At 73.0% G+C, this 57,671-nt stretch carries 49 protein-coding genes and 1 other RNA gene (2 of these 50 cut by a window edge); 37 read left to right on the top strand and 13 right to left on the bottom strand.

From position 1 onward, the window contains the following. Positions 1-1,984 carry the 5' portion of an FtsK/SpoIIIE domain-containing protein gene (locus tag ABD899_RS12915; protein ID WP_345206621.1) on the bottom strand. Its footprint begins 2,777 nt before the window's first position, so 1,984 of the gene's 4,761 nt are visible here — the first part of the coding sequence; the start codon lies at positions 1,982-1,984; its stop codon lies beyond the left edge, outside the window. A gap of 324 nt (positions 1,985-2,308) precedes the next feature. Here ABD899_RS12915 and ABD899_RS12910 point away from each other — a divergent pair, with 324 nt between their 5' ends. The 10 genes from ABD899_RS12910 to ABD899_RS12865 all read left to right on the top strand — a co-directional run bounded on the left by ABD899_RS12910 (position 2,309) and on the right by ABD899_RS12865 (position 12,524). Beyond that, positions 2,309-5,695, top strand: a complete 3,387-nt coding sequence (locus tag ABD899_RS12910) for an adenylate/guanylate cyclase domain-containing protein (RefSeq protein ID WP_345206619.1) — start codon at positions 2,309-2,311, stop codon at positions 5,693-5,695. Further along, positions 5,688-6,458, top strand: coding sequence for a maleylpyruvate isomerase family mycothiol-dependent enzyme (locus tag ABD899_RS12905; protein WP_345206617.1), 771 nt, complete (start codon positions 5,688-5,690; stop codon positions 6,456-6,458). The genes ABD899_RS12910 and ABD899_RS12905 overlap by 8 nt, the downstream gene beginning before the upstream one ends. Before the next feature lie 68 nt (positions 6,459-6,526). Further along, the gene (locus tag ABD899_RS12900; RefSeq protein WP_345206615.1) at positions 6,527-7,552 is read left to right on the top strand and encodes a cyclic nucleotide-binding domain-containing protein; all 1,026 of its coding nucleotides are present in this window, start codon (positions 6,527-6,529) and stop codon (positions 7,550-7,552) included. Positions 7,553-7,753: 201 nt separating this feature from the next. Next, positions 7,754-8,980, top strand: coding sequence for a TadA family conjugal transfer-associated ATPase (locus ABD899_RS12895; protein ID WP_345206613.1), 1,227 nt, complete (start codon positions 7,754-7,756; stop codon positions 8,978-8,980). After that, on the top strand, positions 8,980-9,849 hold the full coding sequence (locus ABD899_RS12890; RefSeq protein WP_345206611.1) for a type II secretion system F family protein: 870 nt from the start codon (positions 8,980-8,982) through the stop codon (positions 9,847-9,849). Before ABD899_RS12895 ends, ABD899_RS12890 begins: the two co-directional genes overlap by 1 nt. Beyond that, positions 9,846-10,778 (top strand): type II secretion system F family protein, encoded by a 933-nt coding sequence (locus ABD899_RS12885; protein WP_345206609.1) that lies wholly within the window; start codon positions 9,846-9,848, stop codon positions 10,776-10,778. The genes ABD899_RS12890 and ABD899_RS12885 overlap by 4 nt, the downstream gene beginning before the upstream one ends. 20 nt (positions 10,779-10,798) lie before the next feature. Next, complete coding sequence (locus tag ABD899_RS12880; RefSeq protein ID WP_345206606.1) at positions 10,799-11,008, top strand: hypothetical protein; 210 nt, start codon at positions 10,799-10,801, stop codon at positions 11,006-11,008. Positions 11,009-11,017: 9 nt separating this feature from the next. Then, positions 11,018-11,401 carry a TadE/TadG family type IV pilus assembly protein gene (locus ABD899_RS12875; RefSeq protein WP_345206603.1) on the top strand — a complete coding sequence of 128 codons (384 nt, stop codon included), beginning with the start codon at positions 11,018-11,020 and terminating at the stop codon, positions 11,399-11,401. Further along, the gene (locus tag ABD899_RS12870) at positions 11,398-11,847 is read left to right on the top strand and encodes a TadE/TadG family type IV pilus assembly protein (protein WP_345206601.1); all 450 of its coding nucleotides are present in this window, start codon (positions 11,398-11,400) and stop codon (positions 11,845-11,847) included. The genes ABD899_RS12875 and ABD899_RS12870 overlap by 4 nt, the downstream gene beginning before the upstream one ends. Then, positions 11,844-12,524, top strand: coding sequence for a Tad domain-containing protein (locus ABD899_RS12865; protein WP_345206599.1), 681 nt, complete (start codon positions 11,844-11,846; stop codon positions 12,522-12,524). Before ABD899_RS12870 ends, ABD899_RS12865 begins: the two co-directional genes overlap by 4 nt. Before the next feature lie 68 nt (positions 12,525-12,592). On the opposite strand, the gene ABD899_RS12860 is transcribed toward ABD899_RS12865, so the two are convergent. Both ABD899_RS12860 and ABD899_RS12855 read right to left on the bottom strand, forming a co-directional pair. Beyond that, the gene (locus ABD899_RS12860) at positions 12,593-13,363 is read right to left on the bottom strand and encodes a helix-turn-helix transcriptional regulator (protein WP_345206597.1); all 771 of its coding nucleotides are present in this window, start codon (positions 13,361-13,363) and stop codon (positions 12,593-12,595) included. A 149-nt stretch (positions 13,364-13,512) separates the two neighbouring features. Then, entirely contained in the window at positions 13,513-13,932 is a 420-nt protein-coding gene (locus tag ABD899_RS12855; RefSeq protein WP_345206595.1) for a hypothetical protein, read from the bottom strand. 471 nt (positions 13,933-14,403) lie between these two features. Here ABD899_RS12855 and prfB point away from each other — a divergent pair, with 471 nt between their 5' ends. The 7 genes from prfB (at position 14,404) to ABD899_RS12820 (ending at position 22,169) form a co-directional block, all read left to right on the top strand. Further along, positions 14,404-15,522: a peptide chain release factor 2 gene (prfB, locus tag ABD899_RS12850; protein WP_345206593.1), complete on the top strand. Its 1,119-nt coding sequence runs from the start codon at positions 14,404-14,406 to the stop codon at positions 15,520-15,522. Positions 15,523-15,525: 3 nt separating this feature from the next. Further along, complete coding sequence (locus ABD899_RS12845) at positions 15,526-16,020, top strand: TY-Chap domain-containing protein (RefSeq protein ID WP_345206591.1); 495 nt, start codon at positions 15,526-15,528, stop codon at positions 16,018-16,020. A gap of 105 nt (positions 16,021-16,125) precedes the next feature. Then, entirely contained in the window at positions 16,126-16,821 is a 696-nt protein-coding gene (ftsE, locus tag ABD899_RS12840) for a cell division ATP-binding protein FtsE (protein WP_345206588.1), read from the top strand. 3 nt (positions 16,822-16,824) lie between these two features. Then, a complete protein-coding gene (gene ftsX / locus ABD899_RS12835) occupies positions 16,825-17,730 on the top strand; it encodes a permease-like cell division protein FtsX (protein WP_345206585.1) in 906 nt (301 codons plus the stop codon). A gap of 456 nt (positions 17,731-18,186) precedes the next feature. Further along, positions 18,187-19,560, top strand: a complete 1,374-nt coding sequence (locus ABD899_RS12830) for a peptidoglycan DD-metalloendopeptidase family protein (protein WP_345206583.1) — start codon at positions 18,187-18,189, stop codon at positions 19,558-19,560. A 68-nt stretch (positions 19,561-19,628) separates the two neighbouring features. Continuing rightward, positions 19,629-20,108: an SsrA-binding protein SmpB gene (smpB, locus tag ABD899_RS12825; RefSeq protein ID WP_345206580.1), complete on the top strand. Its 480-nt coding sequence runs from the start codon at positions 19,629-19,631 to the stop codon at positions 20,106-20,108. Between the two features lie 147 nt (positions 20,109-20,255). Then, a complete protein-coding gene (locus ABD899_RS12820) occupies positions 20,256-22,169 on the top strand; it encodes a DUF2207 domain-containing protein (RefSeq protein ID WP_345206577.1) in 1,914 nt (637 codons plus the stop codon). 177 nt (positions 22,170-22,346) lie between these two features. Here the strand turns inward: ABD899_RS12820 and ABD899_RS12815 are convergent, their stop codons facing one another. Together ABD899_RS12815 and ABD899_RS12810 are read right to left on the bottom strand one after the other, a co-directional pair. Beyond that, a complete protein-coding gene (locus ABD899_RS12815) occupies positions 22,347-22,520 on the bottom strand; it encodes a CsbD family protein (RefSeq protein ID WP_345206821.1) in 174 nt (57 codons plus the stop codon). Between the two features lie 193 nt (positions 22,521-22,713). Beyond that, a complete protein-coding gene (locus tag ABD899_RS12810; RefSeq protein WP_345206575.1) occupies positions 22,714-26,100 on the bottom strand; it encodes a pyruvate carboxylase in 3,387 nt (1,128 codons plus the stop codon). Positions 26,101-26,321: 221 nt separating this feature from the next. Here ABD899_RS12810 and ABD899_RS12805 point away from each other — a divergent pair, with 221 nt between their 5' ends. The 9 genes from ABD899_RS12805 (at position 26,322) to ABD899_RS12765 (ending at position 36,873) form a co-directional block, all read left to right on the top strand. Then, on the top strand, positions 26,322-28,457 hold the full coding sequence (locus tag ABD899_RS12805; protein ID WP_345206572.1) for a M1 family metallopeptidase: 2,136 nt from the start codon (positions 26,322-26,324) through the stop codon (positions 28,455-28,457). A gap of 23 nt (positions 28,458-28,480) precedes the next feature. Continuing rightward, the gene (locus ABD899_RS12800) at positions 28,481-28,714 is read left to right on the top strand and encodes a response regulator transcription factor (protein ID WP_345206569.1); all 234 of its coding nucleotides are present in this window, start codon (positions 28,481-28,483) and stop codon (positions 28,712-28,714) included. A gap of 128 nt (positions 28,715-28,842) precedes the next feature. Then, positions 28,843-29,268 (top strand): hypothetical protein, encoded by a 426-nt coding sequence (locus ABD899_RS12795; RefSeq protein WP_345206566.1) that lies wholly within the window; start codon positions 28,843-28,845, stop codon positions 29,266-29,268. A gap of 284 nt (positions 29,269-29,552) precedes the next feature. Beyond that, the gene (locus ABD899_RS12790) at positions 29,553-31,205 is read left to right on the top strand and encodes an amino acid permease (RefSeq protein ID WP_345206563.1); all 1,653 of its coding nucleotides are present in this window, start codon (positions 29,553-29,555) and stop codon (positions 31,203-31,205) included. 11 nt (positions 31,206-31,216) lie between these two features. Continuing rightward, a complete protein-coding gene (locus ABD899_RS12785) occupies positions 31,217-32,116 on the top strand; it encodes a phosphotransferase (protein WP_345206560.1) in 900 nt (299 codons plus the stop codon). After that, positions 32,113-34,641 (top strand): GcvT family protein, encoded by a 2,529-nt coding sequence (locus ABD899_RS12780; protein ID WP_345206558.1) that lies wholly within the window; start codon positions 32,113-32,115, stop codon positions 34,639-34,641. Before ABD899_RS12785 ends, ABD899_RS12780 begins: the two co-directional genes overlap by 4 nt. A 30-nt stretch (positions 34,642-34,671) precedes the next feature. Continuing rightward, positions 34,672-35,277, top strand: a complete 606-nt coding sequence (locus ABD899_RS12775; RefSeq protein WP_345206555.1) for a hypothetical protein — start codon at positions 34,672-34,674, stop codon at positions 35,275-35,277. Between the two features lie 141 nt (positions 35,278-35,418). Continuing rightward, positions 35,419-35,785, top strand: a transfer-messenger RNA (tmRNA) gene (gene ssrA / locus ABD899_RS12770). Between the two features lie 197 nt (positions 35,786-35,982). Next, positions 35,983-36,873 (top strand): phosphatase PAP2 family protein, encoded by an 891-nt coding sequence (locus tag ABD899_RS12765; protein ID WP_345206554.1) that lies wholly within the window; start codon positions 35,983-35,985, stop codon positions 36,871-36,873. Here ABD899_RS12765 and ppdK read toward each other — a convergent pair. From ppdK to ABD899_RS12750, 3 genes are all read right to left on the bottom strand, one after another. Next, positions 36,792-39,473: a pyruvate, phosphate dikinase gene (ppdK, locus tag ABD899_RS12760; RefSeq protein WP_345206552.1), complete on the bottom strand. Its 2,682-nt coding sequence runs from the start codon at positions 39,471-39,473 to the stop codon at positions 36,792-36,794. The two genes, ABD899_RS12765 and ppdK, sit on opposite strands and share 82 nt — an antisense overlap. Positions 39,474-39,608: 135 nt before the next feature. After that, the gene (locus tag ABD899_RS12755) at positions 39,609-40,223 is read right to left on the bottom strand and encodes a hypothetical protein (protein ID WP_345206549.1); all 615 of its coding nucleotides are present in this window, start codon (positions 40,221-40,223) and stop codon (positions 39,609-39,611) included. Between the two features lie 3 nt (positions 40,224-40,226). After that, the gene (locus ABD899_RS12750; RefSeq protein ID WP_345206547.1) at positions 40,227-40,847 is read right to left on the bottom strand and encodes an SIMPL domain-containing protein; all 621 of its coding nucleotides are present in this window, start codon (positions 40,845-40,847) and stop codon (positions 40,227-40,229) included. A gap of 79 nt (positions 40,848-40,926) precedes the next feature. Here ABD899_RS12750 and ABD899_RS12745 point away from each other — a divergent pair, with 79 nt between their 5' ends. The 5 genes from ABD899_RS12745 (at position 40,927) to ABD899_RS12725 (ending at position 46,608) form a co-directional block, all read left to right on the top strand. Continuing rightward, positions 40,927-42,357 carry an NAD-dependent malic enzyme gene (locus ABD899_RS12745; RefSeq protein WP_345206544.1) on the top strand — a complete coding sequence of 477 codons (1,431 nt, stop codon included), beginning with the start codon at positions 40,927-40,929 and terminating at the stop codon, positions 42,355-42,357. 40 nt (positions 42,358-42,397) lie between these two features. Further along, the gene (locus ABD899_RS12740) at positions 42,398-42,892 is read left to right on the top strand and encodes a VanZ family protein (protein ID WP_345206541.1); all 495 of its coding nucleotides are present in this window, start codon (positions 42,398-42,400) and stop codon (positions 42,890-42,892) included. Between the two features lie 369 nt (positions 42,893-43,261). After that, positions 43,262-45,643, top strand: coding sequence for a DEAD/DEAH box helicase (locus tag ABD899_RS12735; RefSeq protein WP_345206539.1), 2,382 nt, complete (start codon positions 43,262-43,264; stop codon positions 45,641-45,643). After that, the gene (locus ABD899_RS12730) at positions 45,640-46,200 is read left to right on the top strand and encodes a YqgE/AlgH family protein (protein ID WP_345206536.1); all 561 of its coding nucleotides are present in this window, start codon (positions 45,640-45,642) and stop codon (positions 46,198-46,200) included. The genes ABD899_RS12735 and ABD899_RS12730 overlap by 4 nt, the downstream gene beginning before the upstream one ends. Before the next feature lie 105 nt (positions 46,201-46,305). After that, positions 46,306-46,608: a DUF3039 domain-containing protein gene (locus ABD899_RS12725; protein WP_345206534.1), complete on the top strand. Its 303-nt coding sequence runs from the start codon at positions 46,306-46,308 to the stop codon at positions 46,606-46,608. An 80-nt stretch (positions 46,609-46,688) separates the two neighbouring features. Here ABD899_RS12725 and ABD899_RS12720 read toward each other — a convergent pair whose 3' ends face one another. Then, positions 46,689-46,949, bottom strand: a complete 261-nt coding sequence (locus ABD899_RS12720) for a hypothetical protein (protein WP_345206532.1) — start codon at positions 46,947-46,949, stop codon at positions 46,689-46,691. A gap of 254 nt (positions 46,950-47,203) precedes the next feature. On the opposite strand from ABD899_RS12720, the gene ABD899_RS12715 reads away from it, so the two are divergent. Next, entirely contained in the window at positions 47,204-48,973 is a 1,770-nt protein-coding gene (locus ABD899_RS12715) for a DEAD/DEAH box helicase (RefSeq protein ID WP_345206530.1), read from the top strand. A 99-nt stretch (positions 48,974-49,072) separates the two neighbouring features. On the opposite strand, the gene ABD899_RS12710 is transcribed toward ABD899_RS12715, so the two are convergent. Continuing rightward, the gene (locus tag ABD899_RS12710) at positions 49,073-49,561 is read right to left on the bottom strand and encodes an Lrp/AsnC family transcriptional regulator (protein ID WP_345206527.1); all 489 of its coding nucleotides are present in this window, start codon (positions 49,559-49,561) and stop codon (positions 49,073-49,075) included. A 107-nt stretch (positions 49,562-49,668) separates the two neighbouring features. On the opposite strand from ABD899_RS12710, the gene hppD reads away from it, so the two are divergent. After that, a complete protein-coding gene (hppD, locus tag ABD899_RS12705) occupies positions 49,669-50,907 on the top strand; it encodes a 4-hydroxyphenylpyruvate dioxygenase (RefSeq protein ID WP_345206525.1) in 1,239 nt (412 codons plus the stop codon). A gap of 194 nt (positions 50,908-51,101) precedes the next feature. Here the strand turns inward: hppD and ABD899_RS12700 are convergent, their stop codons facing one another. Continuing rightward, positions 51,102-51,944 carry a DUF427 domain-containing protein gene (locus ABD899_RS12700; protein ID WP_345206522.1) on the bottom strand — a complete coding sequence of 281 codons (843 nt, stop codon included), beginning with the start codon at positions 51,942-51,944 and terminating at the stop codon, positions 51,102-51,104. Between the two features lie 105 nt (positions 51,945-52,049). On the opposite strand from ABD899_RS12700, the gene ABD899_RS12695 reads away from it, so the two are divergent. Continuing rightward, positions 52,050-53,036: an RDD family protein gene (locus tag ABD899_RS12695; protein ID WP_345206519.1), complete on the top strand. Its 987-nt coding sequence runs from the start codon at positions 52,050-52,052 to the stop codon at positions 53,034-53,036. A 309-nt stretch (positions 53,037-53,345) separates the two neighbouring features. Here ABD899_RS12695 and fahA read toward each other — a convergent pair whose 3' ends face one another. Continuing rightward, on the bottom strand, positions 53,346-54,572 hold the full coding sequence (gene fahA / locus ABD899_RS12690) for a fumarylacetoacetase (protein ID WP_345206517.1): 1,227 nt from the start codon (positions 54,570-54,572) through the stop codon (positions 53,346-53,348). Positions 54,573-54,603: 31 nt separating this feature from the next. Next, complete coding sequence (locus ABD899_RS12685; RefSeq protein WP_345206515.1) at positions 54,604-55,509, bottom strand: hypothetical protein; 906 nt, start codon at positions 55,507-55,509, stop codon at positions 54,604-54,606. Between the two features lie 252 nt (positions 55,510-55,761). Here ABD899_RS12685 and ABD899_RS12680 point away from each other — a divergent pair, with 252 nt between their 5' ends. The 3 genes in view from ABD899_RS12680 to ABD899_RS12670 are tightly spaced (at most 30 nt apart) and all read left to right on the top strand, a layout consistent with a single transcriptional unit that may run on beyond the window. Continuing rightward, complete coding sequence (locus ABD899_RS12680; protein WP_345206514.1) at positions 55,762-57,012, top strand: homogentisate 1,2-dioxygenase; 1,251 nt, start codon at positions 55,762-55,764, stop codon at positions 57,010-57,012. 30 nt (positions 57,013-57,042) lie between these two features. Then, positions 57,043-57,333: an ATP-dependent Clp protease adapter ClpS gene (gene clpS, locus ABD899_RS12675; RefSeq protein WP_345206512.1), complete on the top strand. Its 291-nt coding sequence runs from the start codon at positions 57,043-57,045 to the stop codon at positions 57,331-57,333. After that, positions 57,333-57,671: the 5' portion of a DUF2017 domain-containing protein gene (locus tag ABD899_RS12670; protein WP_345206511.1), read on the top strand. It continues 273 nt past the right edge of the window; only the first 339 of its 612 coding nucleotides appear in the window; its start codon is at positions 57,333-57,335; its stop codon lies off the right edge, out of view. The genes clpS and ABD899_RS12670 overlap by 1 nt, the downstream gene beginning before the upstream one ends.

Here is a 57,671-nt window from a genome sequence, read left to right as displayed (position 1 = left end):
CCTTGAAGTCGACGAGCACGAAGGTGAGGTCATCGGGTGGGCAGGCGACCGCGAGCGAGGTGACGAGGGTTCGGAGGAACTCGGACTTCCCGGAGCCGGTCGTGCCGCCGACGAGCACGTGTGGCCCGTCCCGACGCAGGTCGACCGTGAAGGGGCCGTCGGCGCCCACCCCCACGACCGCGCGGGGACCCGCACCCGCTTCGCCGCCGGCGTCCCACCGGGCCAGCACCTCATCGGCGTCGATCCGCTCGGCACCCAGCGCCTCGGCCAGGGGAAGGACGAGCGGCCACCGGCCACCGACCCCGCCGTCACGGACCCGGAGCGGCGCCAGGGCTCGTGACACCCGGTCACCCCACCACGGGCCGACGAGGTCGAGGGTGACCCGGAGCGTGTCGCCGTCGCACTCGAGTAGGTACTCACCGTCGTCGGACCTCGAGATGACCGCCCCGCAACCGCTGGGCACGCTCGCCCGGTCACCGACCGTCACGAGCACGAACGCGCCGGCGTCCCGGGCCCGCGCCACGAGCGCCGCGACGTCGGCGTCACGGGACACGCCGCCGGCTGCCGGAACGACCAGCACGCGGGAGGCGGATGGGGCGGCGGTGGGCCCGCCCGGGTGCTGCGCCGCTTGTTCCCCCGCCGCGCCGACCGGGCCGGGCGAGCCCCGTGCCCGACCTCCGCGCGCGAGCAGCTCGCCCATGTCGGTGGCGTGCGGCATCCGGGACACCCACTGCCACGACGGGTCCACCCACGCCATGGCGACGTTCAGAGCGTGTGGGGGATGGGCGGTGCACAGCTGGCCGATGAGGGCCGTGAGCAGGCGCCGCGTCGTCTCGGCACCACCGACGACGGCCAGCGCGCCCGCCTGCCCCAGGTCGACGGTGACCGGCACCCCGTCGGCGAGCGGGCACGTCGTGCGGGTGCCCTCGGCCCAGCGCACTCTCGTCGGCACGGCCCCGAGGCCGATCCGCAGGCGCATCCCGGCCCCACCGGACCACAGACCCGGGAGCCTGTGCTCGGCAGTCGTCACCACCACGTGCGGGTCGGGATGGGTGTGGTGGAGCCGAGCCGCTTCGTGCGCGAGGGCCTGCTCCAACCGTGTCCGGGCCGCACGCACGGCCTGGGCGTGAACTTCGACCGCGCGGCGATGGGCGCGTCCAGCACCCCACCGATCGCCGAGCGCCGTGGCCACGAGGACGACGGGCCCGAAGGCCGCGAACAGCAGCAGCTGGGGGCCGAGCAGGAAGGCCAGCGCCACCGCGACCGGCACTGGCGCGATCGCCGCCACCCAGGGGATGCGCGTGCGGTGGCGCTCCGGGGGTGGTTGCGGGCACTCGACCTCGACCGGCGCGGTGAGGGGGGTGGCAGTGGCCGAGGGGCGGACGACGAGGGTGCCGTCGCCCGCCGGCGTTTCCGGCAGGCCGTGCCCGGCCGACCGGCGGATGCGCAGCGTCGTGGAGCCGAGCACGATCGTCGACCCGGCGTCGACCACCGTGACCCCGTCGACCCGCGAGCCGTCGACGAGCACCCCGTTCGTCGAGTCGACGTCGCGGACCGTCACCCCGGCCGGCCCCACCTCGAACACCGCATGGACCCGGCTCAGGCCCTCGTCGGCCAGGTCGAGCCCGGTGCCGGTGGCGCGCCCCACGACGAGGCCGGGCGGGACCAACGGACGGGACCGGCCGGCATCCGGCCCGCTCGCCGCGACGAGCTCGAGCACCCCGCCTGTCCCACGTCGACCCACGGGCAGGACCGGGCCACCCACGACGGTGACCGACGCGCCGTGCAGGAGCGGCGGCATCCCCACGAGCCCGTGCGGGTCGACGGTCACACCGCGCGAGCTCAGGCCCGGCACCGGTTCACCGAGGTGGTCGCCGAGCGCGGCGCACAGGTCGGCGGCGGAGTGCTCACCGACCCACTCGACGACGACGTCGACCGGGAACGGCCGCCGTCGCGGCACGTGCACGGTCAGGGTCATCTCCATGGCGGCCACCGTAGGGACGGCCTCCGACGCCCGCGCCTCGTTGTCCACAGGCCCACGCTCGTCGCCCGGTGCCGCGAGGCGTCGTCCACAGGCGAGGTGTCGCGACTCGCTCGTCCACAGCCTTCGCGCTCGGGATGCGCGGGCCTCGGGTCTCGGGTCTGCTGGCCCCACTCGTCGGGCGGAGGCGCTCGACCGCATCAGGAGGGACTGGATGCCGTCCGCGCGTCGATGTGAGGAGCGTTACGTCACCCATTCGCTCGGGCCCTGCCCGGACGTCCGATTCCTGCCGGAAACGGGGACAGCGCTCCGTACACTCGGTCACCGATGGCAGAGCGAGCGGAGCACGTGGAGGGCGGCGCCCGGCGCCTCGTCTCGGTGCTGTTCGCCGACCTCACGGGCTTCACCGCCTTGTCCGACCGGCTGGACGCCGAGGACGTCGCGACGATCCAACAGGCGTACTTCCGGCGCGCAAGGCACGCGATCGAGGAGCGGGGCGGCACGGTCGAGAAGTTCATCGGTGACGCCGTGGTGGGGACGTTCGGCCTGCCCCACGGTCGTGACGACGACTCATGGCGGGCGGTCGGCGCCGGCCTCGCTGTCATCGAGGGAGTGCAGAACGTGGCCGACGAGCTGGGGTTGGCGGCCGACGTCCTCGCCGTGCGGGTCGGGGTCGACACCGGTGAGGTGCACGTGACCTTCGCCGCCGACGGGACGTGGCAGCTCACCGGCAACGCCATGAACGTCGCGGCCCGGCTGCAGGCCGCCGCCGAGCCCGGAACCGTGCTCGTCGGCGCCGGAACCGCGCTGGCCGCCGAAGCGGCCTACGTCCTGCAGCCACGAGGAGGGTTGTCGCTCAAGGGCAAGGCCGAGCCGGTTCCGGCCTGGCAGGTGCAGGCACCTCGCGACACACCGTCGCGCACCTGGGCGCTGGCAGGGCTGACGGCTCCGACGATCGGACGCGACCACGAGATCGCCCAGTTGCTCGAGTCGCTCTCAGCTGCCACCCGGCCGGCCGCCGGATGGCTGGTCAACGCGCCGCCGGGCGCGGGCAAGACCCGTCTGCTCGACGAGCTCGAGTCACGGGCGCTGGCGGCGGGCTACCCGGTGTGGCGCAGCAACGTGGGGGACGGGCTCGACCGCGGCTTCGCGGTCATCGCCCGACTCGTCCGGGCGGCTCTCGACCAGAACCCAGGGCGGGGCACGACGCACGAGCGGCTGCTCGACCGTCTGCGCGACCGGGGACTGACCGGACGGCGCGCGGAGGTCGCCGTCGACCACACCGTGGCGCTGCTCGACGACACCGCGACGGAGGCCGAACCGCAGGAGCGCTACACCTCGTGGATCGCCGTCCTCGATGCGCTCACCCCCACGGATCGTCGGGTCCTGTGGCTCGTCGAGGACGTGCACGACTGCATCGCCGACGTGCGCGACTTCCTGGGCACGGCGCTCCACGCGCCGAGCGCGGTGAACCGGCTCGTGGTCGCGACGTGCCGTCCCTCGCTCATCGCCGGCGCCGATGCTGATCCGCTTCCCGGCGCGCAGCTGCTGCAGCTGGCCCCCCTCGACCCGGCGCGGGTGCGAGACCTCATCGACGCGCTGGTGGGCCGGGGCGTGGTGCCCGACGCCGTGGCCGGTGCAGTCGCGGCGAGCGCACGAGGGAACCCGCTCTTCGTGGAGGAGCTGTTGCGCACCTGGGTCCAGGCCGACGTCCTGCGGCGCGCAGGCGACGGGCACTGGCACCTGACGGGCGGGCAGGACATGACACTGCCCTCCACGGTGCACGGCGTGTACCAGAGCCAGCTCGACGAGCTCAGCGACGCCGCACGCCGGGTGGCCACGTCAGGGTCGATCCCGGGGCGCAGCTTCCCGGCCGGAGCGTTGCCAGTGCTCGGCATCGACCAGCCCGGCGGCGGGCTCGGCGAGCTCGGCAGCCTCGGCCTGCTGTTCGGACCCCACGACGGCTTCGGTTCGCCCGACGCGTACACCTACCGGCATGCGCTCCTGCGGGATGTCGCCTACGCCACCCTTCCCCGACGGGTGCGCGCCGGGTTGCACCTGCGTTTCGCGCGCTGGATGGCCGCGACGGCGGAACCGCCCCTCGTGGACGAGCTCGTCGGAACGCATCTCGCCGCCGCCCACGCGAGCCTGCCGGTGTTCGCGAGCGATCGGGACGGCATCGACCGTGACGACGTCGCCGAGGAAGCGGCTCGGCGACTGGCGCAGGCGGCCGAAGGGCACCTGAGGGGCGAACCGCACCGCGCCGCCCAGCTGCTGGACCAGGCCCTGTCGTTGCAGCCGGCCTCTCGTGCCCATGCCGTCACCACCGCCCAGCGACAGGTGCGACGAGGGGAGGCGCTTCGTCGAGCCGGCATGCTCGACGAGGCGATGCGGGCCTTCGCCGCTGCCTCCGCCGAGCTGGAGGGGGACGTCGTCGACGACCTCGAGGAGGCGGCGTCGAGCCAGCGGGGAGAGGTGCTGGTCGCCGCCGCGCTCGGCTACGAGGACGCCCTGCTGGCCAGCCGGCTGCCGCGCGACACCTGGGGCCCGGACGGCCTCGCGCTGTTGGATCGGGCCGAGTCGTCCGTGCCCAGCGACGACGTCGCGACCCGCTCCCGCCTGTCGGCGGCGCGGGGACGGGCCCACGCCTACGGCGGCGACCTGGCGAACGGGTCGGCCGGGCTGGCGCAGGCCATCAGCCTGGCTCGCCTCGGAGACGATCCCGGGGCCCTGGCGGCGGCCCTGGTGGCCGAACGGGCCGTCCTGACCGAGCCGCACCACCTCCGCGCCAGGCTGGACGGCTCCGCGGAAGCGGTCCACGCGGCCCGACGCTCGGGGGACGCCGAGCTGCTCATCGAGGCTGTGCGGATGCGCTACCTGGACCTGCTCGCAGCGGGGCGCATGGCGGAGGCGGGTGCCGCCCGACGGGACGCCGAGACCGCCATCACCGACCTCGGCCGCCCGCTGTACCTCTGGTACCCCGCCATGTGGAGGGCCATGGAGGCACTGCGCACCGGCGATCCGGCCGCCGCGCAGCTCATCGAGCAGTTCCGGATCGAGGGCACCCGCTGGGGGTACCAGGACGCCGGGCTCGTGCACCTCGTGCAGGCCGTGGCGTTGGGGGTGGACCACGGCACGGTCGCGCAGGTCCTGGCTGTGCACGAGCCCGTGCTGCTGCCCATGGCGGAACGGTTCGCCGTGGTGCTCGCCTACGCCCACATGGCCGCAGGCGACGCCGAGAAGGCCCGTCGGCACCTTCATCGGCCCGCCTCCGACGGGTTCGAGTCCCTGCCGCGAGACCTCAGCCTCCTCTACAACCTCGCGTACGCCGCGGAAGCGGCCGCCGTGCTGCGGCAGCGCGAGGCGTCGCGCCGGCTGGCCGAGCTGCTGACGCCCTCGGCGGCCCAGACCATCGTGCTGGGCTCGGGCGCGCTGTGCCTGGGCTCCGCGGCGCACTTCGCCGGGGTGGCCCATGCCGCGGCCGGGCACACCGACACGGCGGTCGAGCTGTTGCGCCGGGCGGTCTCGGCCAACGACGAGCAGGGGAGCGGCCCCGCGGCGGCGCGCTCCCGCGCCGTGCTGGAGGCGGTGCGCTCCGGAAGGCCGGTGCCGCGGCCGGCGCCCTGGTCCACGAGCGCGGCGGTCGCACCGGACCGGTCCCGGGCACGGCTCAGCGGTGACGACACGCTGGAGGAGGGCCGCGCCGGTGCGTGACGGCATCCAGGTGCGTGACGGCATCCAACGGTCGTGGCAGACGTTCCTCGAGCGGCTGACGGAGCACCCCGAGTGCTGGGGGGCGCCCACCCGGTTGGCAGGGTGGGCGGTGTCGGACCTCGCCGCGCACGCGTGCTGGGGGACGTCACTCGAGGCCGATGCGGTGGAACGTGCCCTGCGTGGAGACAGCGAGGCCGCGCAGGGCCGCTCCCCCGAGCCGGGTGCCTCACGCGACGAGGTGCTGGACGCGTTGCGTCGCAGCTGTGGCCGGCTCGTCGCTGCCCTGGACGCGCTGGAGGAGCGGGCCGCGGCGGACCCGAGGGCGGTCCCGGAGTCACTGCCGATGCCCTATGGCGACGTCTCCGTCCCGTTGGCCGGTGCGATCTTCACGATGGAAGCCGGTGTCCATGGCAGCGACCTGGCGGCGGCGGTGGGCGATGACGACACCCTTGCCCCGGACGTCTGCCGAGCCACGTTCGCGACCCTGGCCGTCTTCGGTCCCGTCCTCTCCGACGCCGCCGGCACGGTGCCGCCGCCGGGGGTCGTCATCGAGGTGCGCGGCGGCGGCGACTGCCTGCGCTTCGGGGCCGACGACCAGGGCCGGTGGACCTCCGCGGCCACCTCCCCGGTCAGGACGACGATCACCGGTTCGCCCTCGGACGTGGCCCTGTTCCTCCTCGGCCGGCGCGGTGTGGACGCTGTTACCGTGCACGGTGACGGCGCTCCGGCCGCGCGGTTCAAGGAGTACCTCCCGGGGCCCTGACCGGTCTCGTCAACCGACGGTGGACGTCCGTCCCCGGGGCATACCGAACCTGTCGCGAGGAGGCACACATGGAACACTCCGCCGGCGTCACCACCGTGAGCTGGATACCCTCCGAGTCCATCGAGGACGCGCCCCTGCTGCGGGCCCCCTTCGAGCTGGGCCTCACCCACTACGACACGCCCCCGCCGGACGACATCGGCCCGGGAACCACCCTGGAACAGCTGGCGGCCGATGACGTGTTCCGCTTCGCCCACCGGCTGTCGGGAGTGATCGAGGTCGACGACGGCCGAGTCACGGCAGCGCGGTACGACGGCAGCAGCCGCGGTGTCATGGGCGGCACCACGGTGCGGGTCGGCGGCTGGTCGACGCGGCTGGCGGGCCTCGAGCTCGACCTCCTGCGCGAGGAGCCGACCGTCACCGACACGACCGCGACCTTCCGCCAGACCTTCGGGGGACGCACCGGGTTGCCGGCACCCCGGCGGGTGCAGGGTCACCCGTTCGCCCGGGTGGCGGCGCCCGTCGTGTGGACGACCATGGCGCTGACGCTGCACGCCGACGGGCGAGCCGAGTTCGCATTGGCCGGCGCCAGCGCGTTCCCCCGGCACTGGCTCTACGGACCCGACGGCAGCCTGACGGCCAAGAGTGGGGCGACGAGGTTCCTCCAGTGGTACCGCGGCTCGCACGGCACGCACACGCCGTGGGGCGACGAGGACGCCCCTGCTGTGGTCGCCCAGGCGGAGAGCGCGTTGGAGCGGCGGTTGGCGAGCACCATCATGCGCGGTGGTGAGCGACCCGAGGTGCGGCGGATGCGGAAAGGCGACGTGGTCATCGAGCAGGGGTCGCCGGCCGGGCCGGTCTACCTGCTGCTCGACGGCCTGCTGGCGGTCGAGGTCGACGGCACGGAGGTCGGCGTGCTGGGGCCCGGTGCGGTCGTCGGAGAACGTGCCCACGTAGAAGGCGACGCTCGGACGGCGACCCTGCGGGCCCGCACCGGCGTGCGCCTGGCGGTGGCACGACCGGAGCAGCTCGACCCCGTGGCACTGGCCGAGCTGACCGCGCTGCACCGGCGCGAGGAGCGTCAGCCCCCCGGGTAGGAGTGGCGCCCGACTGCGCCGGCCGGGGCAGCGGCACGCCGGCAGCGGGCAGCGACACGCTGGCTGCCCGTCCACAGCGTGGGTGGTGTCGGGCCGTTGTCCACAGGTTGCCCGCTCGGGATGCGAAGCGGCGTCCGGTCGGGTTCCCTAGGGGCTCGGCACATCGGTCGGCGAGGGGCTCGACCGACGGGAGGAGGGGTTGTGGACGCCGTTCGCGTGCTCGAGAGCGAGGTGCGTGAGCTGATCCGTCGTTCCGGGCTGGACCCGGCGCGCGATGAGGTGAAGGTGCGGTCGCTCGTGCGCGACGCCGTCGCCGACTACGACGAGCGGTCGATGCTCGGTGGGATGCCGGTGCTGTCCGACGTCGACGCCGCCTCCCGGGCGGTGTGGGACACGGTCGCCGGCTACGGGCCGCTCCAGCAGTACTTCGACGACCCCTCCGTGGAGGAGATCTGGGTCAACGAGCCGTCGAAGGTGTTCGTGGCGCGCAGCGGCGTCGCAGAGCTGACGACGACGCTCCTGGCCCACGACCAGGTGCGCGACCTCGTCGAGCGGATGCTCAAGTCGTCCGGTCGCCGCGTCGACCTGTCGTCGCCGTTCGTGGATGCCGTGCTGCCCGACGGCAGCCGCCTGCACGTCGTCATCCCGGACATCACGAAGGACCACTGGTTCGTCAACATCCGCAAGTTCGTCGTCAAGGCCGACTCGATGGACGACCTCGTGCGGCTGGGCACACTGACGAGGCAGGCGGCGCGCTTCCTCGAGGCCGCCGTCGCCTCCGGCCTGAACGTCCTGGTCGCCGGCGGGACGCAGGCGGGCAAGACCACGCTGCTCAACTGCCTCGCCTCGGCCGTGCCGCCCCGGGAGCGCATCGTCACGTGCGAAGAGGTCTTCGAGCTGCGCATCCCGCACCGTGATGTGGCGGCGATGCAGTGCCGGCAGCCCTCGCTGGAGGGCACCGGTGAGGTCCCGTTGCGGCGCCTGGTCAAGGAGGCCCTGCGGATGCGACCGTCACGGATCATCGTCGGTGAGGTGCGCCAGGCCGAGAGCCTCGACCTGCTCATCGCGCTGAACTCGGGGCTTCCCGGGATGGCGACCCTGCATGCCAACAGTGCCCGCGAGGCGGTCACGAAGATGTGCACCCTGCCGCTGCTGGCCGGTGAGAACGTGTCCGCGCGGTTCGTCGTGCCGACCGTCGCCGCGTCGATCGACCTCGTCGTCCACGCCGCCCTGGAGCGGGACGGTCGCCGCACCGTGCGTGAGGTGGCCGCGGTGCCCGGTCGGGTGGAGGGCGACGTCGTGGAGATCGCCGACGTCTTCGTGCGACGCGATGGCGAGCTGCGGCGAGCGGACGGGTTCCCGCCCCACGAGGACCGTTTCGAGCGGGCCGGCTACGACCTGTCCGCGCTTCTGGCGCAGGCGGCGTGATGACCGGAGTGCTGCTCGGGCTCCTGCTGGGCACCGGGTTGTTCCTCATCTGGTGGAGCCTGTGGGTCCCCACCCCGGCCCCGCCGAGGAGCGTCAGTCGCACGGGCCCGCTCGACCGGTTGTCCGACGAGATCGTCCAGGCCGGGTTCGCCGGGCTGTCCGTGCGCACCCTGGTGTTCGCGTGCGTCGTGGCCTTCGCCCTCGTCCTCGCGCTCGTCCAGGCGACCGTCGGCGTGCTGCCCATCGCGGCCTGTTTCGCGCTGATGGCGGCGTTCGCTCCCGTTGCCCTCGTGCGTCGGCGCGCGCGCAGTCGCCGCGCTCGCCTGCGGGACCTGTGGCCCGACGCCGTCGACAACATCACCTCCGGCGTGCGCGCGGGCATGGCCCTGCCGGAGGCTCTGGCCCAGCTCGGCACGCGCGGCCCCGACGAGCTGCGCGAGCCCTTCCTGGCGTTCGCCGACGACTACCGCCTCACCGGTCGCTTCCACGACTCGCTCGACCGGCTCAAGGACCGGTTGAGCGACCCCGTCGGCGACCGGCTCGTGGAGAGCCTGCGGATCGCCCGGGAGGTCGGCGGCACCGACCTGGGGCACCTGCTGCGCACCCTGTCCGGGTTCCTGCGCGAGGACGCCCGGACCCGCGCCGAGCTCGAGACCCGCCAGTCCTGGACGGTCAACGCCGCCCGGCTGGCCGTGGCCGCTCCGTGGCTCGTGCTCGCGATGCTGTCGACGAACCCCGAGTCCGTGCGCGCCTACTCGACCGGCCTCGGCGTCGCGGTGCTCGCCGTCGGTGGAGTGCTCACCGCCTTCGCCTACTGGTCGATGCTGCGGATCGGCCGGCTGCCCGAGGACGAGCGGGTGCTGCGGTGAGCACGCTGGCGCGCTCCGGTGCCGCCCTCGGGTTCGTCATGGGCCTCGGCCTCTTCCTCGTGTGGGCCGGTCTCCCGCGACACCGGCACCCCGGCCTGGCCGGGCGGGTGCTGCCGTACCTGCGCGACACGCCGCGGCCGTCGCGGCTCCTCGATGACGAACGCCCACCCGGTGGCAGCTTCGCCGTCGTGGCGGCGCCCGTCGTGCGTGACCTGGGCCGGGTCGTCGAACGGGTCATGGGCGGCGCCGACAGCGTGCGACGGCGCCAGCTCCGCGCGGGCCTGGCTGCCGACGTCGACCGGTTCCGCGCCGAGCAGGTGCTCTGGAGTGCCGTGGGTGCGGTGCTCGGTGGCCTGCTCGGCACGGTGTTGCTCGTGCTTCAGGATGCCGGTGCCGTCACCGTCGTCATGATGGCGCTCATCGGCGCGGGTCTTGGCGTCACCGGCGCCGACTACTCGCTGTCGCGGCGGGCCGCCCGGCGCGAGGCCCGGATGCTCACCGAGTTCCCCACCGTCGCCGAGCTGCTCGCACTGTCGGTCGGGGCGGGCGAGGGGGCTGTCGGCGCCCTCGACCGGGTGTGCCGCTTGTCCGGGGGTGAGCTCGCCGGCGAGCTGCGCCGGTGCCTCGCGGACGCCCGCGCCGGCGCCAACCTGCCGACGGCGTTGCAGGGCCTGGCCGACCGCACCGGGCTGCCGAGCCTGCGTCGGTTCGTCGATGGCGTCATCATCGCGGTGCAACGCGGCACCCCGCTCGCCGACGTCCTGCGCGCGCAGGCCCAGGACGTCCGCGAGGAGGGCCGGCGCGCCCTCATGGAGGCCGGCGGGCGCAAGGAGATCGCGATGATGGTGCCCGTCGTGTTCATGATCCTTCCGGTCACCGTGCTCTTCGCCGTCTTCCCGGGCTTCACCTTCTTCCAGTTCACGCTCTGACCACCAGGAAAGGCCGACCCATGTCGATCACTCGCACCCTGTCCGCACGCCTGCACGCCGCCGGCCACCACCTCGCAGCGAGGGGGACGCGCCGCGCCGAGCGGGGCGACGTTCCCGGCTGGGTCCTCATCACCCTCATGACCGCCGGCCTGGTCACGGCGCTCTGGGTCGTCGCGAAGGACCAGCTGCTCACCATGTTCCAGAGCGCGTTGTCCTCCGTGAGCGGCTGACCGCAGGCGATGCGGACGACGGGGGACGAGCGCGGCGCGGCCGTCGCGGACTTCGCGATGGTGTCCGTGCTCGTCGTCGTGCTCTTCCTCGCCGTCTTCCAGCTCGGGCTCGTGCTGCACACGCGGAACACACTCATCTCGTGTGCCTCCGAGGGGGCGCGCCTAGGAGCCCGGGCGGATGCCGCTGCGGGGCATGGGGTCTCGCGTACCCAGGCGCTCATCAGCCAGTCCCTCTCGCCGAGGTACGCCCGCAGCGTGACCTCGCGCGAGACCGTCGTCGGCGGGGTGCGGGTCGTCGAGGTCCGGGTCGTCGCCCCGGTCCCGGTCGTCGGGCTGCTGGGTCCGGACGACCGCCTCGACGTCGTGGGCCGCGCCTTCGCGGAGTCCCAGTGAGCACCCGGGGTGCGCCCCGAGCACGCGACGAGCGGGGCAGCGCCGTCGTGGAGTTCGTCGTGCTGGCCGTCCTCATGCTCATCCCCCTCGTCTACCTCGTCCTCATGATGGCGCGGTTGCAGGCGGGCTCGTACGCCGTGAGCCAGGCGGCTCGCGAGGCTGGGCGTGCGTACGTCACCGCATCGAGCGGGGAAGCGGCGCCGTCGCGCGCGCAGGCGGCAGCCCGGATCGCCTTCATGGACCACTCGTTCGACGAGGCGGGGCGCCTCGCGGTCGCGTGCGACGGCACCCCGTGCCTGCGACCCGACGGCCGCGTCGAGACGACGGCAAGCGTGCGGGTGCCCCTACCCCTCGTGCCGTCCTTCGTGCGGGACGTCGTGCCCCTGTCGGTCCGGGTGAGCGCGAGCCACCTGTCGACGGTCGACCGGTTCCGGGGGCTGTCGTGAGCACGCCTGTCGCTCGGCCGTCCGATGGGGGAACGCGCCCGGTCGCGGACCGGCGGGACAGTGAGCCGAATCCGCTGGGGGTGCCCCGACCACGCGCCGAGGAGGTGCCCCGACCACGTGTCGAGGAGCTGCCCCGACCTCGGCGTGAGGCGGCGTCCCCACCTCCGGACGAGGGGGCGCACCGGCCTCGGCGTGAGGCGGCGGCCTCACCTCCGCACCAGGCGGCGCACCGACCTCGGGACGAGCAGGGGTCGGTCGCGCTGTTCATTCTCGGTCTCGCGGTGATCGCGATGGTCCTCGTCGCGGGCACCATCGCCGTCACCTCGGCCCACCTGTCGCGGATGCGCCTGCTCGACGTCGCGGACGGAGCGGCCCTGAGCGCCGCGAACGCCCTAGACGACGTTGCCTACCGGCAAGGCGTGGGGGAGTCGCTGCCGCTGAGCAACGCCTCCGTCCGGGAGCGGGCGGCCGCGTACGTCGGCAGCCGGCCGCGCCCGGCCAGCCTCCTCGGATGGCGTCTCGCCCCGGGCACCGGCACCCCTGACGGACGCACCGCCGTCGTGGCGCTGACCGGCGAGGCGGAGCTCCCGATGATCGGCCCGGCGCTGCGCGAGCTCGGGGTGTCGGTGACCATCTCGGTGGTCTCGCGGGCGCGTGCGGACGTCGTGCTGCCTTGACCCGAGAGGCCGCGATGGCCCCGGGTCCGCGCTGACCTCGTGCGGCCCTGACCGCCGACCCCGCGCACTCAGACGCCGTCGCGGGCGACCCGGTCCGAGCGGGGCGGGATGAGGGCCCGGTCGTACGCGGCGAGCACGGCGGAGAGTCGGTCGCGGACGCCGAGCTTGTCGTAGATCCGGCCGAGGTGCACCTCGACCGTGCGCGGCGACGTGCCGAGCACCCGACCGATGCGCGAGCTCGTGTGTCCCCTCGCGAGCAGGACGAGCACCTCGGTCTCGCGCGCCGTGAGCCGCGGGCCCTCGGCCGGCAACGGCAGCGGCCGCAGGCCGGCCAGGGCCACGACACCGGCCACGACGGGGCGGATGGTCGTGAGGAGCCGCAGGTGGTCGTCGGAGAAGTCAGCGCCGGCTCGCCCGAACATGGCGATGACGAAGTCGGGTCCGCCGACGAGCGGCAGGCTGCAGACCTGGTCGGCCCCGCAGTACCGCAGGCACCCGGCACGCTGGTGGGATGCCGCCCACGCGGCGGCACCGAACTCCCTCTCGGCGGTGCGCGGCGTCAGGTCCCCTCGGGTCACCGGGTCGAGCAGCGGGTCGCTCGCCCGCATGAGCTCGAGCTCTCGCGAGAGCGAGACACCTCTCCCGGGTGCGATGCGGCGGCCGACCACGCGCACCGACGTGTGGGAGGGGTCGGCCTGGACGACGAGCCCCACGTGCGCCTCGACGACATCGCTTACGAGGTCGAGCATCGAGTCGACGCGGGCCAGCACCTCGTCGGTGCCGGCCATCCGCGCGACGAGCTCGGTGATGAGCGTCAGCGCCGGATCCCCCTCGGTCATGGCCGACACCGTAGCGGCGTCACAGGCGGCCGACCGGCGAAGATCCACGGAATGTCGGATGCCGGCATGCTCGGCGCGGCGTCGGGCGAGGTCCCGGCCGGGGTCCCCTGCGTCCCGGCCGGGACCTCGGTCCCTGTCACGCGGACGTGTCAGCAGGCGTAGCCCTCCGCGCCCTCGATCCACGTCTCCACCATCTCGTCGGGCAGACCGGAGCCGGCTTCGAAGTACTCGAGGCCGACGCCGTTGGCCCCGTTCGGGTTCATCCGGCCGGTGTGCTTGGGGTCACCGATGGTCATCTTCTCGAAGATCTTGATGCCGACCGGCATCCCCGCGGCCCGCAGGGCGTCGTAGCCGGCCTCGGCCGCACCTTCGCACTCGGCCGCGTAGCCACCGAACCCGGCGCCGTCCTCGGCGCTGAACACGAGCCAGTTGCTCGAGGTCGGGGCGTTGAGGCTGTACATCGGGATGAAGCAGTGGTGCGCCATGGCAGGGGCGGCGCCCATCACGAGGGCCGCAGCGGCGGCCGTGCCGACGAGCACGCGGCGGCCCAGGGTGGAACTGGTGGACATGGGTGTCTCCTTTGTCGTGGTGGGTGACGGTGAGCAGCCATGCAACCGAGCCGGGTGCCGGCGTGGGTATGAGGACTTCTACGTACCCTCCGCAGAACCCGCGTGCACGGGACCGTCCGAGCGCCCCATCCGTGGGCTAGCGCTAGGGCAAGGCCAAGGGCAAGGTCGAGTTCCAGTTCAAGGGCACCAAGGCCCTGCGGTGACCCACCCCTGAGGTGCACCCGCACGCACGAGGGCCGTCGTACCCACGACGGCCCCTCGTCGTCGGTACGACGACGGGCGGGGTCGGGGACGGAGTCGGAGTCGGAGTGTGAGTCGGAGTCCGCGCCGTAGTCCGGGACCGGCCGGGCCGGGCAGGGAGGCGACGGAAGACGGCGGGAACCGGCACCCATCCGGACCGGCACATCGCGAGGCGGGCGGACGGCATCCACCGGCCTGCGCACGAGCAGCCCTGCCGTAGGCTTGACCCTCGTGGCTGTCGACTTCTCCCAGGAGATCAAGGACCTCCGCACGACGATGTCGTCCGTGCGCGAGGTGACCGACCTGACCAGGCTCGAGGCGACGATCGCCGAGTACGAGCGGCAGGCGTCCGACCCGAACCTGTGGGACGACCAGGAGAAGGCGCAGGTCGTCACCTCCGGGCTCTCCCGCGCCAAGGCCGAGCATGAGCGCGTCACCGGCATGGACGCCCGCATCGACGACCTCGAGGCCCTCGTCGAGATGGGCCAGGAGGAGAACGACGCCGAGACCCTCGCCGAGGCGGAGGCCGAGCTCGCGGCCGTCCGGAAGGCCGTCGGCGAGCTCGAGGTCCGCACCCTGCTCTCCGGCGAGTACGACGAGCGGGCCGCCGTCGTCACGATCCGCGCCGGCGCCGGGGGAGTCGACGCGGCCGACTTCGCCGAGATGCTCATGCGGATGTACCTGCGCTGGGCCGAGCGGCACGGCTACCCGGTCAAGGTGCTCGACACCTCCTACGCGGAGGAGGCCGGCCTGAAGTCGGCCACCTTCGAGGTCGATGTCCCCTACGCCTACGGCAACCTCAGCGTCGAGGGCGGCACCCACCGCCTCGTGCGGATCAGCCCCTTCGACAACCAGGGCCGCCGCCAGACGAGCTTCGCCGCCGTCGAGGTCGTGCCGCTCATCGAGCAGACCGACACCATCGAGATCCCCGAGAACGACATCAAGGTCGACGTCTTCCGCTCGAGCGGCCCCGGCGGCCAGTCGGTCAACACGACCGACTCGGCGGTGCGCATGACGCACATCCCGACCGGCACCGTCGTGTCGATGCAGAACGAGAAGAGCCAGATCCAGAACCGCGCCGCCGCCCTGCGCGTGCTCCAGTCGCGCCTCCTGCTGCTCAAGAAGGCCGAGGAGGCCGCCGAGCGCAAGGAGCTGGCGGGCGACGTCAAGGCGAGCTGGGGCGAGCAGATGCGCTCCTACGTCCTGCACCCGTACCAGATGGTCAAGGACCTGCGCACCGAGCACGAGGTCGGCAACACCTCCGGCGTCTTCGACGGCGACATCGACGGCTTCATCGAGGCCGGCATCCGGTGGCGCATCGCCCGGGACAAGGCCGCCGCCGAGGGCTGAGCCGTGACGACGCAGCAGCCGGATGCCGGCGCCCGGGCCGCGTGGGTCGCCCACCTCGCCGATCGGGTCACCGCCCTCGCCGACGGCCAGGCCCTCACGGTCAGCGCGCCCGAGGAGGCGCAGCGCCCGGTACGCCTGCGCAAGGCGCGCCTCGGCGGGTTCGTCCCGGCCCGGCACGTGCCGGTCGCCCCGTGGGTGCGGCTCGAGCGGGTCGACGACCTCCTGCGCGGGCACTGCGTCGGGGGCGAGGTCGTCGGCGGGTCGTTCCCCCTCGCGCCCGAGGAGGACGCCGCGCTGCTCGCCCTCGGCTGGCACCGCCCGTCGCCCGCCGAGGGCCAGGACTACCTGCGGTTCTGGCCCGACGACGTGCCGCAGGGCCCGTTCCTGCCGCGCGAGGAGGCCGAGCGGGCGGCCGCCATGGTCGCCGCGACCTTCCGCGAGGTCCTCCTTCCCCCCGACACATCCGGCCTGCCGACCCTCGGACCCGCCGAAGGGTGACGGGCTGAACGGCATCCACGACGTGCCCACCTATCCTGCAGGGGGGCCGCGCCGCGTGGTGCAGCCCGTTGTCCGCTCCAGACCTCCCGTGAGGCCACTTCTTCCATGATCCGCTTCGAGAACGTCACCAAGGTCTACCCCCGGTCGACCCGGGCCGCGCTCGACCACGTGACCCTCGACATCGACCGGGGCGAGTTCGTCTTCGTCGTCGGTCCATCGGGGTCCGGCAAGTCGACGATGCTGCGGCTCGCGCTGCGCGAGGAGGCCGCGACCGAGGGCAAGGTGCTCGTCGCGGGCCACGACCTCAACACGATGCCGATGCGCCAGGTGCCCCGGCTGCGGCGCGAGATGGGCGCGGTGTTCCAGGACTTCCGGCTCCTGCCGAACAAGACGGTCCACGAGAACGTCGCCTACGCCTTGCAGGTCATCGGCAAGCCGGGGCACGTCATCCGCCAGCTCGTGCCGGAGACGCTCGAGATGGTCGGCCTCGAGGGCAAGGAGAAGCGCTTCCCGCACCAGCTGTCCGGCGGCGAGCAGCAGCGCGTGGCCATCGCCCGCGCCGTCGTCAACCGGCCGCAGATCCTGTTGTGCGACGAGCCCACGGGCAACCTCGACCAGGCCATCAGCCTCGACATCGTGCGCCTGCTCGACCGGGTCAACCGCACCGGCACGACGATCGTCATGGCCACCCACGACCACGACATCGTCAACGACCTGCGCCGCCGCGTCATCCAGCTCGCCGACGGGCACGTCGTGCGCGACGAGCAGGACGCCACCTACCACCCGACCGCGGAGGTCTGAGCCGTGCAGCCCCGCTTCCTGCTCTCCGAGGTCGGCTCCGGCCTGCGACGCAACAAGTCGATGGCGGCCTCGGTCGTCCTCGTGACGATGGTCTCGATGTTCCTCCTCGGCCTCGGCCTGCTCGCCCAGCGCCAGGCCGACACGATGAAGGGCTACTGGTACGACCGGATCCAGGTCTCGATCTACCTGTGCACCACCGACTCCCTCCAGCCCAACTGCGAGGGCCGGGCCGTCACCGAGGCCCAGAAGACCGCGATCCAGGACCAGCTCGAGGCCCTGCCCGAGGTCGAGGCGGTCTTCTACGAGTCCGAGCAGGAGGCGTTCGAACGGTTCCGGGAGCAGTTCCGCAACAGCCCCATCGCCGGCAACGTCGAGGTCGGGGACATCCCCCAGAGCCTGCGGGTGCAGCTCGCCGACCCGACGAAGTACGCCGTCGTGACGAGCCAGTTCGAGGGCGCCCCGGGCGTGGCGACGGTCCAGGACCAGGAGAAGGTGCTCAGCAAGTTCTTCACGATCATCAACTACGTCACCTTCTTCGCCGTGCTCCTCGCCGGGCTCATGGTCGCCTGTGCGGCCCTGCTCATGGCGACGACGATCCGGCAGGCGGCCTTCATCCGGCGCCGGGAGATCGGCATCATGCGCCTCGTCGGGGCGTCGAACTGGACCATCCGGATGCCGTTCCTCACCGAGATGGTCATCGTCTCGGCGCTCGGGGTCGTCCTCGCGGTCGGGTTGCTCCTCGCCCTCATGCAGTACGTCTTCGACGAGGGGGCGAGCCAGATCGCGCTGAGCCAGGCGTTCATCGGCACCTCGGACGTGTGGTTCCTCGCCCCGTGGATGCTGCTCGGCGTGACGGCGCTCGCCGTCCTGACGAGCATGGTCACGCTCCGCCGCTACCTGCGGGTCTGAACACCCACCTGCGGGTCTGAACAGCCATCTGCGGGTCTGAACAGACGACCCTGCGGCTGCGACCGCCACCCCCGGGTCTGTCAACAGGCAGTGCGCAGGGTCGAGGTCGCGGCTGAGCACGGCTCCGGCAAGCCGGCGTCGTTACTGCCTGTTGTGCGGCGCGCTCGTCGGTGCTGTGGGCCAGTCGCCGTGCTGTGGGCAGGCCACGCCGGAGCCGGACGCACACGGGATGCCGTCGCGCGGCATCCGGTGGAGCCCCGGGTCTGCCAACAGGCAGTGCGCAGGGTCGAGGTCGCGGCTGAGCACGGCTCCGGCGCGCGGGCGTCGTTACTGCCTGTTGTGCGGCGCGCTCGTCGGTGCTGTGGGCCGCTCGCCGTGCTGTGGGCAGGGACACGCCGCGGAATCTCGGCCCGTTGGCTACCACAACCCGAGTGAAACGTGTTACCAATGGTGATCATGGGACGACCTGGACGCGCGCCACTGCCCGGCGCCCCACGACGGGCACTCGCCCTCGGAGCGGCCTTCCTGTGCGCTGGGGCCCTGGCGACCACCTCCGCGAGCGCGCGGCCACCGGCCTCGGACCCGGGCGCGGAGAAGCGCAAGGTCGACGCGCAGGTCGACCAGCTCGAGGAGGACCTCCACGAGACGAGCGCGGAGCTCTCGGCCGCGTACACCGCGTTGCAGTCGACGAAGAGCAAGCTCCCCGGCGCCCGCGCCGTGCTCGACGAGGCCCAGGCCGCTGCCGCGGCCGCCGACCGCGCCAACGCCATCGCTGCGCAGGAGCTCGAGGCCGCCCGGGCGAGCGAGGACAAGGCCGAGGCCGAGCTCGACGCGACGACGAAGGAGGTCGCCGAGGGCCGTCAGCGGGTCGCCCAGTTCGCCGCGCAGATCTACCAGGAGCAGGGCTTCGGGCAGCTCGACATGGCCCTGTCGAGCACCGACCCCCAGCAGTTCGCCGACCGGATCGCCCTCGTCGACACCGTCATGGACGTCCAGGGCGAGACGATGGACCGCCTGGCCACCGAGCAGGCGAGCCTCACCGCGCTCGAGGACCACCTCTCCGCGCTGCGGGCCGACTCGGCGGCGAAGAAGAAGAAGGCCGAGCAGGCCCTCGCCCGCGCCGAGCAGGCCCGCGATGCCGCCGCCCGGGCCAAGGCCGAGCTCGACGCACTCGCGGCGCAGCAGGCCAGCCAGGCCGAGGCGGTCGCGGGCCAGCTCGCGTCGGAGAAGGCCAAACTCGCGTCGATGAAGGCGGAGCAGTCGCGCCTGAAGAAGGTCCTCGCCCAGCGGGCCGCCGAGGCCAGGCGCCGGGCCGAGGCCGCCCGTCGCGCCGAGGCAGCCCGCCGCGCGGAGGCAGCCCGCCGAGCCGCGGCGAGCCAGCAGAGCCAGGGCTCGTCGCGGTCCGGGTCCAGCGGTGGCGGCGGGGGAGGGAGCGACGACGGCTACCTCAGCCGCCCGATGAGCGGCCGGGTCAGCTCGGAGTTCGGGACGCGCTTCCACCCGGTCTACCAGATCTGGCGCCTGCACTCCGGCCGCGACTATGCCGCGCCGTGCGGAACCGCCGTGCGCGCGGCCGCAGGCGGCACGATCATCATGGCCGGCGACGGTGGGGGCTACGGCAACCGCGTCGTCATCGACCACGGCCTCGTGTCGGGCGAGCACCTCGCGACGACGTACAACCACCTTCGCTCGATCCGGCAGTGGGGTGGCAAGGTCTCGCGCGGCGAGGTCATCGGCTACGAGGGCTCGACGGGCACCTCGACCGGTTGCCACCTGCACTTCGAGACCCTCGAGAACGGCGACTTCGTCGACCCGCGCCGCTGGCTGTGACCCCCGGCGCGGGCACCCGCCCGGCATCAGCTGGGGGAGCGGGCCGGCCGGGCGGTAGCCTCACTCCCGTGGCCAAGGAGACCGGACGCAAGCTCGTCGCGAGCAACCGCAAGGCCCGTCACGACTACCTCATCGAGGACACCTACGAGGCGGGCCTCGTCCTCATGGGCACCGAGGTCAAGGCGTTGCGCATGGGCCGGGCCTCGCTCGTCGACGGCTGGGCCGGCTTCGACAGCGACGACGACCTCTGGCTCGAGGGCGTCCACATCCCGGAGTACTCCAACGGCACGTGGAACAACCACACCCCGCGCCGGCGCCGCAAGCTGCTCCTGCACCGCCGCGAGCTCGACAAGATCCTCCAGGCCACCCGCGAGACCGGCCACACCGTCGTCCCCCTCTCCCTGTACTTCAAGGACGGCCGCGCCAAGGTCGAGCTCGCCGTCGCCAAGGGCAAGAAGAACTACGACAAGCGCCACGCCCTGCGCGAGCGTCAGGACCGGCGCGAGGCCGACCGCGCCATCGCGTCACGCTCGCGCCGCGAGGCCTGAGTGCGGCACGCCCGCCGGTCGCGACGTCCTTTCGCGCGCTCGGCGCGCTCCCTGGTGTGGGCCGTCCTCGCGGCGGTGCTCGGCGGCCCCGTCGCGCTCGCCGCACCGTCCGCCACACCGTCCGCCGGCGCCGGCGCGGCGGCATCAGTGGAATCCCACACCACGGCACCCCAGGCCACGGCACCGATCGGCGACCCCACCGCGCCGCCGATGGCGGCGTGGGGGCCCGCGACGGCGGTCCTGCCCGCCGAGGAGCAGGCCGACCGGCTCTCCACCGACTTCCAGGTCCAGTCCGACGGCTCGGTCATCGTCACGGAGTCGATCCGCTGGCGCTTCCCCGACGGTGAGGAGCGGCACGGCATCCTGCGCAACGTCAAGGTCCGCGCGGGCTACCGTGACAGCGAGACCCAGTACCGGTACTACGAGCTGACCGGCGTCACCGTCACCTCGCCCTCGGGTGCCCCGACCGACATCGCGATCTCCGACGTCGGTGCGTACCGCCAGATCCGGGTCGGGAGCCCGTCTCTCACGGTGAGCGGCACGGCCGACTACGTCGTGCGCTTCCGCCTCGGGCGCATCGTCAACGACATCGGCGACGGCACCGCTGAGTTCTACTACAACGTCGTCGACACCTCGAACGGGTTCCCGCAGCGGTCGGTCTCGGCGAGGGTGACCGGCCCCGCCGCGGCGACCCGCGCCGCCTGCTTCCACGGCCCCCTCGGGTCGACGACGCCCTGCGAGGCGACGCCGGGCGCGACGTCGACCTTCGCCGTGCCCGACCTCGAGGCCGAGGAGGGCGCGAGCGTGCTCACGTCCTACCCCCGCGACGCCTTCGGGGACCTGACCCCCGACCTGCGCGAGGGCGACGTCGACGCGTCCTCCGGAGCGCTCGTCAGCCCCGATGCCGCCCGCGCCCTGGGCTGGCTCGCGATCGGCCTCGGGATCCTGCTCCCCTTGCTCGCGGGCTCCCTCATGGGCCTGCTCGTGTGGACGCGCGGCCGTGACGAGCAGTACGCCGGGCTCACCCCCGGCCTGACCCCCGGCGTCGGGCAGGTTGTGCCGGTCGTCGTCGGCGGTCCGGACCCCACGGTGGCGGTGCAGTTCACCCCGCCCGCCGGGGTCCAGCCCGGAATGCTCGGCACGATCCTCGACGAGCAGGTCAACCTCGTCGACGTCACCGCGACCCTCGTCGACCTCGCCGTGCGCGGCCACCTGCAGATCGCCCGCGACGACCAGGGCTTCCTGCGGCCCGACGACTGGGTGCTCACCCGAACGGCACCGCCGGCGACCACCGGAGCCCTCGCCCCCTACGAGCAGGTGCTCCTCGACTCGGTGTTCGCCACGGGCGAGAGGGTGGCCCTCTCCCAGCTCAAGAACCACTTCAAGCCCACCCTGGATGCCGTCGAGCGGCTCATGTACGAGGAGGTCGTCCAGCGTGGCTGGTTCCGGCGCAGCCCGGAGCGCCAGCGCGCGGGGTGGGTCGGCCTCGGCTCGGTCCTGCTCGCGGCGGGGGTGCTCGTCGTCTTCCTCGGCTGGGGCCCGCTGTCCGGCCTGTTCGCGGATGCCGGGTTCCCCCTGTCGCCGTTCTGGGTCCTCATCGGCGGCGTCGTCGTCACCGGCCTCCTCGTGCGGGCGCTCGGTCGCCGGATGGCCGCGCGCACGGCGCCCGGGTCGGCGGTGCTGGCCCAGGCGCGGGGGTTCGAGCGGTACATCGCGACGGCCGAGGCGAACCAGATCCGGTGGGAGGAGGCGCAGGACGTCTTCAGCCGGTTCCTGCCCTACGCCATCGTGTTCGGCCTCGCCGACCGGTGGGCGACGGTGTTCGAGGAGGTCGCTGCGGCGGCCGCGGCCGCGGGGCACGTCGTCGCGAGCCCGACGTGGTACGTCGGCAACTGGTCGGCCGGCGGGTTCTCCCACGTCGCCTCGAGCATGGACTCGTTCTCGACGGTCGCCGCCGGGACCTTCGTCTCGACGCCGGGATCGTCGGGCTCGAGCGGGTTCAGCGGGGGAGGCGGCTTCTCCGGGGGCGGCGGCGGCGGGTCGTCCGGCGGCAGCTGGTAGGCACGTCGTCCGGCGGCAGCTGTGGCGGGGGTTGTCCGGCGGCAGCTGGTAGGCACGTCGTCCGGCGGCAGCCGGTGGCGGCGGGTCGTCCGGCGGCAGCCGGTAGCGCGGGTGGCCGGCCGGGACGACGAGGGCCACGCCGCCGGTGCGGTGCGTGGCCCTCGTGCGTGTCGCGGATCAGTTGCGGAAGGCGTCCTTGGCCTTCTCGCCGGCCTGCTTGAGGTCGGCCTCGGACTGCTCGACGCGACCCTCGGCCTCGAGGCGCTCGTTGTCGGTCGCCTTGCCCGCGGCCTCCTTGCCCTTGCCCACCGCGTCGTCCTTCATGTTCTCGATCTTGTCGCCGATTCCCATGCTGTTCTCCTTCGTTCGGGGTGTGAGCACGCGCCGCGTCCTCGTCGGACGCGGTCCCTCCACCGTAGGAAGGCGATCCGGCCCACGGGGCTTTCGTGACGGACGACGTCGGATGCCGCGCACGACGTCGGATGCCGTGTCGGATGCCGGTCGGACCGCGGGTGCTCCGCGGGTGCGCTGCCTGGTGGGTGGCTCAGCCGGGGGAGACGACGAGGATGAGGTCACCACCCTCGACCTGCTGGTGGTGCCCGCTGATCGCGAGCCGCTCGACGGTGCCGCCGACCGCACTCGTGATGTTGGCCTCCATCTTCATCGCCTCGATCGTCGCGACGACCCCGCCTGGCTCGACGGTGTCGCCCTCGCCGACGGTGGGGGTGACGACCCCGGAGAACGGCGCGGGAACGTGTCCGGCCTGCGACAGGTCTGCCTTCTCGACCGCCTTGACGTCGGCCGTGACGGAGCGGTCGCGGACCTGGATCGGGCGGAACTGCCCGTTGAGGGTGCACATGACCGTGCGCATGCCCTGCCGGTCGGCCTCGCCCACCGAGCTGATGCCGAGGAGGAGCCGCTTGCCGGCCTCGATCTCGGCCTCGTACTCGCTGCCGTGCTGCAGGCCGTGGAGGAACTCGATCGTGCCGAGCACGGAGAGGTTGCCGAAGCGTTCGCGGCTGTCCTCGAACTCCCGCGTCGGGCCGGGGAAGAGCAGCTGGTTGAGGGTGCGGCGCGGGTCGGTGCGCAGCGCCTCCTCCTGCTCCGGGGTGAGCTCGGTGACCCGCGGCTTGGCCTGCCGGCCCTGGAGGGCCTTGGTGCGGAACGGCTCGGGCCAGCCGCCGGGCGGGTCGCCGAGCTCGCCCTCGAGGAAGCCGATGACCGAGTCGGGGATGTCGTACTTCGTCGGGTTCGCCTCGAAGTCGTCGGGGTCGGCGCCGGCCCCGACGAGGGCGAGGGCGAGGTCACCGACGACCTTCGACGAGGGCGTCACCTTGACGAGGTTGCCGAGGATGCGGTTGGCCGCGGCGTACATGTCCTCGATGTCCTCGAAGCGGTCGCCGAGGCCGAGGGCGATCGCCTGCTGGCGCAGGTTGGACAGCTGGCCGCCGGGGATCTCGTGGAAGTAGACCCGTCCGGTGGGGGAGGGCAGGCCGGACTCGAACGGCGTGTAGACCTGCCGGACGGCCTCCCAGTACGGCTCGAGCGAGAACACCTTGTCGATGTCCAGTCCGGTCGGGCGGGAGGTGCCGTCGGTGGCCGCGACGAGGGCGGACAGGCTGGGCTGGCTCGTCGTGCCGGACATCGACGAACACGCGGCGTCCACGGCATCCACGCCGGCGTCGATGGCGGCGAGGAGCGTGCCGATCTGACCGCCCGCGGTGTCGTGGGTGTGCAGGTGCACCGGCAGGTCGAAGTTCTCCCGCAGCGCCCGGACGAGCCGGGTCGCGGCGGGGGCACGCAGCAGCCCCGCCATGTCCTTGATGGCGAGCACGTGGGCGCCGGTGCCGACGATCTCCTCGGCGAGGCGCAGGTAGTAGTCGAGGGTGTAGAGCTGCTCGCGCGGGTCGAGCAGGTTGCCCGTGTAGCACAGGGCGACCTCGGCGACGGCGGTGCCGGTGCCGAGCACGGCCTCGACGGCCGGGCGCATCTGGTCGACGTCGTTGAGCGAGTCGAAGATCCGGAAGATGTCGAGGCCGGTGCGCGCCGCCTCCTGCACGAACACGTCGGTGACCCGGGTGGGGTACGGCGTGTAACCCACGGTGTTGCGACCGCGCAGCAGCATCTGCAGGGGGATGTTGGGCATCGCCTCGCGCAGCAGGGCGAGGCGCTCCCACGGGTCCTCGGACAGGAAGCGCAACGCGACGTCGTAGGTGGCGCCGCCCCAGGCCTCCATCGACAGCAGCTCGGGGGTGAGCCGTGAGACGTGCTCGGCGACGTGGAGCAGGTCGCGGGTGCGCATCCGGGTGGCGAGCAGGCTCTGGTGGGCGTCACGGAACGTCGTGTCGGTGACCGGCACGTCGGTGCGCTCGCGCAGCTGGCGGGCGAACTCGGCGGGTCCGACCCGCTGCAGCAGGTCGCGGCTCCCGGGCGGCACGGGCGCGCTCGGGTCGATCCCGGGCAGCTTGGTCCGGGGCTTGATGAACGTCGTCGCCGGCCCGTGGGGCTGGTTGACGCTGACGTCCGCGAGGTAGGTGAGCAGCTTCGTCCCGCGGTCGCCGCCCATCCGGGCCTCGAGCAGCTCCGGACGCTCGTCGATGAAGCTCGTCGTCGCCGCACCGCCCTGGAACACCGGGTCGGCGAGCACCGCCTCGAGGAAGGGGATGTTCGTCGACACCCCGCGGATGCGGAACTCGGCGAGGGCCCGGCGCGCGCGGCGCACGGCCGTCGGGAAGGTGCGGCCGCGGCAGGTCAGCTTGACGAGCATCGAGTCGAAGTGCGGGCTGACCTGGGCCCCGACGAAGACCGTGCCGCCGTCGAGGCGGACGCCGCCCCCGCCGGCCGAGCGGTAGACGGTGATCTGGCCGGCATCCGGTCGGAAGCCGTTCGACGGGTCCTCGGTCGTGATGCGGCACTGCAGCGCGGCGCCGCGCAGGTAGATGTCGTCCTGGCGCATGCCGAGGTCGGTGAACGTGTCGCCGGCTGCGATGCGCATCTGGGCGACGACGAGGTCGACGTCGGTGACCTCCTCCGTGACGGTGTGTTCGACCTGGATGCGGGGGTTCATCTCGATGAAGACGTAGCGGCCGTCCTCGCCGAGGAGGAACTCGACGGTCCCGGCGTTGACGTAGCCGATCGACTCGGCGAAGCGCACGGCATCCGCGCACATCCGGTCGCGCAGGGCGGGGTCGAGGTTCGGGGCGGGGGCGATCTCGACGACCTTCTGGTGGCGGCGCTGCACCGAGCAGTCTCGCTCGAAGAGGTGGAGCACCGTGCCGGTAGCGTCGGCGAGCACCTGCACCTCGATGTGCCGGGGGTTGACGACCGCCTGCTCGAGGTACAGCGTGGGGTCGCCGAACGCGGCATCCGCCTCGCGCTGCGCCGCCTCGAGCGACTCGCGCAGGGTGCTCGGGTCGTCCACGCGCCGCATGCCGCGCCCGCCCCCGCCGCTCACCGCCTTGACGAACACCGGGAACCCGATGTCGTGCGCCGCGGCGGCGAGGGCGTCGAGGTCGGTCGTCGGCGCCGCGCTGTCGAGCGTCGGCAGGCCAGCCGCCCGAGCGGCGGTGATGGCCCGGGCCTTGTTCCCCGCGAGGTGGAGGGCGGGCGCGGGCGGGCCGATGAAGGTGATGCCGTTCGCGGCGCACGCCTCGGCGAGCTCGGGATTCTCGGACATGAAGCCGTAGCCGGGGTAGATCGCGTCCGCGCCGCACTCGACCGCAACCCGAACGATGTTGGCGTGGTCGAGGTACGCCCGGACGGGGTGCCCTCGCTCGCCGATCTCGTAGGACTCGTCGGCCTTGAGGCGGTGCTCGGAGTTGCGGTCCTCGTGCGGGAAGACGGCCACCGTCTTCGCGCCGAGCTCGGTGGCCGCGCGGAACGCGCGGACCGCGATCTCCCCACGGTTGGCGACGAGGATCTTGGCGAACACGGTGGACCTCCCGATCGGGGGTGGGCACGTCACCCGGCGGCGCCGGTGTTCCGAGCAGCGTAGTGACGTGGATGCCGTCGGCGCGCCCCCGATCCAGCCGGCAAACCCCCGTGGGCGCCGGCACCACCCGATCGAGCCATGTCCGTCCCGTGGTCGTGGGTCTATCGTCGTCGGATGGACGCTCGCGTCCGGCGAGGTCCGTGAAGGACAGGGGAGTCCTCATGCGTCGGATGTCTGTCGTCGTCTCCGTGCTCGCCGGAGCGGCCCTCGTCGCCGCCCCGCTGGTTCCCGCGTCGGGGGCGGGGGTGGGGGCGCGTCCCGGGGACGCCAGCGCCGGCGACGACTACGTCGGGCGGCTTGGCAACGGTGGTTACGACGTCAGCCACTACGACCTCGACGTCAGGTACGACCCCGACTCGGACATGCTCTGGGGCGTCGCCACCATCCAGGCGACCGCCACCCAGAACCTGTCTCGCTTCAACCTCGACCTCCAAGGACTGACCGTTCGCTCGGTCACCGTCGACGGCAGCGCGTCCAAGTGGCAGCACCTCAAGGGTGAGCTGCGGACCACACCGAATGCCGCGCTCAGCCAGGGGACGTCGTTCACCACCGTCGTCGAGTACGACGGTGTGCCCGCGACGCTGCCCGACGGCTCCGGCTTCGTCCACACCGACGACGGTGCGGTCGTCATCGGGGAGCCCGAGGTCGCGGCCACGTGGTTCCCCGTGAACGACCACCCGAGCGACAAGGCCTCCTACCGGTTCGACGTCACGGTGCCCGACGGGGTCACCGCCGTGGCCAACGGCGCTCTGCTCGGGACCGACAGCGAGGACGGCTGGAGGACCTTCACGTGGGACGCGTCCGAGCCGATGGCCTCGTACCTTGCCACCGCGACGATGGGCCAGTTCGACCTGCGCAGCTACGAGCACGACGGCATCCGACTGTGGGACGCTGTTGACCTCGGGCTATACGAGCCGGTGGCCACGCCGCGCACGGGCAGCCAGTTCCTCGTCTCCCAGCAGGCCGACTCGAGCTACAAGCGGCTGACCCGGACCATCACGGTGCCGTCTGACGGTGCGACCCTCTCCTTCTGGGTGACCCGTGCGACCGAGCAGTCCTGGGACCACTTCTTCGTCGAGGCCCGTCACGCCGGGGGCGCCGACTGGACCACGCTGCCCGACGCGAACGGTCACAGCAGCACCGACACGGGCAGCTCGTGCCCCTACTGGCTCCCGATCCACCCGTTCCTCTCGCACTACCAGACCGAGAACGCGGACGGCGCATGCGATGGCAGCGGCACGACTGGTGCGTGGAACGCGGCCTCCGGCTCCAGTGACGGGCCCGAGCAGTGGAGCCTCGACCTCGGCGCCTACGCAGGCGAGCAGGTCGAGGTGTCGCTGACGTACGCCAGCGACGACATCTTCCAGCTTCCCGGTGTGTTCGTCGACGACGTCGTCGTGTCGACGGGCGAGGGCAGCACGTCGTTCGAGGCAGACGGCGACACGCTGGACGGTTGGATCGCCGCCGATCCTCCCGAGGGGAGCCCCGGCAATGACAACACCTGGGTCGCCGGTGGCGCGGCGGACGTGCCACCCCCGCTGGGTGCCTCCATCGACGCCTCCCTGGCACGGCACGGCGATGTCCTGGACTTCCTCTCCGCGTCGTTCGGGCCCTACCCGTTCGCCACGTCCGGCGGAATCGTCGACGACGACCCCGGCCTCGGGTTCGCCCTCGAGAACCAGACCCGGCCGATCTACTCGAAGGACTTCTTCGGCGCACCCGAGGGAAACGTCGGAGTGGTCGTCCACGAGCTCGCGCACCAGTGGTACGGCGACAGCCTCGCCGTCCAGGAGTGGAAGCACATCTGGCTCAACGAGGGCTTCGCGACGTATGCCGAGTGGCTGTGGGAGGAGCACGAGGGTGCCGCAACCGCGCAGGAGCTCTTCGACTTCTTCTACGGCGAGATACCGCCCGACGACCCCTTCTGGGACGTCGTCATCGGGGACCCCGGGCGAGACCTGCTCTTCGACTTCGCGGTCTACGCCAGGGGTGCGATGACCTTGCACCAGCTGCGGCTCGCCATCGGCGACGAAGACTTCTTCACGGTCCTGCAGACGTGGGCGGACGCGCACAAGGACGGCAACGTGACCACGGCCGAGTTCGTCAACCTCGCCGAGGCCATCTCCGGGCAGCAGCTCGACGCGCTCTTCGACACCTGGCTCTTCACGCCGGGCAAGCCTGCCCTCACCACGCAGGCGGATGCCGGTGCCCGGTCTGCGGACGCCTCGGTCGCAACGCCCCCCCGGGGTGCGCAGCACCTGCTCCTGAAGTGGAAGGAGAGCCGCGCAGCGCGGTGAGTCACCGGAGGTGAGCGCGACGCATGCTCGAGGTGTTCGCCGACCGCACCGGGGCCCGGCGTGAGCGGTTCCCCGAGCTGTCCCCGCGGGAGCACGAGATCCTCGAGCACCTCGCGGCCGGGGCGTCGAACAAGGAGATCGCCGCCGCGCTCGTCATCTCGCCGGTGACCGTGCGCAATCACGTGAGCAACATCCTCATGAAGCTGCACCTCACGAACCGGCGCGAGGCCATGGTGCGCTACCGGGAGGGTTGCTGACCTGCGCGGCGACCCGGGAGGGTGCCGGGACGAACGTCCCGGTGGAACGGGACAGCCGACCCTGTCGGCCGGGACCCCGGGTCGGCGACGGTGGTCCCACCACACCACCGAGTCGAGGAGTTCCACCGATGTCCGTCCTTCGTTCCCTCCGCCGCCCGGCCCTCGTCGGCGCGGCCGCCGTCGCCGCCGTCGCCGTCGGCGCCGCACCCGCCCTGGCCCACCACTGCTTCGTGCCGATGTACTCGCTCAACGAGCCCGCGTCGGCCAACTGGTTCCCGGTGAGCGCCGAGCTCGGTGCCTTCTACGAGACGGGCTTCGAGGCCGGGTGCGAGGCCGCCGTCGAGGCGGGCTACGACGCTCTGCGCGCCGAGGGCCTGCCCGTCGGCATCAAGATCTTCGAGAAGATGACGATCGGCGACCCGAAGCACACCGGCCGGCTCAACCCGAACGGTGCCGACGGCCGCGGCCTGGAGTACTTCGGCGCCGACTCGCCGGTGCCGGTCGCCATGGTGACGACCTGGGTCGAGGGTGCCGAGTCCGTCGACTGCGGCTGACCCACCGCCCCCGGGGGGGCGAAGGGATGCCGGGTGCGCGCCGTGGTGCGCGCCCGGCATCCCGTCTGCGGTCGTGCCACGGCCCCCCGGCCGCGGAATCGACCGTCTGCGGTTGTCGTGCGACAGGCCTCACGGCCGCGGAATCCGCAGGTCCGGGCCACGACACCCCTCGGACGCACAATGGCCCAAACGCATACCAATGAGGGCCCGTTGGCCCTAGCATCGCCTCGTCGCACCACTATGACGCCGGTCACGTCCGGCCGGCCGGACCCATGGGAGCAACCGTGGCAGTGCACCTGAACGACGACGAACGCAAGCTGGCCGAGCTCGGCTACAAGCAGGAGCTCAACCGGACGTGGTCCGGCTTCTCCAACTTCGCGATCTCCTTCTCGATCATCTCGATCCTCGCCGGGTGCTTCACGACCTTCGGCCAGGCCTGGAACAACGGCGGCCCGATCGCCATCTCGATCGGCTGGCCGCTCATCTCGGTCTTCATCCTCATCATCGGGTTCTGCATGAGCGAGCTCGTCTCGGCCTACCCGACGTCGGGCGGCATCTACTGGTGGGCGAGCAAGCTCGGTGGCGCGAAGGCCGGCTACTACACCGGCTGGCTCAACCTCATCGGCCTGCTCGCGATCGACGCCTCCGTCGCCTACGGCGCGGCGACCTTCTTCGACCTGTCGTTCAGCACGATGAGCGAGTCGTGGGCCGAGGGCTACAGCCTCCAGCGGGTCTTCTGGATGTTCCTCGTCATCCTGTTCCTCACCGCCCTGATCAACATCTTCGGCGGGCACCTCCTGGCGATGCTCAACAACATCTCGGTGTGGTGGCACGTGGCCGGCGCCGCGATCATCATCGCGATCCTGGTCTTCCTGCCCGAGAAGCACATGAGCATCAACGACGTCTTCACGATGCGCGTGAACAACAGCGGCGGGCTCGCCGGCGGCGAGACCGGGGGCCTCGGCTTCTGGTTCTACGTCCTGCCGCTCGGCTTCCTCCTGACCCAGTACACGATCACCGGCTTCGACGCCTCGGCCCACCTCTCCGAGGAGACCCACGACGCGGCCGACGGTGCGGCCAAGGGCATCTGGCGCTCGATCTTCTACTCCGCGGTCGGTGGGTGGGTCCTCCTCCTCGCCTTCCTGTTCGCCGTCCAGGACGCGGATGCCGTGACGGCGGGCGGTGGCGGCGTGGCCGTCATCTTCAACCAGGCCCTGTCGTCCAGCTGGGCCGGGACGGTGCTGCTCATCGCGAGCATCGGCCAGTTCTTCTGCACCACGGCGTGCATGACGTCGACGAGCCGGATGCTCTTCGCGTTCTCGCGCGACGGTGCCGTGCCCGGTGCCGCGACGTGGGCCCGGCTCAACAGCCGCAAGGTGCCCGCGAACGCCGTCATCGTCTCCTCCGTCATCGCGGCGCTCATCACCCTGCCCGCCCTCGTCGAGGTCAACATCGGCACCGAGGAGGCGCCGATCATCGTGCCGACCGCCTTCTACGCCGTGGTCTCCATCGGGGTCATCGGGCTCTACACCGCGTTCGCCGTCCCGATCTTCCTGCGGTGGAGGGCCGGCGACGCCTTCACGCAGGGCTCGTGGAACCTGGGATCCAAGTGGAGGTGGATGGCCCCCGTCGCGGTCATCGAGATCGCCATCATCTCGGTGTACTTCATCCTCCCGTTCACCCCCGCGGCGAACCCGCTCAACGACGGCTTCGAGTGGAAGTACGTCAACTACGCCCCCATCCTCATGGGCGGCACGCTCATCGCGCTCTGGATCGGCTGGCACGTCTCGGCCAAGAAGTGGTTCACCGGCCCGAGGACGACGATCGACCTGCCCGACGACGTCACCTCCGCCGACGAGATCGAGATGGAGCACCACGGCAAGACCGCGCACGGAGGCACGATGCACGACGTGACACCGGGCGACCCGCTCCCCTGACGGCCGCCCAGGTGACCCGGCTCGACGAGCTGCTCGACGGCATCCCCGTCCTCACCGGGCAGGGGCGGCACGTGACGCTCCTGCCCGGGGGATTGACCAACGTCAACCACCGGGTCCGCACGGATGCCGGCCTCGACGTCGTCGTGCGCGTGTCAGCCCCCGAGACCGGGCTGCTCGGGGTCGACCGGCACGCGGAGCACGTCAACACCCTTGCGGCGGCCGTCGCGGGCGTGGGGGCGCCGGTCGTGGACTACCTCGAGGGCCGGGGCATCATGGTCGTGCAGTTCCTGCCCGGAGCCACGTGGACCGACGCCGACGTCGCGGCCAACCTCCCGCGGCTCGCGGCGGCGCTGCGGCGGCTGCACTCGGGGCCGACGTTCATGGGCCGCTTCGACATGTTCGCCCTGCGGCGCACCTACCTCGGCGTCGTCCGCGAGCGAGGCTTCCGGATGCCGCCGGGTTACCTTGCGCTCGAGCCGTGGGCCGAGCGCGTGGAGCGGGTGTTCGCGGCCGCCCCCGAGCCGCTCGTCCCGTGCCACAACGACCTGCTCGCGGCCAACGTGCTCGACGACGGAGGCGACCTGCGGATCATCGACTACGAGTACTCGGGGATGAACGAGCCGTCCTTCGAGCTCGGCAACGCCGCCGCGGAGGCGGGGCTCCCGCCGGAGGCGCTCACCGAGCTGTGCGCCGCCTACTACGGCCGGGCCGACGAGGCCCTTGTGGCCCGGGCCGAGCTGTGGGGCTGGATGGCCCGCTACGGCTGGACGCTGTGGGGGATGATCCAGGACGCGACGAGCACGATCGACGTCGACTTCTGGGAGTGGGCGTTGGACAAGTTCGAGCCGGCCGAGCGCCTCGCGCGCAGCCCGCGGTTCGAGGACCTCCTCAGCGCGGCGGCCCGGCGGTGAGCCAGGTTCCGGGCCGGCCCCCGGCACCCGACGTGGCGGCTCCGTCGGAGCTGCCCGAGCGGGCCCGGGTCGTCGTCGTCGGCGGGGGCGTGGTCGGGGCCTCGACGGCCTACCACTTCGCGCACCTCGGGGAGACCGACGTCCTGCTGCTCGAGCAGGGAACGCTGTCGTGCGGCACGACGTGGCACGCGGCCGGGCTCGTCGGTCTGCTCCGCGCGAGCGAGAGCGGCACCCGGCTCGTCCAGTACTCGGCGGCGCTGTACGAGCGGCTCGAGGCCGAGACCGGCCTCGCGACGGGGTACCGGCAGTGCGGTGGCCTCATCGTCGCCAGGACGCACGACCGGATGACCGCGCTGCGGCGCACGGCCGCGACGGCTGCGGCGTACGACCTCGACTGCGAGCTGCTGTCGTCCGAGCAGGCCGGCGCGCGCTACCCCCTCCTGCGCACCGAGGACCTCGTCGGTGCGATCTGGCTGCCCGGAGACGGCACCGCGAACCCCACCGACGTCACGCAGTCCCTCGCCAAGGGTGCCCGCCAGCTCGGCGTCATGGTCCGGGAGCGGGTGCGCGTCACCGGGTTCGACGTCGTCGCCGACCCGGCCGCGCCCGGTGGCCGGCGGGTCCGCGGTGTGCGCACCGACCGTGGCGACGTCGCGTGCGAGGTCGTGGTCAACTGCGCCGGCCAGTGGGCCAAGGCCATCGGGGCGATGGCGGGGGTCGCCGTCCCGCTGCACTCGGCGGAGCACTTCTACGTCGTCACCGACCAGGTCGACGGGGTGGCCGCGGGGCTGCCCATCCTGCGCGACCCGGACGGGTGGACCTACGTCAAGGAGGAGGTCGGCGGGCTCGTCGTCGGTGGGTTCGAGCCGGAGGCCAAGCCGTGGGTGTCGCCCGAGGACATCCCGTACCCCTTCGAGTTCCAGCTCCTCGACGAGGACTGGGAGCACTTCTCCGTGCTCATGACGAGCGCGATCCACCGGCTGCCCGTTCTCGAGCGCACCGGCATCCGGACGTTCTACAACGGCCCCGAGAGCTTCACGCCGGACAACCAGTTCGTCCTCGGGGAGTCGCCGGACGTCGCCGGCTTCTTCGTCGGGGCCGGGTTCAACTCGGTGGGCATCGCGTCGGCCGGCGGGGCGGGGCGCGCGCTCGCCGAGTGGGTGGTGTCGGGGGAGCCGCAGGAGGACCTCGCCCTCGTCGACATCCGGCGGTTCGCGCCCTTCCACGCGAGCACCCCGTGGCTGCGCGCACGGGTGTCCGAGGTGCTCGGGCTGCACTACGCCGTGCCGTGGCCGAACCGGGAGCTCGACTCGGCGCGACCGTTCCGGTGCTCGCCGGTCCACGACCGGCTCGCGGCCGCCGGTGCCTGGTTCGGTTCGAGGATGGGCTGGGAGCGGCCCAACTACGTCGCACCCGCGCCCGTCGGGCCGCAGGACCGCCCGGCGACCTACGGCTGGGGCCGGCAGCGCTGGCACGACTGGGTCGACGAGGAGCAGCGGGCGACGCGCGAGGCCGTCGCGCTGTTCGACCAGACCTCGTTCGGCAAGCTGCGGGTCCACGGCCCAGACGCCCTGGCCCTGCTGCACCTCGTGTGCACCGCCGACGTCGACCGCCCGCTGGGGTCCGCGGTCTACACCGGGGTGCTCAACCGGCGGGGCGGCTACGAGGCCGACGTCACGGTGACCCGGGTGGCCGAGGAGGAGTGGCTCCTCGTCACGAGCTCGGCGTCGCCGGTGCGCGACGCCGACTGGTTGCGGCGGCACGTCGCCCCCGCCCAGCGGGTCGGCATCGAGGACGTCACGACGGCGTACGCCGTGTTCGGCCTCATGGGACCGCACTCGCGCGAGCTCCTCGGGCGCCTCACGAACGCCGACCTGTCGCCCGACGCCTTCCCGTTCGCGACGAGCAGGGTGCTCGACCTCGGGCCGGCCCGGGTGCGGGCGACGAGGATGACGTACGTCGGCGAGCTCGGCTGGGAGCTGCTCGTGCCGACCGAGCTCGCGGCCAACGTCTGGGACCGGGTCGTCGCCGCGGGGCCTGACCTCGGCCTGCGGCTCGCGGGCTACTACGCCATCAACGCGCTGCGCCTCGACAAGGGGTACCGGGCCTTCGGGGCGGAGCTCGGGCCGGACCGGACGCCGGTCGAGGCCGGACTGACCTTCACCTGCGACCTCGCGGGGGAGCGCGGGTTCGTCGGACGCGAGGCGGTGGAGCGGCAGCGCGCCGAGGGGCCACGGCGGCGCCTCGCCTCCCTCGTCGTCGAGGACCCGACCGCGGTGCTGTGGGGAGGGGAGCTGCTGCTGCGGGACGGCACGCCGGTCGGCCAGGTGACGAGCGCGGCCCCCAGCGCGACGCTCGGGGCGAGCGTCGGCCTCGCCTGGGTCTGGGAGCCCGGGGGCGGCGCCGTGCCGCGCGAGGCCCTCACCGCGGGTGGGTACGCCGTCGACGTCGCAGGCGCGGTCCACCCGGTGCGGCTCTCCTCTCGCGCCCCCCACGATCCCGGCAACTCCCACGTTCGTTCGTGACCGCCGGCCCGACGGACTAGAGTTCGCCCCATGGCGGCAGGGGCCGGGCGACACAGCGCCCGGAAACGCACCTCCGGTGCCGCGAACGCGTTGCAGGCGTTCGCGGTGTCGGTCGCTGCGCTGAGCGCGGTCGCCGTGCTGACCGTCTTCGCCGGCGGGCCCGGCGCCGTCGACGGCCTCGTCATCTTCGGGGACCCGGGCCCCACGAGCTCCAGGTCGTCCCCGAGCGCCTCCGTCGGGTCGGGGTCGAGCGGCCCCCCGTCGAGCGTGCGGCCCAGTGCCACGGGCGGCGCGTCGTCGCCGGTCGGCCCCGGCGCCACCGTCCCCGTGCCCCCGGCCGGGCCCGCGGACCCGCCGGCGGGCATCCCGTCGGTCGGTCCGGCGGCGGGCGGACCGGCTGACGTGCCCTCGTCGCCGCTTCCGGACGCGACGTCGCCCACGACCGCCGACCCGCCGACCACCCCGCCGCCGACCACCCCACCGGTGCGGCCGACCCCGCCGGTGACCCCCGATACCCCGCCGGTGCGGCCGACGCCGCCGGTGACCCCCGGCATCCCGCCGGTGACGCCCGGCATCCCGCCGGTGACGCCCGGCACCCCGCCCGGCGCGCCCGGCGCGCCCGGACACGATCGCTGACCGGCGCCGCGCCGTCGGGGAGACCACGCGCGGGAATGTCGTTTGGGCACGCGCGCGTTGAACGGCATACTGGCCGTGCCGCACCCTGCGAAGGCACCGGGCGGCCACACAACTGGACAGCGTGGGAGTGAGCCCCCTCAGGGGGGTGATCGGTTTCGACATTGGTCGGCAGGCCATGGGGAAGCGGGTCGAGGACGCACGGTCATCTCGTCAACGCTCCGTGCAAAACAACAGGTGCCGATTCCAAGCGCACCGACTTCGCCCTCGCCGCCTGAGCGAGCCCGAAGTCCGTTGGCCTGAGCTCGGTCTCGGCTCAGTAACCAGCGTCAGCCAGAGACCTTGCTGCGTCGTCATGTCGGGGGACGGCGCGGGACTCCTTCTCGACTGGGCCCGTCAGCGGACGTGTGCGCGCGAGCGCTGGGGCCGAGAAAATCCACAGCGCACTGCACCCGGAGAAGCCCTGGTTTCCCGTCAGTGGACGCGGGTTCGATTCCCGCCACCTCCACCACGGTCTCACTCCCACGCGTCCGGCCACCGGCCCGGTCCCGCCCCGTGCGGGGCCGGGCCGTCGTCGCGTCGTGCCGCGGTTCTCGGCCCGCGGCATCCGCGGAGTCAGGAGCACTTCGCCGACTCAGGTGCGTGCAGCCCCCTGACTCGACGAGGTGCTCCTGACTCCGCGAGGTCGTGCGGCTGGTTCAATGCCGTATGCCGCCCACGCCGCCCCTCGCCCCCGGCGTGCCGGACGCGGAGCGGATCGGCGACCGCGACCTCGCGACCTGGCGCACCCGGCCGGGCCGGTGGTTCGTCGCGACGGTGGCCCGGCTCGTCGTGCTCCTCGGGCGGGCCTGGCGCTGGAGCCTGGCCAACCTGGCCCTCGTGCTCACGACGGCCGTCGGTGGTGCCGTCGTGCTCGGCGCGACGCTGCTGTCCGCGGAGGTCTACGAGGCGGTCGTCGACAGCGAGGGGCTGGCCGGCCTCGACCAGCCGGTGCTCGACGCCGCCGTCGCGAGCCGGACCCCGCGCAGCGAGCAGCTCGTCACCCACTTCACCGACCTCGGGGGCACGGTCGGGATGCCGGTCATCGCCGTCGTCGTCGTCACCGTGCTCGCGCTGCGGCGGCGGTCCTGGTTGCCCGTCGCACTCATGGCGATCGCGGCCGCCGGATCGGTGCTCGTCACCGTGCTCGGCAAGGACCTCGCCGGGCGGGCCCGGCCGCCGGTGGAGCTCGCCGTGCCTCCGCTCGAGACCTCAGCGTCGTTCCCGTCCGGGCACACCCTCAACGCCACCGTCGTGCTCGGGCTCGCGGCCTACCTCGTCATGCTCGGCCGCACGCACGCGCGCAGCCGGGTGCTCGTCCTGTCGGTCGTCGTCGTGTTCGTCGTCGCGATGGGCCTGTCCCGGGTCTGGCTCGGCCACCACTGGCTCACCGACGTCGTCGCGGGGTGGCTCGTCGGGCTCGCCTGGCTCGGCACGGTCGTGACGGGCCACCGCGTCAAGGTGACCCTCGACCGGGCTCAGCGGGCGAGCCCCTTGACGACCGCCCTACCCGCCTCGAGCCGGGCCACCGGCACCCGGAACGGTGAGCACGAGACGTAGTCGAGCTTGCGCTCCTCGAAGAAGTGCACCGACTCGGGGTCGCCGCCGTGCTCGCCGCAGACGCCGACCTTGAGGTCGGGCTTGGTCTTGCGGCCCTCGTCGGTGCCGATCCGCACGAGCCGCCCGACGCCCGCCCGGTCGATGTTCTCGAACGGTGAGGACCCGAGGATGCCGGCCTCCATGTAGCGCGAGAAGAAGCTCGACTCGACGTCGTCGCGCGAGAAGCCCCACGTCGTCTGGGTGAGGTCGTTGGTGCCGAAGGAGAAGAAGTCCGCCGCCCCGGCGATCTCGCCGGCCGTGAGGGCGGCACGGGGCAGCTCGATCATCGTGCCGATGTGGTGGTCGAGGTGCACCGAGTGCTCGGTGCGCACCTCGTGGGCGGCCTCGTCGATCTCGATGCGGATGTTGCGCAGCTCCTCGACGGACCCCACGAGCGGAACCATGATCTCGGGGTGGGCGTGGCCGCCCCTCTCGGTGACGATGGCCGCCGCCTCGAGGATGGCCCGCGACTGCATCTCGAACAGCCCGGGGATCGCGATACCGAGCCGCACGCCGCGCAGCCCGAGCATCGGGTTCTCCTCGTGGAGCCGGCGCACGGCGAGCAGCAGCAGGCTCTCGGTGTCGTGCGGTTGCCCCGTGGCCTCGGCCACGGCGACCTTGACGGACAGCTCGGTGAAGTCGGGGAGGAACTCGTGGAGCGGCGGGTCGAGCAGCCGCACCGTGACGGGCAGTCCGTCCATCGCCTCGAAGAGCTCGACGAAGTCAGCCCGCTGGAGCGGCAGCAGCTCGTCGAACACGCGCTGCCGGTCCGCGTCGGACTCGGCGAGGATGAGGTGCTCGACGAGCTCGCGACGCTCGCCGAGGAACATGTGCTCGGTGCGGCACAGGCCGATGCCCTCCGCGCCGAACCTGCGGGCGCGGGCGGCATCCTCGGCGTTGTCGGCGTTGGCCCGCACCTGCATCCGCCGGTGCTTGTCGGCCGCGGACATGAGGCGGTCGACGGCGGCGACGAGGGGGCCGCCGTCCTCGACCGACATCGTCCCCTCGAAGTAGCGGACGACGGGGGAGGCGTACACCGCGACCTCGCCGGCGAAGACCTCGCCGGTCGTGCCGTCGATCGAGATCGTGTCGCCCTGGCGCACGACCGTGCCGTCGTGCGTCGTGAACTGGCCGGCCTTGGTGTCGACCTCGAGGGTCTCGGCGCCGCACACGCAGGTGCGCCCCATGCCCCGGGCCACGACCGCCGCGTGCGAGGTCTTGCCGCCGCGGCTCGTGAGGATGCCGGCCGCCGCCACCATGCCGTGGAGGTCGTCGGGGTTGGTCTCGCGGCGCACGAGGATGACGGGGGTGCCCTCCTCGGCGAGGCGCACGGCGGTGTCGGAGTCGAAGACGGCGGCGCCGACGGCCGCACCGGGGGAGGCGCTCATCCCCTTGGCGAGCAGGGTGCGGGCGCCTTCGGGGTCGAAGTGGGGGAACATGAGCTGGGCGAGCTGGTCGCCCGTCACCCGCATCAGGGCCTCCTCCTCGGTGATGGCGCCCTCGTCGACGAGGTCGACCGCGATCCGGAACGCGGCCTCGGCCGTGCGCTTCCCGACCCGGGTCTGGAGCATCCACAGGTGCCCGCGCTCGATCGTGAACTCGATGTCGCACATGTCGCGGTAGTGCGCCTCGAGGCGGGCCATGATGTCGACGAGCTGGTCGTAGCTCGCCTTGTCGATCCGCTCGAGGTCGGCCAGGTGCAGGGTGTTGCGGATGCCGGAGACGACGTCCTCGCCCTGCGCGTCCTGGAGGTAGTCGCCGTAGACCCCCGTCTCGCCGGTGGCGGGGTCGCGGGTGAAGGCGACGCCCGACCCGGAGTCCGAGCCACGGTTGCCGAACGCCATCGCCTGCACGTTGACGGCCGTGCCGAGGTCGGTCGGGATCTGCTCGCGCCGGCGGTACAGGATGGCCCGCGGCGAGTTCCACGAGTCGAAGACGGCGACGACGGCACCGCGCAGCTGCTCGCGCGGGTCCTGCGGGAAGGGTGCGCCGGTGGCCTCCTCGATGACCGCCTTGAACCGCGCGACGAGGGCCCGCAGGTCGTCGGCGTCGAGGTCGACGTCGGCCGTGACCCCCTTGGCAGCCTTGGCCTCGTCGAGGGCGTCCTCGAACGCCTCGCCGTCGACGTCGAGCACGGTCTTGCCGTACATCTGGAGCAGCCGGCGGTAGGAGTCCCACGCGAACCGCGGGTTGTCCGTCTGGGCCGACAGCCCCTCGACCGAGGTGTCGTTGAGGCCGATGTTGAGGACGGTCTCCATCATCCCGGGCATCGAGAACTTCGCGCCGGAGCGCACCGAGACGAGGAGCGGGTCGGCGCCGTCGCCGAGCGTGCGGCCCATCCGGGCCTCGAGCCGCTCGAGGTGCTCCCCGACCTCCTCGAACAACCCGGGGGGCACCGTGCCCGACTCGAGGTACGCCCGGCAGGCGTCCGTCGTGATGGTGAACCCGGGGGGCACGGGGATGCCGAGTCGCGTCATCTCCGCGAGGTTCGCTCCCTTGCCGCCGAGCAGGTCCTTCTGGTCCATGCTGCCGGTCTCGAAGTCGTGGACGAGCTGGGCCATCGTGGCTGCCTCCTCGGGTTGGTTACTACGCACTGTAGTACCCGATGATTCTATTACCGGGGGAGGTATGCCGCCGCTCGTGTTCCGCCCTGCGGGCGGTGGCGTTCGCCACTCGCGCGGCCGTCCGGCGGCGAATCAGGTGATCGCGAGGCGGTAGCGGTCGCCCGCGTGCGTGAAGCCGAGCCGCTCGTAGTACGGACGGACCATGCCGGGTGGCGTCAGCACCTCGCGGAAGCCGTGCTCGCGGAACAGCCCGGAGCGGCGGAAGACGAACTCGCCGGGCGTGAAGTCGCGGAACCGGGGCGTGACGTAGTCGAGCTCGACCTGGGCCGTGCCGCCGCCGGCGTCACGCACGACGATGACGCCCGCGGTCTCGTCCCGGTGCTGCACGAGGTAGGCCGAGTGGGTGCCGGGCGGGCCGGGTGCGTACGCCGGGAAGAACCCGGCGATGTCGGAGCGGTGGAGGTCGAGGAAGTGCTCGAGGTACGCGTCCCCCTCGCCGACGGGGAGCACGACGTAGGCCTTGTCGTCGCCCTTCTCGCGCAGCAGCCGGGCGATGAAGAAGAGGTTGATGGACGCGAGCACGACGTTCATCGCGACCATCGGCCACACCCCGATCATCGCGTTGAAGACGACGAGGATGACGCACGCGACCGTGTTGAGCAGGCGCAGCCGCAGGATGCGCGCCTGGAGCAGCGAGAAGACGAGGAGCGCGGACCCGAACCAGCCGAGCGCGTCGACCCAGCTCACGGCTCAGCCCAGCCCGAAGCGCACGGTGACCGACGCGGTGACCGAGGACTCCCCGGCCTCGACCGGCATCCCACCGCCGGCGTCCATCGCCGCCCGTGCCGCGAAGCGCGGCACCGGCATCGTGCGGTCGTGCTCCTCGGTGACCCGCAGCACCGCGCCGAGCGGGCGGCCGGCGAGAGCGGCGAACTGCTCGGCCTTGGCACGGGCGTCCTCGAACGCCGCGGTGCGGGCCGACTCGAGCAGCGGGCCGCGGTCCGCGACCTCGAGGGTGACGCCGTCGAGGCCGAAGGCGTCACCGGCCGCCTCCGCGAGCGCGCCGATGAGGTCGCCGACCCGCTCGCGGTCGCGCACGAGGAGGCGCAGGGTCTGGTGGGCGGTGTAGCCGACGATGGCGCGCCCCTCCCGGTCCCAGCGGGTCGAGACCCCCATCCCGGTCGTGCGCCGGTCGGCGGCGGCGACCGCGTGGCCGGCGGCCGCCTCGACGACCGACGCGACCCGCTCGGATGCCGTGCCCAGGGCGCTCGCGACGTCGGTCGCCTCGCACTGGACCCGGGTGTCGAGGACGACGACGTCGGGGACCGCGCTCGCGGTGCCGGAACCGGTGACTTCCACGTGGTCGGACATGGGCGTCACGCTAGCCCCCGGCACCGCTCGGGCGGCGCTCGTTTCGGTCTACCTGTCGGTACGCGGTTGAATCCTGCGTATGCCGCCTGCGCCGTCGATCGCCAACTCCGTCACCGTCCGGCTCACCCTCCCCGCGCGGGCCACCGCCGTGAGCGAGATGACCGGGGTCATCGAGGCAGCCGGGGGGGTCGTCACGGGGCTCGACGTCACGGCATCCGGCGCGACGAAGATCCGCATCGACCTGACGATGCTCACGCACGACCCGGAGCACGCCGAGACCGTCGTCGAGGCGATGCGCGGCGCCGAGGGCGTCGAGATCGGCCGGGTCTCCGACCGCACCTTCCTCGCCCACCTCGGCGGCAAGCTGTCGGTCGAGTCGAAGGTGCCGATCCGCACCCGGGACGACCTCTCGATCATCTACACCCCGGGGGTGGCGCGGGTGTGCACCGCCATCGTCGAGAACCCCGCCGACGCCCGCCGCCTCACGATCAAGCGCAACACCGTCGCGGTCGTCACCGACGGCACCGCGGTGCTCGGGCTCGGCGACATCGGTCCGCTCGCCGCACTGCCCGTCATGGAGGGCAAGGCGGCGCTGTTCAAGCGCTTCGCCGACATCGACGCCTTCCCGATCTGCCTCGACACGACCGACACCGAGGAGATCATCCGCACGGTCAAGGCCATCTCCCCGGCGTTCGCGGGCATCAACCTCGAGGACATCTCGGCGCCCCGGTGCTTCGAGATCGAGGCGCGGCTGCGCGAGGAGCTCGACATCCCGGTCTTCCACGACGATCAGCACGGCACGGCCATCGTCGCGCTCGCCGCGCTGCGCAACGCGCTGCGGGTCGTCGGCAAGCGGCTCGAGGACGTCCGTCTCGTCATGAGCGGGGCCGGTGCGGCGGGCACCGCCATCCTCAAGCTCTTCCTCCACGCGGGGGCGCGCCACGTCGTCGTCGCCGACGTCGACGGCGTCGTGCACCGCGGGCGCGCCGACGTGCTGTCAGGGGACCACCCCAACCACGCGTGGATCGCCGCGCACACCAACCCCGACGACGTCACCGGCACCCTGGCAGAGGCGCTCCGTGGCGCGGACGTCTTCCTCGGGGTGTCGGCGCCGGACATCCTCACCGAGGCGGACATCGCGTCGATGGCGCCGGACAGCGTCGTGTTCGCGATGGCGAACCCGGTGCCCGAGGTCGACCCCGACATCGCGGCCCGGCACGCGGCGGTCGTCGCGACCGGCCGGTCCGACTTCGCCAACCAGATCAACAACGTGCTCGTCTTCCCGGGAGTCTTCCGCGGCCTCATCGACTCCGGGGTGTCGCACGTCGACATCGACGTCCTGCTCGCCGCCGCCGACGCGCTCGCCGACGTCGTCCACGAGGACGAGCGCAACGCGACCTACATCATCCCGAGCGTGTTCCACCCCGAGGTCAGCCACGTCGTCGCCGAGGCGGTGCGCGCGGCGGTCGCCGCGCGCGGGGACGCGGTCGCCGTGCGCGGGGACGCATGAGCGGTCACGACGCCGCCGTGGGCGCGACGGGCGGGGACGCATGACCGCTCGCGACGAGGCCGTGGGCGCGACGGGTGGGCCCGGTGGTCCCGGCGGGCCCGGTGGTCCCGGCGTCGACACCGAGGGGGGCGGCGGGACCGCACCGGCCCTCGCCGTGGCGCAGTCGGGCCGCCTCGGCCGGGTGGTGCTGCTCGTGCTGCTCGCCCTTGCCGTGCTCGTCCAGCTCGTCGTCCTGTACGCCCCGTCCGGGCCCGGGGGCCCGCTCTTCCCCCACGCGGACAAGGTCGCGCACGTGCTCGTCTTCCTCGCCCCGACCGCCCTGGCCCTGCTCGCCGGGCTGCGGTCGGCCGTCGTCGTCGCGGTGCTTGCGGGGCACGCCGTCCTGAGCGAGGTCGTCCAGGCCGCCGTGCTGCCCACCCGGGCCGGCGACCCGGCCGACGTGCTCGCCGACCTCGTCGGCGTCGCCCTCGGGGTGCTCGTGGCGCACCTGCTGAGGCGCTGGGGTGTGGGTGGCTCCGTCCCGGTGGGCTCCTGAGCGACCGCCCGTCCGTGCCCACCGACAGGCAGTGCGTCGATCGGGCGGCGTCGTTCACGGTCGTGGCGGTGGCTGCGGCGGGTACTGCCTGTCGGGGGGCACACCCCGGCGCCCGCACGGCATCCGCGCGTGGTCCGCCGGATGCCGTGCCGCTGGTAGGCTGGTCCCTCCCACCGAGGTGCTCGGACGCATGGCCGCGTCCGCCGGGATCGCAGAGTGCGACCCGCTCCATCCCCGCCCGGTGCGCCGGTGACACCTCCCTCGTCGAACCGGCCCACGGACCACCGCGTCCGAGGCTCGTCTTGCTCCGCCGCTGTCGCCATCGGCCCGAAGACGTGTCTGTCTCCGCTGATCGATGACGAAACACAGGTGAACACCCCCATGCCCAAGGCATCCGGGCCCAAGAAGGCCCGCTGGACCGCCGCCCAGAAGGCGGAGGCCCGCAAGACCGCGAAGAAGCCGCACCACCGCGGCCAGCCGGACGGCCCGAGGAGCACGCCCAAGAGGGCCGCCCGCTCCGACGCCGGTGAGGCCTCGACGAAGCGACCCCGCGCCGAGCGCTCCCCGCGCTGGGAGCGCGACGACTCCCGCGGGCCGAGGTACTCGCGTGACGCGTCCGATCGCGGTGCCACCTCGACCCGGGAGGACCGTGGCGACCGACCGAGGCGCTGGGTCTCCGACTCGCGGGAGGAGCGACACGTGCACCGGCCGCATGACGAGCGACCTCGGCGGGAGCGCGGGGAGCGCCCCGTGCGCGAGCGCGCCCCCCGGGTCGCCGACCCCGCCCGCCGCGACCGGCACGAGGGACGACACGTCGACCGCGACGCCGACCGCGGTGGGTACCAGAGGCGGGACGACCGTGGTGGCTACCAGAAGCGCGACGACCGCGGCAGCTACCAGAAGCGGGACGACCGTGGTGGGTACCCGAAGCGGGACGACCGCGGCAGCTACCAGAAGCGGGACGACCGTGGTGGGTACCCGAAGCGGGACGACCGCGGCAGCTACCAGAAGCGGGACGACCGCGGCAGCTACCAGAAGCGCGACGACCGCGGCAGCTACCAGAAGCGCGACGACCGTGGTGGGTACCAGAAGCGGGACGACCGTGGTGGGTACCAGAAGCGCGACGACCGCGGCAGCTACCAGAAGTGGGACGACCGTGGTGGTTACCCGACGCGCGACGACCGTGGTGGGTACCAGAAGCGGGACGACCGTGGTGGGTACCAGAAGCGGGACGACCGTGGTGGTTACCCGACGCGCGATGACCGCGGCGGTGCCCCCGTCGAGGCCGACCGCCCGCTGACCTTCGAGGAGGCCGAGGCGCAACGTGCCGAGGCCGACACGTGGACCGCCTACCGCTCGTCCGCGGGTGCGGCGAAGGAGGTGACCGAGGACAACGGCTTCGCCCCCCTCGGACTGCCCGAGGTGCTCGTCGAGCGGCTGGCCCGCGACGGCATCACCGAGCCGTTCCCCATCCAGGCGGCGACGATCCCGGACGCGCTCGCCGGCCGTGACGTGCTCGGCCGGGGCCGCACCGGCTCCGGCAAGACCCTGGCGTTCGGGCTGTCGATGATCGCCCGCCTCGCGGATGGCACCCGCCCGGGGAGCAGGCGACCCCGCTCGCTCATCCTCGTGCCCACCCGGGAGCTCGCGATGCAGGTGAGCGATGCGCTCGAGCCGTTCGTGCACGTCGCCGGCCTGCGCCACAAGCTCGTCGCAGGAGGACTGTCCTACGAGCCGCAGATCAAGGCGCTCGCCAAGGGCCTCGACATCCTCGTCGCCACCCCCGGCCGGCTCGCCGACCTCATGGAGCGCGGCGCGGTCGAGCTCGGCGGTGTCGAGATCGCAGTGCTCGACGAGGCCGACCACATGGCCGACATGGGCTTCCTGCCCGAGGTCACCGCGATCCTCGACGAGGTTCCCGCCGGCGGGCAGCGACTGCTCTTCTCGGCGACCCTCGACAAGGGCATCGACACGCTCGTCGAGCGCTACCTCGTCGACCCTGTCACCCACTCGACCGACGAGGCCCAGGCGGCGGTCACGACGATGAGCCACCACGTGCTGCTCATCGACCCGCACGACAAGAAGACCCTCACGGCCGAGCTCGCCGGGCGCGGTGGCCGCGTCATCGTCTTCGCGCGCACCCAGCTCGGCGCCGACCGCATCGCCGGTGAGCTGCGCGAGCGCGGTGTGCTCGCGGCATCTCTGCACGGCGGCCTGTCGCAGGCCGTGCGCAACCGGGTGCTCGGCGCCTTCCGTGACGGGTCCATGAACGTGCTCGTCGCCACGGACGTCGCCGCGCGCGGCATCCACGTCGACGACGTCGGGATGGTGGTGCAGGTCGACCCGCCGACCGACCACAAGGACTACCTGCACCGTGCCGGGCGCACCGCCCGCGCGGGTGAGGAGGGCGCGGTCGTCATGCTCGCGCTGCCGCACCAGCGCAAGATGGTGACCCGCATCATCGAGGGTGCCGGAGCCGAGGCGCGGACCGCGAAGGTCGTCCCCGGCGACGCGACGGTGCAGGCCATGGGTGGCCGGGCCCCGAGCGGCGTCCCGGTCCCGGACGCGGTCTGGCGCCCGATCCTCGAGGGCACGAGGAACGCGGGTCGCCGCGGCGGCGGTCGCCCGGGCGGTCGTCCCGGTGGCCGGCCCGGCGGGCGCGCGGGTGGACGCCCCCAGCGCTCCGGGGGCGGTCGCCCGCGTCACGGTGCCGGACGTCCCGGCTCCGACCGGGGCAGAATGGACGGGTGAGCGGGACGCACACGACCGGGCAGCTCCTCGTCGCCACACCGCAGATCGAGGAGGGCGTGTTCGCACGCTCCGTCGTCCTCGTCCTGCACCACGACGACGACGGCGCCCAGGGGCTCGTCCTCAACCGCCCGATCGACGCGGACGTCGATGCCGTCCTGCCCGGCTGGGAGGAGCACGCGAGCACCCCGGCGAAGGTGTTCCAGGGCGGCCCGGTGCAGCTCGACTCGGCCCTCGGCCTCGTCGCCGTGCCCGGGGACTCCCCGGACCCCACGGGGGTGCGGCGGCTCTTCGGGTCGGTGGCGCTCGTCGACCTCGACACGCCACCGCTGCTCGTAGTCCCCGTCGTCGCGGGGCTTCGGATCTTCGCCGGCTACGCGGGCTGGTCCCCGGGACAGCTCGAGGCCGAGATCGCGACCGGGTCGTGGTACGTCGTCGGCAGCGAGAGCGGCGACGTGTTCACCGACGACCCCGATGGCCTGTGGCGCACGGTGCTGCGGCGCCAGCCCGAGCCGCTGCGCTGGGTGGCGTGGTTCCCGGCCGACCCCTCGATGAACTGACCGCCCGGCATCCTCCTCCCCTCGAGTCGGGTGCTCAGGTGGTCGCCCCGACAGCCACGTGAGCACCCGGCTCTGGGGCCGTGAGGCACGGCATACACTCGCTGGATGAGCGAGCCGATGCCCCCGCTGGACGACCCGAACGCCCCTGTGGGCCAGCCGCAGACCCGCACGGCGGTCCTCGAACGCACCGAGGCCGTGCCCCAGGTCGCCGAGCCCGGCGACCACGAGCGCTTCTCGCACTACGTGCGCAAGGAGAAGATCCTCGAGAGCGCGCTGTCCGGAGAGCCGGTCACGGCGCTGTGCGGCAAGGTCTGGGTGCCCGGACGCGACCCGAAGAAGTTCCCGGTCTGCCCGATGTGCCAGGAGATCTACGACGGCCTGCGCGCCCCGGAGGACGGCGGCGAGTGACGCCGTCAAACGGGCCGGGGACACGCGTCTCGTGACGTCGTGCCCCCGACCGTGGTGGGCGCCGGGCCCGTGACCGGTGCTCAGCGCAGCCCCTCGTTGACGGGTCGCACGCCGGTCGCCACCGGGGCGTCGGCGTCGACGGGTGCCTCGACGTCGAGGTAGCGCTGGAGCCAGTCGGGGGTGGGAACGGCCCCGGGGGCGGTGGTGCCCTGCTGCGAGGCGCCGGTCGGGGGCGCGTCGACGACGGCCAGGACGGCGACGGCGATCGCCGCCACGAGGGCGACGAGGATGACGATGGCCGACGCGCGGTGGCGGCCGGCGGGGATGACGTGGGTGGACATGGTGCTTCCCTTCTCGGTGGTGTGGAACCTGTGCCGGAGACGGTGCCGGGCACGCGTTGAAGACGCGTGGAAGAAGCACGGCACGCAGCCGCGAACCAGCACTCGCGGCCGACGCGGATGCCGTTCGCGGGGAACGTGGTCCGGCCCGCCGGGGTGCAGGCCGGCGTGACCCGATAGCACAGCCCGACACGCTCCGGCGGCCTCCGGAGGGCGTGGGCATGTCGCCGCCGCGAGCGGTTAGGGTGGCCACCCCCATGAGTACCTCAGCCGCCGGCCACCTGTCCCCCGCCTTCCCCGAGCGGGCCGCCTGGGGTACCGCCGCGAAGCTGCGCGCCTGGCAGGAGGAGGCCCTCGCGGTGTACCTCGACAGCGGGCGGCGCGATTTCCTCGCCGTCGCCACCCCGGGGGCCGGGAAGACGACCTACGCCCTGCGCATCGCGACCGAGCTGCTCGACCGTGGCACCGTCCGGGCGGTCACCGTCGTTGCCCCGACCGAGCACCTCAAGACCCAGTGGGCGGATGCCGCGGCCCGCGTCGGCATCCAGCTCAACCCGGCGTTCTCGAACGCCACCGGGCTGCAGTCGCACGAGTACGACGGCGTCGCCGTGACCTACGCCCAGGTCGCCACGAGGCCGGCCCTGCACCGGCGTCGCACCGAGCAGACCCCCACCCTCGTCATCCTCGACGAGGTGCACCACGGCGGCGACGCGAAGTCGTGGGGCGACGGCATCCGCGAGGCCTTCGAGCCGGCGGAGCGTCGCCTGTCGCTCACCGGCACGCCGTTCCGCTCCGACACCAACCCCATCCCCTTCGTGCGCTACGAGATGAGGGAGGACGGCATCCTGCGCTCCGCCTCGGACTACACGTACGGGTACGCCGCGGCCCTGCGCGACGGCGTCGTGCGCCCGGTGCTCTTCCTCGCGTACGGCGGGGCGATGCGGTGGCGCACGAAGGCCGGGGACGAGGTCGCCGCGCGCCTCGGCGAGCCGCTGACCAAGGACCAGACCGCCCAGGCCTGGCGCACCGCCCTCGACCCCCGGGGCGAGTGGGTGCCGTCGGTGCTCGCCGCGGCCGACACGCGGCTCAGCGAGGTGCGTCGGCACGTGCCGGATGCCGGGGGGCTCGTCATCGCGTCGAACCGGACCTCCGCGCGGGCGTACGCGCGCATCCTGCGCGCGGTCACGGGGGAGGACCCGACCGTCGTGCTGTCCGACGACGCCGGCGCGAGTGCCGGGATCGAGCGGTTCGCCGCCGACACCTCCCGGTGGATGGTCGCCGTCCGGATGGTGTCCGAGGGCGTCGACGTGCCGCGGCTGTGCGTCGGGGTGTACGCGACGTCGACCTCCACCCCGCTCTACTTCGCCCAGGCGGTGGGGCGGTTCGTGCGCGCTCGCCGGCGCGGCGAGACGGCATCCGTCTTCCTGCCCTCGGTGCCGACGATCCTCGCCCACGCCGCGTCGATGGAGGAGGAGCGCGACCACGCGCTGGACCGCCCGACGTCCATGGAGGACGAGGCCTCGTCGTGGGCGGAGGAGGAGGGCCTGATCGCCGCGGCCAACCGCACCGAGCGCACCGCAGGGCTCGACGAGACGTCGTTCGAGGCGCTCGAGTCCGACGCCCACTTCGACCACGTGCTCTTCGACGCGCAGCAGTTCGGCCTGCACGCCGCCGTGGGCTCCGAGGAGGAGCAGGACTACCTCGGCCTCCCGGGTCTGCTCGAGCCGGAGCAGGTCGCGACCCTGCTCCACGAGCGCCAGGCCAGGCAGTCGAGGGCCGCGACCGGTCGGGGCGGGCCGGCGACGCGAGGGGCGACTCCGGTGTCGGCCCACCGGGCCCTCGCGTCGCAGCGCAAGGAGCTCAACAAGCTCGTCGCCGCGTACTCGTCGAAGACCGGCACCCCCCACGCGACGATCCACCTCGACCTCCGGCGCGCGTGCGGGGGGCCCGAGCTCGCGGCGGCGACGAGTGAGCAGGTGCTCGAGCGGGTCGAGCGGATCCGCCGCTGGTTCGTCGGCCGGCGCTGACGCGCCAGCACCGCCGCGCCAGCACTGACGCGCCGCGGGGACGCGTCACGCGGACGCGTCACGCGGACGCGTCAGCGCGCCGCTCCGGCGCCGCGGCTCCTACTCCCGACGGGCGGCGGCGGCCTCGACGAGCGGCCCGGTACGGTGGTCGAGGTGGGTCACGAGGCAGATCGCCGTGTTGGCGCGCAGCACGTGGGTGTCGTCGATGATCTCGTCGATGACCCGGCCGAGGTCGGCGTTGTCACGAGCGACGATCCGCACGACGAGGTCGCCGACGCCGGTGATCGAGTGGATCTCGAGCACCTCCGGGATCGCGGAGAGGTGCTCGACGACGGGGGCGTGGCCCTGGCGCTGGCGGATCTCGAGGGTGCAGAAGGCGGTGACCGGGTAGCCGAGCGCGCCGGGGTCGACGTGGGGGGCGAACGACTTGACGACCCCCCGCTCCTGGAGCCGGTCGAGGCGGGCCTGCACGGTGCCGCGCGCGACCCCGAGAGCGCGCGAGGCGCCGAGCACCCCCACGTGCGGGTCCTCGGTGAACAGGGCGATGAGTCGGGCGTCGAGGTCATCCACCCCGGTCTGGCGTGTCATGGTCACATTGTCCGGACCGCCACGGCGCAGGGCAAGCACCGTGCGCACCCTGACCAGCCGAACGGCCAACCGTTGCACACCGTGACCGGATCGTTCACAGTGTCCTGATGACTGACACGACGACGACGCCTGCCAGCCACCTCGACCTCACCGACCAGGAGCGCCAGGCCGGCCTGGACCTCCAGCAGCTCAAGCAGCTCGTCGGCCTCGTCGACTACGACGAACAGCAGGACCCGTTCCCGGTCACCGGCTGGGACGCACTCGTCTTCGTCGTCGGCAACGCGACCCAGGCCGCGCACTACTACCAGAGCGCGTGGGGCATGGAGCTCGTCGCCTACACCGGCCCCGAGCACGGCGTGCGCGACCACAAGGCCTTCGTGCTCAAGTCCGGCTCGATCCGCTTCGTCCTCAAGGGCGCGGTGAGCCCGGACAGCCCGCTCATCGCCCACCACGCCCGCCACGGCGACGGCGTCGTCGACATCTCCCTCGAGGTGCCCGACGTCGACCGGTGCATCGAGCAGGCGCGCCGTGCCGGGGCCACCGTGCTCCAGGAGCCCGAGACGCTCACCGACGAGCACGGCTCGGTGCGCCTCGCGGCCATCGCGACGTACGGCGAGACCCGCCACACGCTCGTGCAGCGCGTGGTCGACGGTGTGACGTATGCCGGGCCGTACCTGCCGGGCTACGTCGCCGCCGAGTCGACGTACGTCAAGCGTGAGAGCGCCCCGAAGCGGCTCTTCCAGGCCCTCGACCACGTCGTCGGCAACGTTGAGCTCGGCAGGATGGACGAGTGGGTGTCGTTCTACAACCGGGTCATGGGCTTCGTGAACATGGCCGAGTTCATCGGCGACGACATCGCGACCGACTACTCGGCGCTGATGTCCAAGGTCGTCGCCAACGGCAACCACCGGGTGAAGTTCCCGCTCAACGAGCCGGCGATCGCGGCGCGCAAGAGCCAGATCGACGAGTACCTCGAGTTCTACTCGGGCCCCGGCGCGCAGCACCTCGCGCTCGCGACGAACGACATCCTGCGCACCGTCGACGAGCTGCGCAAGGAGGGCGTGGAGTTCCTCGACACCCCGGACGCCTACTACGACGACCCCGAGCTGCGGGCCCGCATCGGTGAGGTCCGGGTGCCCATCGAGGAGCTGAAGCAGCGTCGGATCCTCGTCGACCGCGACGAGGACGGCTACCTGCTCCAGATCTTCACCCGTCCGCTCGGCGACCGGCCCACGGTGTTCTTCGAGATCATCGAGCGGCACGGCTCGCTCGGCTTCGGCAAGGGCAACTTCAAGGCCCTCTTCGAGTCGATCGAGCGCGAGCAGGAGCGCCGCGGCAACCTGTGAGCATGCTGACGCGGTGACCGCGCGCCTGTTGACGCGGTGACCGCGCGCCTGTTGACGCGGTGACCGCGCGCCTGTTGACGCGGTGACCGCGCGCCTGTTGACGCGGTGACCGCGCGCCTGTTGACGCGGTGACCCGCGCCGCGGCCGGCTCCCGCGGCCGGGACGCGCGCTGGACCGGCGCGTCGTGGGTCCGCTCAGAAGCGCTGCTGGTCGCGAGGGGAGGACCACGGCGTGACGGGGCGGGGCACGGCGACCCCGTCGAGCTCGAGGTCGGTGCGCTCGGAGTAGAAGCAGATCATCCCCTTGATCGCCGCGACCTCCTCGAGCGGATGGGTGTAGCTCCACCCGATGTCCACGCCCTGCGTGCCCAGCCCCGTCACCGCGTCCGGCGCGAGCGAGACGTGGGTCGCGTGGCCCTTGTAGGCGCAGGTCGTCGACGAGGGGCTACCGACGAGCAGGTCGGTCGCCACGTCGTCGTGGGGGAGGTACCACCGCACCGGGATGTGGGTCTCGTGCAGGGCGATCGCGTGGCAGGTGTCGCCGAGCACGGTGCCACCCAGGCTCACGACGACGTGCCGGTCGCTGCGCAGCACGTCGATGCGCTTGAACGGGTCGTGCGGGTGGCCGGTGACCGGCTGCGCCTCCTCGACCCACGCGAACGGCGCCCACTCCACGACGACCCGTCCGCCGAGGTCGGGGTCCTCGGGCGTGAACGCGGCGTGCGGCAGCGTGCGGTCGCCGACGACGAGGTCGTGGTCCTGCCCCGGTGTGTGGTGCCAGGCGAAGTTGACCGGGCCGAGCACCGGCGGCAGGTGCGGGGGAGGTTGGGCCGGCGCGCACGGCACGAGGTCGGCCGAGAGGTCGGTGGGGGGCACGGCATACATCGGCACGACGCGGCGTGGCTCCCAGACGAGCACGGCATCCGTCGTGTCGAGGACGGGCCGGCCGTCGAGGGACGCCCGGATCCGCCGGTCGACCGGCTCGTAGCGCAGGGTGTCGACGAGGTCGAGGAGGTGCTGTCCGAGTCGGGTCGCCATGCCCGATGGTGCGCCCGCCGGGCCGGGAGGTCAACGCCGGGAGGTCGACGGCGGGAGGGCCCGGTGCCGTGCTCGGGGGTCGCGCACGCGTGAGACGCTGAGGGCATGAGCGAGACCCCCGCAGGACCCGGCTGGTACGACGACCCCGACGACCCCGGCCAGCTGCGCTACTTCGACGGGGTCGTGTGGACGTCCCACACGACCCCGCGGCGCTCGCCGACCGTCGACGCGTCGGTCATCGGGCGTGGACCCGGGCAGGGCGCCCCGGGCGGGCAGGGTGCCCCGGGCGGCCAGGGCGGCCAGGGCGCCCCGGGCGGGCAGGGAGCCTCGGGCGCGCCCGGCGCACCCCCCGCGCCCGGCGCACCCCCCGCGCCCGACGGCGGGTGGGTCCAGCCGGGCCAGTGGCCGGGTCAGCCGGGCACCCAGGGCCAGTGGCCGGGTCAGGGTCCGCAGGGCCAGTGGCCGGGTCAGGGTCCCCAGGGTCAGTGGCCGAGCGGGGGCATGCCGCCCTACGGCGGGTACGGGGCGGCCTACGGCCAGCGCCGCGACGTGCTGCCCGACGGTGCCGTGCTCGCCGAGTGGTGGCGCCGGCTCGTGGCCCGCATCCTCGACAGCATCATCACCTCGATCGTCTCGCTCGTCCTCGCCATCCCGTGGCTCGGCGACCTCTTCACGGCCGTCTCCGACTTCGTCTCGGCCGCCGTGAGCGCCGCGGAGTCGGGGGCTGCCGCACCGGACCAGGGGGCGTTCACGAGCGAGGTGATCGCCGCCACCCTCCCGATCACCCTCGTCAGCATGGCCGTCTCGCTGCTGTACGAGACGACCTTCCTCACCCTGCGCGGCGCGACCCCAGGGAAGATGGTGCTCGGCACCGTCGTGCGACGGGTGGGAGCTGCTGGGCCGCTGACCGTCGTCGACGCGCTCAAGCGCCAGGTGCTCGGTGTGGCCGTGACGGTCCTCGGCCTCCTGCCGGTCGTCTCCATCGCGGGTTCGGTGCTCAGTGTCCTCGACCCGGCGTGGCTGCTCTGGGACCCGAAGCGGCAGGCGCTGCACGACAAGGTCGCCGACACCGTCGTCGTCCTGCGCCGCTGACACCCGCTGCCCGCCCGATGACCGCCCCGTGACGGCCCGCTGTACGACGGACAGCGGGCCGGCGGACAGCGGGTCGGCGGACAGCGGCCCGGCCCGCGGTCAGGTGCTCTCCGGTCCGCCCGCCGTCATGTGCCCTGGTGCCGAAGACCGGGCCACGCCCCCTGGAGCGAACCCACGAACAGGCAGTGCGCTGCGAGGTCGACCTCGGGCACCCACGCAGACGCCTGATGGCCCCGTCGCCCGTCGGGTACTGCCTGTTGGGCGGTGCGCTCGCCGGCCCCGGCGCGACGGCCGCCGCGACACGTCCCGTCAGCGAGCCGGGCGCACCGTACCGACACACTCGCCGAAGCCGACGACCGCGCCGTCGGGACCGGGCGCCGTCGCGCGCAGCACGACGGTGTCGCCGTCCTCGAGGAAGGTGCGCTGCGACCCGTCGTCGAGCGACACCGGCTCGGTGCCGCTCCAGGACAGCTCGAGGAAGCAGCCGCGGGTGCCCTTCTCCGGGCCGGAGATCGTGCCCGACCCGAAGAGGTCGCCGTCGCGCAGCGTCGCCCCGTTGACGGTCATGTGGGCGAGCATCTGCGCCGGGGACCAGTACATGTCGCGGAACTGCGGGCGCGAGACGACCGTGCCGTTCCAGTCGACCTCGACGGCGACGTCCAGGCCGTAGGCCGTGCCGGCGCCGTCGTCGCTCAGCCCTCCGCGCAGGTAGGGCAGCGGCTCGGGGTCCTGGCCGGGCAGCGGCACCCGGGCCGCGCGCAGCGCGTCGGTGGTGACGACCCACGGCGAGATCGACGTCGCGAACGACTTGCCGAGGAACGGCCCGAGCGGCACGTACTCCCATGCCTGCAGGTCGCGCGCGGACCAGTCGTTGAGCAGGACGACGCCGAAGAGGTGCTCGTCGGCCTCGGCGAGCGCCACCGGCTCGCCGAGCCGGGTGGCGCCCCCGACGACGAAGCCCAGCTCGGCCTCGATGTCGAGGCGCACGGAGGGGCCGAAGGACGGCGCCGGGTCGGTCGGGGCCTTGCGCTGGCCGCTCGGCCGGACGACCTCGGTGCCCGAGACGACGACGGTGCCCGACCGCCCGTGGTAGCCGATCGGGAGGTGCTTCCAGTTCGGCGTCAGCGGCTCGGAGTCCGGGCGGAAGATGCGGCCGACGTTCGTCGCGTGGTGCTCGCTGGCGTAGAAGTCGACGTAGTCGGCCACCTCGACCGGCAGGTGAAGACGCACCTGCGAGACCGGAACGAGGTTCGGTTCGACGCAGTCGCGGTGCGCCTCCGTGGTCAGCTGCTCGGTGAGCCACGCGCGCGCGGCGGTCCATGCCTGCCGGCCCTCGGCGAGGAACGGGTTGAGGGACCCGGCCCGCCACACGGCGGCCGACTCCATCCCGGCCCGCTCGGCACAGGCGGCGACGTCGAGCACGTCGTCGCCGACCCGCACCCCGACGCGGGGCTCCGTGCCGTCGGTGGAGAAGACGCCGTAGGGGAGGTTGTGGATGCCGTACGGGTGGTCGGCGGGCAGGTCGAGCCAGGTCATGGCAATCCTTCGGTCGGTCGGTCGGCGGGGGTCAGGGCCGGGGGAGCAGGGCGAGGTCCGCGAGCTCGCCGACGGGGTCGGTCACGGTGCAGCAGCCGTAGGCCGTGAATGCGCCGCGCACCCGCGCCACGGTGGCGTCGGGCCACGCCGTCGCGAGGTCGGCGATGGCTTCGGCGTCGCGGACCGCGAGCAGGCCGGCGACCTCGTCCGGTCCGCCACCCTCGAGGCTCGCGGCCGTCGCGACGAGCACGTTGAGGACGCCGTGGTTCTCCTCGGGCACGCCACCGACCTCGTAGCGGCCGCGCACGGCGTGGTGGAGGCCACCGGTGAGCCGGAAGGGAACGCCGAGGCGGGTGCAGTGGTCGATGAAGGCCGCGAGCTCGGCCTCGTCCGGCCACGGCCAGGCGGGGGTCGGGCCGGTGCGGAACTTCGCGACGACCCGGCGCCCACCGGTGAGGGCGGCGCGGACGTCGGCGACCGCCGCCGCCTGCTCGCTGCCGCGCGGCACCTCGAGGGCGAGTCGCACGTCGTCGAGCCCGAGGTCGCGCCAGCCCTCCTCCCACGCGAGCTCGACCGCGACGACCCGCACCCGCGGCTCGTCCCGCAGGGCGTCGAGCCCGGCGGTCACGAGAGCGGGGTCGGCCCCCGGGCGGGCGACGAGGACGACGTCGAGCACCGCCGGCGCGCTGACCTCGCCGGGGCCGGCCGCGGCGTCGCGCACGTCGAGCACCTCGACGAGGTGGGCCACCGAGGTCACCGGCACGAGGAGCGGCCCGATGCACCCGGCGTACCACGCGGCCCGGTGCCCGGCGTGGGACGCCACGGCCTCGTCGAGGGGTGCGTTCCCGGGAGGGAAGACCGCCGCGTCGTCGACGAGGCCGTGCAGCAGCGGCGCGATCGTGGCGTCCGCGAGCGGGTCCGTCGGCGCTGAGGGCATGGCGTGCAGGCTACCGAAGCACGACGCCGTGTCCCTCCCCGACGACGACGGCTGGGCAGGGTGCCCACCCGGAGCCGGCGTCCCCCGCACGATCTGACCAATGTGCCGGTCGCCGACCCGACGGCTGTCCCGCTGTCTCGCCACGGCATACGCTGCCCTGACGAGCCGCGACGCCCGCCGTCATCCCGGCGTGCCCGGCCCGGTCCGCACCCGACCTTCCCGACCCCGACCACAGCGAGGTGGACGACAGCCGTGGCGCACTACCAGGCGATGGGCAGCATCCCTCCGAAGCGGCACACCCAGCACCGCCGACCGGCCCGCCGCGGCCGGGTCGGCGAGCTCTACTACGAGGAGCTCATGGGCGAGGAGGGGTTCAGCTCGGACTCCTCGTTGCTCTACCACCGCAACATCCCCTCGACCGTCGCGGAGTACCGCGAGTGGAGCGTCGGCGACCTCGCCACGAGCCCGAACCACCCCCTGCTCCCGCGCCACCTCACGCCGCACGACCTGTTCCCGGCGAAGGTCGTGCGGGACACCGACGTCGTCACGGGGCGGCGCCTGCTCCTCGGCAACGGCGACGTGCGCCTGTCGTACGCCGTGGCCGGCGCCCCGAGCCCGTGGTACCGCAACGGGATCGGCGACGAGTGCGTCTACGTCGAGCGGGGGAGCGCCCGGGTGGAGACGGTCTTCGGGGCCTTCGAGGTCGGTGAGGGCGACTACGTCGTCATCCCGCGCGCCACGACCCACCGCTGGCTCCCCCAGCGCTCGGGCAAGGACCCGCTGCGCACCATCTGCATCGAGGCGAGCAGCCACATCGCCCCGCCGAAGCGCTACCTCAGCAAGTACGGCCAGTTCCTCGAGCACAGCCCGTACTGCGAGCGCGACCTGCGCCTGCCGCGGGGCCCGCTCCTCGCCGAGGACGTCGGCGAGCGCCCGGACGCCACGACGGAGGTGTACATCAAGCACCGCGGGGGCGGCCCCGCGAGCAGCGGCGGCATCGTCGGCACCGTGCACGAGCTGCCGTTCCATCCGCTCGACGTCGTCGGCTGGGACGGGTGCCTCTACCCGTACGTCTTCAACGTGCGCGACTACGAGCCCATCACCGGCCGCATCCACCAGCCGCCGCCGGCGCACCAGGTGTTCGAGGGGTGGAACTTCGTCGTCTGCAACTTCGTGCCGCGCAAGGTCGACTACCACCCGCTCGCGATCCCGGTGCCCTACTACCACTCCAACGTCGACAGCGACGAGGTCATGTTCTACGTCGACGGCGACTACGAGGCGCGCAAGGGGTCCGGCATCGGCAAGGGCTCGGTCTCGCTGCACCCGGGCGGTCACGCCCACGGGCCGCAGCCGGGCGCTGCCGAGGCGTCGATCGGCAAGGAGTACTTCGACGAGCTCGCCGTCATGGTCGACACCTTCCGCCCCCTCGAGCTCGGCGAGGGCGCCCGCGCCTGCGACGACGGGCGGTACGCGGGCAGCTGGAACGCCGGCCGCCGCCGCTGAGGAGCGGCATCCCGGCCCTATCCTTGGGGCGTGTCGCTCGCACCCGTCCAGGAGGAGGTCACCGCCACCGGCGGTGACGTCGTGCCCGACACCCCGTGGATCACGATCGTCTGGAACGACCCCGTCAACCTCATGTCCTACGTGACGTACGTGCTGCAGAGCCACTTCGGCTACTCCCGTGCCAAGGCCGAGAAGCTCATGTGGGACGTCCACACGCAGGGCCGGGCCGTCGTCGCCCACGGGTCACGCGAGGCGATGGAGGCCGACACCGAGGCCCTCCAGGGCTACGGCCTGTGGGCCACCTTCCAGAAGGACGACTGATGGCCCGGGGCTTCCGCAGGCGGGGCTCGGGGCGCGGCGCCACGTACACCGCGCAGCTCGATCCGCTCGAGCGCGCCACGATCGCCGGGCTCATGGACCAGGTGCACGCACTCCTCGAACCGGAGCCGGTCACCGAGGGCGGCGACGCCTTCGCGTCGATCGTCGCCGGGCTGGGGATGGGCGTCACGGTCGCCCCCGAGGACCAGGCCGACCTCGACGCCTCCGCCGCCCGCCGCGACCCGGCCCTCGACCGGCTCCTGCCGACGGCGAACCGCGAGGACGACGAGGCCGCCGCCGAGTTCCGCCGCCTCACCGAGACCGGCCTGCGCCACCGCAAG

Source organism: Fodinibacter luteus (assembly GCF_039541575.1).
GTDB classification, from domain to species: domain Bacteria; phylum Actinomycetota; class Actinomycetes; order Actinomycetales; family Dermatophilaceae; genus Fodinibacter; species Fodinibacter luteus.
This window is presented reverse-complemented; position numbering and strand designations above follow the sequence as displayed.

Coding starts and splice junctions, on each gene's coding strand:
- ABD899_RS12910 (WP_345206619.1), top strand. CDS start 2,309: ATGGCAGAGCGAGCGGAGCACGTGGAGGGCGGCGCCCGGCGCCTCGTC.
- ABD899_RS12900 (WP_345206615.1), top strand. CDS start 6,527: ATGGAACACTCCGCCGGCGTCACCACCGTGAGCTGGATACCCTCCGAG.
- ABD899_RS12890 (WP_345206611.1), top strand. CDS start 8,980: ATGACCGGAGTGCTGCTCGGGCTCCTGCTGGGCACCGGGTTGTTCCTC.
- ABD899_RS12880 (WP_345206606.1), top strand. CDS start 10,799: ATGTCGATCACTCGCACCCTGTCCGCACGCCTGCACGCCGCCGGCCAC.
- ABD899_RS12875 (WP_345206603.1), top strand. CDS start 11,018: ATGCGGACGACGGGGGACGAGCGCGGCGCGGCCGTCGCGGACTTCGCG.
- ABD899_RS12860 (WP_345206597.1), bottom strand. CDS start 13,363: ATGACCGAGGGGGATCCGGCGCTGACGCTCATCACCGAGCTCGTCGCG.
- ABD899_RS12855 (WP_345206595.1), bottom strand. CDS start 13,932: ATGTCCACCAGTTCCACCCTGGGCCGCCGCGTGCTCGTCGGCACGGCC.
- ftsE (WP_345206588.1), top strand. CDS start 16,126: ATGATCCGCTTCGAGAACGTCACCAAGGTCTACCCCCGGTCGACCCGG.
- ABD899_RS12830 (WP_345206583.1), top strand. CDS start 18,187: ATGGGACGACCTGGACGCGCGCCACTGCCCGGCGCCCCACGACGGGCA.
- ABD899_RS12815 (WP_345206821.1), bottom strand. CDS start 22,520: ATGGGAATCGGCGACAAGATCGAGAACATGAAGGACGACGCGGTGGGC.
- ABD899_RS12805 (WP_345206572.1), top strand. CDS start 26,322: ATGCGTCGGATGTCTGTCGTCGTCTCCGTGCTCGCCGGAGCGGCCCTC.
- ABD899_RS12800 (WP_345206569.1), top strand. CDS start 28,481: ATGCTCGAGGTGTTCGCCGACCGCACCGGGGCCCGGCGTGAGCGGTTC.
- ABD899_RS12795 (WP_345206566.1), top strand. CDS start 28,843: ATGTCCGTCCTTCGTTCCCTCCGCCGCCCGGCCCTCGTCGGCGCGGCC.
- ABD899_RS12775 (WP_345206555.1), top strand. CDS start 34,672: ATGGCGGCAGGGGCCGGGCGACACAGCGCCCGGAAACGCACCTCCGGT.
- ABD899_RS12765 (WP_345206554.1), top strand. CDS start 35,983: ATGCCGCCCACGCCGCCCCTCGCCCCCGGCGTGCCGGACGCGGAGCGG.
- ppdK (WP_345206552.1), bottom strand. CDS start 39,473: ATGGCCCAGCTCGTCCACGACTTCGAGACCGGCAGCATGGACCAGAAG.
- ABD899_RS12750 (WP_345206547.1), bottom strand. CDS start 40,847: ATGTCCGACCACGTGGAAGTCACCGGTTCCGGCACCGCGAGCGCGGTC.
- ABD899_RS12745 (WP_345206544.1), top strand. CDS start 40,927: ATGCCGCCTGCGCCGTCGATCGCCAACTCCGTCACCGTCCGGCTCACC.
- ABD899_RS12740 (WP_345206541.1), top strand. CDS start 42,398: ATGACCGCTCGCGACGAGGCCGTGGGCGCGACGGGTGGGCCCGGTGGT.
- ABD899_RS12725 (WP_345206534.1), top strand. CDS start 46,306: ATGAGCGAGCCGATGCCCCCGCTGGACGACCCGAACGCCCCTGTGGGC.
- ABD899_RS12720 (WP_345206532.1), bottom strand. CDS start 46,949: ATGTCCACCCACGTCATCCCCGCCGGCCGCCACCGCGCGTCGGCCATC.
- ABD899_RS12715 (WP_345206530.1), top strand. CDS start 47,204: ATGAGTACCTCAGCCGCCGGCCACCTGTCCCCCGCCTTCCCCGAGCGG.
- ABD899_RS12710 (WP_345206527.1), bottom strand. CDS start 49,561: ATGACACGCCAGACCGGGGTGGATGACCTCGACGCCCGACTCATCGCC.
- hppD (WP_345206525.1), top strand. CDS start 49,669: ATGACTGACACGACGACGACGCCTGCCAGCCACCTCGACCTCACCGAC.
- ABD899_RS12700 (WP_345206522.1), bottom strand. CDS start 51,944: ATGGCGACCCGACTCGGACAGCACCTCCTCGACCTCGTCGACACCCTG.
- ABD899_RS12695 (WP_345206519.1), top strand. CDS start 52,050: ATGAGCGAGACCCCCGCAGGACCCGGCTGGTACGACGACCCCGACGAC.
- fahA (WP_345206517.1), bottom strand. CDS start 54,572: ATGACCTGGCTCGACCTGCCCGCCGACCACCCGTACGGCATCCACAAC.
- ABD899_RS12685 (WP_345206515.1), bottom strand. CDS start 55,509: ATGCCCTCAGCGCCGACGGACCCGCTCGCGGACGCCACGATCGCGCCG.